This window comes from Streptomyces sp. NPDC029674, assembly GCF_044903205.1.
Taxonomy (GTDB): Bacteria; Actinomycetota; Actinomycetes; order Streptomycetales; family Streptomycetaceae; genus Streptomyces.
In genome coordinates, this window is record NZ_JBJDPY010000013.1 from 101250 (window position 1) to 157945 (window position 56696).

Annotated in this window: 52 protein-coding genes, 1 pseudogene and 1 riboswitch (1 of these 54 only partly in view); of the genes and pseudogenes, 27 read left to right on the forward strand and 26 right to left on the reverse strand. The window is 72.4% G+C overall.

Annotated features, from left to right (window positions below):
- Positions 1-140: 140 nt before the first annotated feature.
- Entirely contained in the window at positions 141-2246 is a 2106-nt protein-coding gene (locus ACI2L3_RS28540; RefSeq protein WP_404755254.1) for a M6 family metalloprotease domain-containing protein, read from the reverse strand.
- 253 nt (positions 2247-2499) lie between these two features.
- Here ACI2L3_RS28540 and ACI2L3_RS28545 point away from each other — a divergent pair, with 253 nt between their 5' ends.
- Positions 2500-3918 carry a tetratricopeptide repeat protein gene (locus ACI2L3_RS28545; protein WP_404755255.1) on the forward strand — a complete coding sequence of 473 codons (1419 nt, stop codon included), beginning with the start codon at positions 2500-2502 and terminating at the stop codon, positions 3916-3918.
- A gap of 293 nt (positions 3919-4211) precedes the next feature.
- Positions 4212-6431, forward strand: coding sequence for an MMPL family transporter (locus ACI2L3_RS28550; RefSeq protein ID WP_404755256.1), 2220 nt, complete (start codon positions 4212-4214; stop codon positions 6429-6431).
- 270 nt (positions 6432-6701) lie between these two features.
- Here the strand turns inward: ACI2L3_RS28550 and ACI2L3_RS28555 are convergent.
- Positions 6702-6851: pseudogene (locus ACI2L3_RS28555) on the reverse strand (DUF3048 domain-containing protein); the annotation flags it as partial.
- Positions 6852-7111: 260 nt separating this feature from the next.
- Here ACI2L3_RS28555 and ACI2L3_RS28560 point away from each other — a divergent pair.
- The 7 genes from ACI2L3_RS28560 (at position 7112) to ACI2L3_RS28590 (ending at position 13477) form a co-directional block, all read left to right on the forward strand.
- A complete protein-coding gene (locus ACI2L3_RS28560) occupies positions 7112-7921 on the forward strand; it encodes a PTS sugar transporter subunit IIA (RefSeq protein ID WP_404755257.1) in 810 nt (269 codons plus the stop codon).
- Positions 7922-7950: 29 nt separating this feature from the next.
- Positions 7951-9525, forward strand: coding sequence for a PTS ascorbate transporter subunit IIC (locus ACI2L3_RS28565; protein ID WP_404755258.1), 1575 nt, complete (start codon positions 7951-7953; stop codon positions 9523-9525).
- Positions 9526-9578: 53 nt separating this feature from the next.
- Entirely contained in the window at positions 9579-10409 is an 831-nt protein-coding gene (locus ACI2L3_RS28570) for an APH(3') family aminoglycoside O-phosphotransferase (protein WP_404755398.1), read from the forward strand.
- 117 nt (positions 10410-10526) lie between these two features.
- Positions 10527-10711, forward strand: a riboswitch (cobalamin riboswitch).
- 29 nt (positions 10712-10740) lie between these two features.
- The gene (locus ACI2L3_RS28575; RefSeq protein ID WP_404755259.1) at positions 10741-11451 is read left to right on the forward strand and encodes an energy-coupling factor ABC transporter permease; all 711 of its coding nucleotides are present in this window, start codon (positions 10741-10743) and stop codon (positions 11449-11451) included.
- Positions 11451-11822 carry an energy-coupling factor ABC transporter substrate-binding protein gene (locus ACI2L3_RS28580; protein ID WP_404755260.1) on the forward strand — a complete coding sequence of 124 codons (372 nt, stop codon included), beginning with the start codon at positions 11451-11453 and terminating at the stop codon, positions 11820-11822. The genes ACI2L3_RS28575 and ACI2L3_RS28580 overlap by 1 nt, the downstream gene beginning before the upstream one ends.
- A gap of 6 nt (positions 11823-11828) precedes the next feature.
- The gene (gene cbiQ, locus ACI2L3_RS28585) at positions 11829-12578 is read left to right on the forward strand and encodes a cobalt ECF transporter T component CbiQ (RefSeq protein ID WP_404755261.1); all 750 of its coding nucleotides are present in this window, start codon (positions 11829-11831) and stop codon (positions 12576-12578) included.
- A 32-nt stretch (positions 12579-12610) separates the two neighbouring features.
- Entirely contained in the window at positions 12611-13477 is an 867-nt protein-coding gene (locus ACI2L3_RS28590; RefSeq protein WP_404755399.1) for an energy-coupling factor ABC transporter ATP-binding protein, read from the forward strand.
- On the opposite strand, the gene ACI2L3_RS28595 is transcribed toward ACI2L3_RS28590, so the two are convergent.
- The 4 genes from ACI2L3_RS28595 to ACI2L3_RS28610 all read right to left on the reverse strand — a co-directional run bounded on the left by ACI2L3_RS28595 (position 13456) and on the right by ACI2L3_RS28610 (position 16529).
- Positions 13456-14406 carry an endo alpha-1,4 polygalactosaminidase gene (locus tag ACI2L3_RS28595; RefSeq protein WP_404755262.1) on the reverse strand — a complete coding sequence of 317 codons (951 nt, stop codon included), beginning with the start codon at positions 14404-14406 and terminating at the stop codon, positions 13456-13458. The two genes, ACI2L3_RS28590 and ACI2L3_RS28595, sit on opposite strands and share 22 nt — an antisense overlap.
- Before the next feature lie 49 nt (positions 14407-14455).
- Positions 14456-15340 carry an SGNH/GDSL hydrolase family protein gene (locus ACI2L3_RS28600; protein WP_404755263.1) on the reverse strand — a complete coding sequence of 295 codons (885 nt, stop codon included), beginning with the start codon at positions 15338-15340 and terminating at the stop codon, positions 14456-14458.
- Between the two features lie 291 nt (positions 15341-15631).
- Positions 15632-16123: a hemerythrin domain-containing protein gene (locus tag ACI2L3_RS28605; RefSeq protein ID WP_404755264.1), complete on the reverse strand. Its 492-nt coding sequence runs from the start codon at positions 16121-16123 to the stop codon at positions 15632-15634.
- Between the two features lie 88 nt (positions 16124-16211).
- The gene (locus ACI2L3_RS28610) at positions 16212-16529 is read right to left on the reverse strand and encodes a hypothetical protein (protein WP_404755265.1); all 318 of its coding nucleotides are present in this window, start codon (positions 16527-16529) and stop codon (positions 16212-16214) included.
- Between the two features lie 209 nt (positions 16530-16738).
- Between ACI2L3_RS28610 and ACI2L3_RS28615 the strand changes: the two genes are divergently transcribed.
- Positions 16739-16867, forward strand: coding sequence for an LPFR motif small protein (locus ACI2L3_RS28615; RefSeq protein WP_263398772.1), 129 nt, complete (start codon positions 16739-16741; stop codon positions 16865-16867).
- Between the two features lie 130 nt (positions 16868-16997).
- Here the strand turns inward: ACI2L3_RS28615 and ACI2L3_RS28620 are convergent, their stop codons facing one another.
- Positions 16998-17153, reverse strand: a complete 156-nt coding sequence (locus ACI2L3_RS28620; protein WP_362990556.1) for a DUF6131 family protein — start codon at positions 17151-17153, stop codon at positions 16998-17000.
- A 127-nt stretch (positions 17154-17280) separates the two neighbouring features.
- Positions 17281-17631, reverse strand: a complete 351-nt coding sequence (locus tag ACI2L3_RS28625; RefSeq protein WP_404755266.1) for a PRC-barrel domain-containing protein — start codon at positions 17629-17631, stop codon at positions 17281-17283.
- A gap of 319 nt (positions 17632-17950) precedes the next feature.
- Between ACI2L3_RS28625 and ACI2L3_RS28630 the strand changes: the two genes are divergently transcribed.
- The 13 genes from ACI2L3_RS28630 to ACI2L3_RS28690 all read left to right on the forward strand — a co-directional run bounded on the left by ACI2L3_RS28630 (position 17951) and on the right by ACI2L3_RS28690 (position 33932).
- The gene (locus ACI2L3_RS28630; RefSeq protein WP_404755267.1) at positions 17951-18574 is read left to right on the forward strand and encodes a carbonic anhydrase; all 624 of its coding nucleotides are present in this window, start codon (positions 17951-17953) and stop codon (positions 18572-18574) included.
- A 27-nt stretch (positions 18575-18601) separates the two neighbouring features.
- A complete protein-coding gene (locus ACI2L3_RS28635) occupies positions 18602-19363 on the forward strand; it encodes an aminoglycoside adenylyltransferase family protein (protein ID WP_404755268.1) in 762 nt (253 codons plus the stop codon).
- An 83-nt stretch (positions 19364-19446) separates the two neighbouring features.
- The gene (locus ACI2L3_RS28640; RefSeq protein ID WP_404755269.1) at positions 19447-20784 is read left to right on the forward strand and encodes an ABC transporter substrate-binding protein; all 1338 of its coding nucleotides are present in this window, start codon (positions 19447-19449) and stop codon (positions 20782-20784) included.
- Complete coding sequence (locus ACI2L3_RS28645; RefSeq protein WP_404755270.1) at positions 20781-21755, forward strand: carbohydrate ABC transporter permease; 975 nt, start codon at positions 20781-20783, stop codon at positions 21753-21755. Before ACI2L3_RS28640 ends, ACI2L3_RS28645 begins: the two co-directional genes overlap by 4 nt.
- Positions 21756-21769: 14 nt before the next feature.
- Positions 21770-22582 carry a carbohydrate ABC transporter permease gene (locus ACI2L3_RS28650; RefSeq protein WP_404755271.1) on the forward strand — a complete coding sequence of 271 codons (813 nt, stop codon included), beginning with the start codon at positions 21770-21772 and terminating at the stop codon, positions 22580-22582.
- A 31-nt stretch (positions 22583-22613) separates the two neighbouring features.
- Positions 22614-25829, forward strand: coding sequence for an alpha-mannosidase (locus ACI2L3_RS28655; RefSeq protein WP_404755272.1), 3216 nt, complete (start codon positions 22614-22616; stop codon positions 25827-25829).
- Positions 25830-25877: 48 nt separating this feature from the next.
- On the forward strand, positions 25878-27581 hold the full coding sequence (locus tag ACI2L3_RS28660) for a class I mannose-6-phosphate isomerase (RefSeq protein ID WP_404755273.1): 1704 nt from the start codon (positions 25878-25880) through the stop codon (positions 27579-27581).
- Complete coding sequence (locus ACI2L3_RS28665; RefSeq protein ID WP_404755274.1) at positions 27578-28480, forward strand: ROK family protein; 903 nt, start codon at positions 27578-27580, stop codon at positions 28478-28480. Before ACI2L3_RS28660 ends, ACI2L3_RS28665 begins: the two co-directional genes overlap by 4 nt.
- A 50-nt stretch (positions 28481-28530) precedes the next feature.
- Positions 28531-29571 (forward strand): LacI family DNA-binding transcriptional regulator, encoded by a 1041-nt coding sequence (locus ACI2L3_RS28670; RefSeq protein WP_404755275.1) that lies wholly within the window; start codon positions 28531-28533, stop codon positions 29569-29571.
- Between the two features lie 129 nt (positions 29572-29700).
- Positions 29701-30099, forward strand: coding sequence for a hypothetical protein (locus ACI2L3_RS28675; protein ID WP_404755276.1), 399 nt, complete (start codon positions 29701-29703; stop codon positions 30097-30099).
- A gap of 69 nt (positions 30100-30168) precedes the next feature.
- On the forward strand, positions 30169-32517 hold the full coding sequence (secD, locus tag ACI2L3_RS28680; protein ID WP_404755277.1) for a protein translocase subunit SecD: 2349 nt from the start codon (positions 30169-30171) through the stop codon (positions 32515-32517).
- A gap of 71 nt (positions 32518-32588) precedes the next feature.
- Positions 32589-33278: a PepSY domain-containing protein gene (locus ACI2L3_RS28685; RefSeq protein ID WP_404755278.1), complete on the forward strand. Its 690-nt coding sequence runs from the start codon at positions 32589-32591 to the stop codon at positions 33276-33278.
- A gap of 105 nt (positions 33279-33383) precedes the next feature.
- A complete protein-coding gene (locus tag ACI2L3_RS28690; protein ID WP_404755279.1) occupies positions 33384-33932 on the forward strand; it encodes a tellurite resistance TerB family protein in 549 nt (182 codons plus the stop codon).
- 48 nt (positions 33933-33980) lie between these two features.
- On the opposite strand, the gene ACI2L3_RS28695 is transcribed toward ACI2L3_RS28690, so the two are convergent.
- The 6 genes from ACI2L3_RS28695 to ACI2L3_RS28720 form a co-directional block, all read right to left on the reverse strand.
- Entirely contained in the window at positions 33981-34571 is a 591-nt protein-coding gene (locus ACI2L3_RS28695) for a TetR family transcriptional regulator (protein WP_404755400.1), read from the reverse strand.
- A 119-nt stretch (positions 34572-34690) separates the two neighbouring features.
- Positions 34691-35533, reverse strand: a complete 843-nt coding sequence (locus ACI2L3_RS28700) for a DUF1206 domain-containing protein (RefSeq protein ID WP_404755401.1) — start codon at positions 35531-35533, stop codon at positions 34691-34693.
- Between the two features lie 107 nt (positions 35534-35640).
- Positions 35641-35976, reverse strand: a complete 336-nt coding sequence (locus ACI2L3_RS28705; RefSeq protein WP_404755280.1) for an STAS domain-containing protein — start codon at positions 35974-35976, stop codon at positions 35641-35643.
- 258 nt (positions 35977-36234) lie between these two features.
- On the reverse strand, positions 36235-37131 hold the full coding sequence (locus tag ACI2L3_RS28710) for a GyrI-like domain-containing protein (protein WP_404755281.1): 897 nt from the start codon (positions 37129-37131) through the stop codon (positions 36235-36237).
- A gap of 47 nt (positions 37132-37178) precedes the next feature.
- A complete protein-coding gene (locus ACI2L3_RS28715) occupies positions 37179-38921 on the reverse strand; it encodes an ankyrin repeat domain-containing protein (RefSeq protein WP_404755282.1) in 1743 nt (580 codons plus the stop codon).
- A gap of 12 nt (positions 38922-38933) precedes the next feature.
- Positions 38934-40388: a PLP-dependent aminotransferase family protein gene (locus ACI2L3_RS28720; protein WP_404755283.1), complete on the reverse strand. Its 1455-nt coding sequence runs from the start codon at positions 40386-40388 to the stop codon at positions 38934-38936.
- Positions 40389-40499: 111 nt separating this feature from the next.
- Between ACI2L3_RS28720 and ACI2L3_RS28725 the strand changes: the two genes are divergently transcribed.
- Positions 40500-41753 (forward strand): Tm-1-like ATP-binding domain-containing protein, encoded by a 1254-nt coding sequence (locus ACI2L3_RS28725; RefSeq protein ID WP_404755284.1) that lies wholly within the window; start codon positions 40500-40502, stop codon positions 41751-41753.
- 32 nt (positions 41754-41785) lie between these two features.
- On the forward strand, positions 41786-42607 hold the full coding sequence (locus ACI2L3_RS28730) for a phosphoenolpyruvate hydrolase family protein (RefSeq protein ID WP_404755285.1): 822 nt from the start codon (positions 41786-41788) through the stop codon (positions 42605-42607).
- Between the two features lie 32 nt (positions 42608-42639).
- On the opposite strand, the gene ACI2L3_RS28735 is transcribed toward ACI2L3_RS28730, so the two are convergent.
- From ACI2L3_RS28735 to ACI2L3_RS28765, 7 genes are all read right to left on the reverse strand, one after another.
- Complete coding sequence (locus ACI2L3_RS28735; protein ID WP_404755286.1) at positions 42640-43302, reverse strand: M23 family metallopeptidase; 663 nt, start codon at positions 43300-43302, stop codon at positions 42640-42642.
- A gap of 166 nt (positions 43303-43468) precedes the next feature.
- Complete coding sequence (locus ACI2L3_RS28740) at positions 43469-44164, reverse strand: ribonuclease H (RefSeq protein WP_404755287.1); 696 nt, start codon at positions 44162-44164, stop codon at positions 43469-43471.
- A gap of 27 nt (positions 44165-44191) precedes the next feature.
- Positions 44192-44380: a hypothetical protein gene (locus tag ACI2L3_RS28745; protein ID WP_404755288.1), complete on the reverse strand. Its 189-nt coding sequence runs from the start codon at positions 44378-44380 to the stop codon at positions 44192-44194.
- A 32-nt stretch (positions 44381-44412) separates the two neighbouring features.
- A complete protein-coding gene (gene menC, locus ACI2L3_RS28750; RefSeq protein WP_404755402.1) occupies positions 44413-45516 on the reverse strand; it encodes an o-succinylbenzoate synthase in 1104 nt (367 codons plus the stop codon).
- 5 nt (positions 45517-45521) lie between these two features.
- Positions 45522-46364: a GNAT family N-acetyltransferase gene (locus ACI2L3_RS28755; RefSeq protein WP_404755289.1), complete on the reverse strand. Its 843-nt coding sequence runs from the start codon at positions 46362-46364 to the stop codon at positions 45522-45524.
- Positions 46361-47443, reverse strand: a complete 1083-nt coding sequence (locus ACI2L3_RS28760; RefSeq protein ID WP_404755403.1) for a M20 family metallopeptidase — start codon at positions 47441-47443, stop codon at positions 46361-46363. The genes ACI2L3_RS28755 and ACI2L3_RS28760 overlap by 4 nt, the downstream gene beginning before the upstream one ends.
- Before the next feature lie 182 nt (positions 47444-47625).
- Positions 47626-49269 carry a PucR family transcriptional regulator gene (locus ACI2L3_RS28765; protein ID WP_404755404.1) on the reverse strand — a complete coding sequence of 548 codons (1644 nt, stop codon included), beginning with the start codon at positions 49267-49269 and terminating at the stop codon, positions 47626-47628.
- Between the two features lie 187 nt (positions 49270-49456).
- Between ACI2L3_RS28765 and ACI2L3_RS28770 the strand changes: the two genes are divergently transcribed.
- The gene (locus ACI2L3_RS28770; RefSeq protein WP_404755290.1) at positions 49457-50578 is read left to right on the forward strand and encodes a hypothetical protein; all 1122 of its coding nucleotides are present in this window, start codon (positions 49457-49459) and stop codon (positions 50576-50578) included.
- A gap of 43 nt (positions 50579-50621) precedes the next feature.
- Here the strand turns inward: ACI2L3_RS28770 and ACI2L3_RS28775 are convergent, their stop codons facing one another.
- The 5 genes from ACI2L3_RS28775 to ACI2L3_RS28795 all read right to left on the reverse strand — a co-directional run bounded on the left by ACI2L3_RS28775 (position 50622) and on the right by ACI2L3_RS28795 (position 56054).
- A complete protein-coding gene (locus ACI2L3_RS28775) occupies positions 50622-52214 on the reverse strand; it encodes a sigma-70 family RNA polymerase sigma factor (protein WP_404755291.1) in 1593 nt (530 codons plus the stop codon).
- Positions 52215-52367: 153 nt separating this feature from the next.
- Complete coding sequence (locus tag ACI2L3_RS28780) at positions 52368-53504, reverse strand: LCP family protein (RefSeq protein ID WP_404755292.1); 1137 nt, start codon at positions 53502-53504, stop codon at positions 52368-52370.
- 62 nt (positions 53505-53566) lie between these two features.
- The gene (locus ACI2L3_RS28785; protein ID WP_404755293.1) at positions 53567-54055 is read right to left on the reverse strand and encodes a transglycosylase SLT domain-containing protein; all 489 of its coding nucleotides are present in this window, start codon (positions 54053-54055) and stop codon (positions 53567-53569) included.
- A 318-nt stretch (positions 54056-54373) separates the two neighbouring features.
- On the reverse strand, positions 54374-54817 hold the full coding sequence (locus tag ACI2L3_RS28790) for a GNAT family N-acetyltransferase (protein ID WP_404755294.1): 444 nt from the start codon (positions 54815-54817) through the stop codon (positions 54374-54376).
- Positions 54818-54845: 28 nt separating this feature from the next.
- Positions 54846-56054, reverse strand: a complete 1209-nt coding sequence (locus tag ACI2L3_RS28795) for an alpha/beta hydrolase family protein (protein WP_404755295.1) — start codon at positions 56052-56054, stop codon at positions 54846-54848.
- A gap of 178 nt (positions 56055-56232) precedes the next feature.
- Between ACI2L3_RS28795 and ACI2L3_RS28800 the strand changes: the two genes are divergently transcribed.
- Positions 56233-56696: the beginning of an immunity 49 family protein gene (locus ACI2L3_RS28800; protein WP_404755296.1), read on the forward strand. The gene runs 1303 nt beyond the window's last position; only the first 464 of its 1767 coding nucleotides appear in the window; its start codon is at positions 56233-56235; its stop codon lies beyond the right edge, outside the window.

Sequence of the window (56696 nt, forward strand, 5' to 3'; positions counted from 1 at the left end):
GGCCCCCGCGGGGCCCACGAGCCGGGCCGGGCCCGGGCCCGGCCCGTCGCCCCTCGGCCTGCGGTAGCCCGCCGGCCCCGGGCCGGCCCCCCCGGCCCGCGGGGGGCCCCGCCACGGCGGAAGAACGCGCGGTGGCGCTGTCAGTGACCGCCCTTCCTGGCCAGGGCGCAGGTCGCCGTGGCCGTCTTGTCCGGGTCGCTCACCGAGCGGGCGGTGAGGGTGAGGCGGCCCTGCGGGCGGGCGTCCGGTTTCGCGGTGACGGCGACGTCCACGTCGACCGTGGCGCCCGCCCTGGCGGTGGTCAGCTTGTTGGGCAGCCAGGCGGACCAGCCTCGGCCGGAGGTCTTGGCGGAGAGCCGGTAGACGTCGGAGTCGAGGTGGCGGGCGACGTCCTCGGGGTGGTCGCCCGGCGGGTCGGACAGTGCGCGGCCGGTGTTGGTCAGCGGGAAGGTGCAGGTGGCGCGGCTCTTGACGGGGTTGCCGGCTGCCTCGCCGCGGCCCAGCGCGGTGCCGCGGCGCTGCGGGCCCGCGCCGTCCAGTGACTTGACGGCGATCGTGTAGGAGAGCACGCCCGAGCGGGTGCGGTGGATGTCGGTGACGTAGAAGTGCAGGCGGTTGGCGCGGTCGACGTACTCGTAGGAGCTGCCGGAGTCCGCTCCGGCGTGGAAGAGCGCGTCGCTGAGCTGGCGGTAGTCGCCCATGGTGATCTTCTGCGGGGTGCCGTCGGGGCGGGTGAAGTCGACCATGTCGATGTCCTCGGGGTGGGCGTCGATCACCCAGGCGAAGGGCGCCCGGTCCTCGTTCTTGGTCTTGGTGATCAGCACGCCGTTGTCCGGGGTGAAGGAGTCCATGCCCATGCGGTCGACGACCTCGAGGGTGTAGTTGTCGTAGCCGCCGCCGTCGCACAGCGGATCGGTGCCGCGGTCGCAGGCGGGGGACAGGTCGCGGGACATGGCGATGTTGACGCCCGCCAGGCCCTTCGCGCCGGGCGGCGCGGAGCGCGCGGTGACCTTGGCGACGGCCATCCCGGAGTCGTCGAGCGCGTCGCGGTCCAGGCGCAGCACGTTCTTCTCGTCCACGATGCCGAGCTGGAGCTTGTCCCGCAGGATGTGCTGGGAGCCCATCGAGCCGCCTTCGGTGGCCGGGATCTTCCAGCGGGTGTGCGGCCCGCCGGGGCCGTTGAACGAGCCGCGCGAGAGCATGCTCCAGATGCCGGTGTAGGCGCGGCTCAAGGGCTTGCCGTAGGGGTTGTTGTAGTTGTCGCCGATGCCCAGGATGTGGCTGAGCTCATGGGCGTACACCCCCATGCCGGAGCTCTCGGCCTGGGTGGAGGAGCCGTCCGTGGCGTTGGGCCAGATACGGGCCGCGGCCTGCCAGGAGGTCCACGGTACGTAGCGGGTGGCGGCGGAGTTGGCGCCGGAGGCGATGGGGGAGGGTGGTCCCCAGGCGGCCGGTACCTGCCCCTCGGAGCCGAACTTCATTTGGCCGAACTCCTGCCAGGTGGAGGACTCGTCCTGCCCGGCGGTGAGGTAGAAGACGAAGTCGAACTCGGCGGCCTTCGGTTCGCCGACCTCGGCGACCCAGGCCGCCCTGGCGTTTTCGCGGATGTCCTTGCCGCAGGTGGTGCCGGTCGGGCAGGCGCCGGGATTCATGGCGGGCTCGATGCCGTACTGGAAGGACTTGAACGGCATGCGGTACACGCCGAAGGCCTCCAGGTCGACGCCGACGCGGCCGCCGGAGTCCTCCATCCAGTACTCGTTGATGGTGTGGCCGCGGTTGAGCGCGCCGGGTTTGTTGAGGAAGTCCTCGTAGAACTTGGGCAGTCGGGCGCGCGGGACGTTGGCGGCGGCCGGCTGGGGGTTGCCGAAGACGGTCGAGCCGGGCGGCCGGCTGACGGTGAACTCCTCGTCGGGGTAGTCGAGGAGCACCAGCGCGCCCCTGACGGTCCGGTCGGTGGGTTCGAGGCCGGGGTCGGCCCAGTCGGTGCCGGGGACGGAGCGGTACTCGCGCCAGGTCATGTCGTCGGGGTTGCGCCAGTTCTGCGGGTCGATGGGCCGGGCCAGGGACGGCCGGGCCCGGTCGTCCCGGCCGGTGGCGCCCGTGTCGTCGGGCGTCGCCCGTGCCGTGCCGACGGCGGCGGCCGCCAGGGCGGCGAGGACGGCGGCGACGACGGTGGTGCGACGGGCCGGGCCGCGGCGCGGACGGGCGGAGGGTCCGCGCGCGGTGCGTCTGTGACGGAGGAACATGGCTCACCTCGTGCCTCTTGCCGGGGCAAAATGGACAAGTGCATGACAAGCCGTTCGAGTGGTGCGTCATCCGCTGCAAAGGTAAGCCGCCCGCAGCGGTGATGCCAGAGTGCCGATTGGGCCGTTCCTGTGACAGGCCACGCGCCCGTCACGGTGCGTCAAGTGCCTCAGCGGCGGGCAGGATTGGTTTCCTGTCGCTCGGCGAGCCGCACACCCGGCCGCTCAGCGCCACCCCCGCGGAAGGAGCCGACCCATGGCGGACGACCGGCACGGTCACCCGATGTCACGCACCAGCACCGAGGCCGTCGACCACTACGAACAAGCCCTGGAACACCTCCTTCTCTTCCGCCCCGAGGTGGCCGACGCCTCCCGGCGGATGCTGGCCGCCGCACCGCGCTCGGTCATGGGCCACGTCCTCGCCGCCCACCTCGGCCTCCTCGGCACCGAGGAGAAGGACGCCGCCGACGCCCGCGCCGCCTTCGAGCGCTTCACGGAACACGTCCACCGCGGCGAGACGACCCCGCGCGAGCGGATGCACGTCGCCGCCGCCACCTCCTGGCTCAGGGGCGACATCCACCACGCGGGACGGGTGCTCGGCGAGATCTCCGTGGAGTACCCGCGCGACGTGCTCGCCCTGGCCGTCGGCCACCAGATCGACTTCTTCACCGGCGACGCGCCACGGCTGCGCGACCGCATCGGCGGCGCGCTCTCCGCCTGGGACACGGCGGACCCGCACTATGGCCCCGTCCTCGGCATGTACGCCTTCGGCCTGGAGGAAGCCGGCCACTACGAACAGGCCAGGGACACCGGCCTCGCCGCCCTCGACCGCCGGCCGCGCGACGTCTGGGCCGTCCACGCCGTGGTGCACACCTACGAGATGCAGGGCCGGTTCGCCGACGGCATCCGCCACCTGGACGCCCGCACCGAGGACTGGGCCACGGGCAACTACCTCAACGTGCACAACTGGTGGCACTACTGCCTCTACGCCCTGGAGGCCGGTGACGTCCCCCGCGTACTGGAGATCTACGACACCGCCCTGCACCCCGAGGGGTCGACGGGCGCGGCGATGGAGCTCCTGGACGCCGCGTCCCTGCTGTGGCGGCTGTACCTTTCCGGCCACGACGCGGGGGACCGGTGGCAGCGGCTCGCCGACGCCTGGGCCGCCCGCCACGACGGCGCGTACTACGCCTTCAACGACGTGCACGCGGTGATGGCGTACACCGGCGCGGGCCGCACCGCGGAAGCCGAACGCCTGGTGCGCGAGCGCGAGCGCTATGTCGCGGACAGCGGATCACGCCAGTCCAATCACGCCATGACCGCGGACGTCGGACTGCCCGTCTGCCGCGCCCTGATCGCCTACGGGCAGCACCACTACGACCGGGCCGTGGACCTCCTGCTCCCCGTCCGGCACCGCCTGGGCGAGTACGGCGGAAGCCATGCCCAGCGCGACGCCGTGCACAAGACGCTGCTGGAGGCCGCCCTGCGCGCGGGCCGCCACGAACTGGCCCGCACGCTGCTGAGCGAGCGCATCAGCCTGCGCCCCGACTGCCCGTACAACTGGCTGGCGCAGGCGCGCCTGGCCGACGCGCTCGGAGAGGGCGCGCGGGCCGCCGCGGCCCGCGCGAGGGCGGCCGGCCAATCCGCCAAGGGCGTGGCGGCCCTCAAGCGCTGAGCTGCGGCGCGACACAAGGGGAGCCGACCATTCCGCGCCAATGATGCAGAAACCGTTGACACGTGACTGCACCCTGTGGCCTAGAAAGGGAGATCCGCTCTCCTCCCATGGGATGACTCCGCGCGCAGTGCAGTACAGCGACCGTGGGCCGATAGTCCGGCTCGCAGGCGGACTTGGGGCCCGCAATCGGCAGTGAGGATGGAGAGGCATCCTGCTGGACCCGCTGACGTGCGCCGATCGCACCGGCAGAGGGTCGTCCACGCCTGCCGAACTCGACGGGAGTCCCTTTCGCCGTGGCTACGTTCCTGTACAAACTAGGCCGCCTCGCCTTCCGGCGACGCCGCTATGTGGCGTTGCTCTGGGTGGCGCTGATGGCCGGAGCCATCTTCGCCGCCTCGGCCGCACCCGCCGCGCCCGAAGACTCCTTCTCGATGCCGGGCACGGAGTCGCAGAAGGCCTTCGACCGCCTCGAGGAGCGCTTCCCCGACGCCAGCGCCGACGGCGCGAGCGCCCGAGTCGTCATCCGCGCCCCCGAGGGCGAGAAGATCGACTCCGCCGAGCCCAAGGCCGAGGTCGAGAAGATGATCGCGGCCATCGGCAAGGGGCCGCAGGTCGTCGGCGTCGACGACCCGTACAAGGCCAAGACCGTCAGCAAGGACGGCTCCACCGCCTACGCGTCGGTCACCTACAAGGTGCCCGCCACCGAGCTCACCGACGAAGCCCGTGACGCGCTGACCAAGGCCACCGACCAGACCCGCAAGGCGGGCCTCACGGTCGAGACCGGCGGCGACGCCGTCATGGCCGAGCAGGAGATGGGCGGCACCGCCGAACTCATCGGTATCGCGATATCCGCGGTCGTCCTGCTCCTCACCTTCGGCTCGCTCGTCGCCGCCGGCATGCCGCTGCTCACCGCGATCATCGGGGTGACCATCGGCATCTCCGGCATCGCGGCGCTCGGCAGCCTCCTGGACCTCTCCGCCACGACCTCCACGCTCGCGATGATGATCGGCCTCGCCGTCGGCATCGACTACGCCCTCTTCATCGTCTCCCGCTACCGAGCGGAGATAGCCGAGGGCCGCGAACCCGAGGAAGCGGCGGGCCGGGCCACCGGAACCGCGGGCTCCGCCGTCGTGTTCGCCGGCCTCACCGTCGTCGTCGCCCTCTCGGGCCTCGCGATCGTCAACATCCCGATCCTCACCAAGATGGGTCTGGCCGCGGCGGCCACCGTCGTGATCGCCGTCCTCATCGCGCTCACCATGATCCCCGCGCTGCTCGGCTTCGCGGGCCGCAAGGTGCTCCGCCGCAAGGACCGCAAGAAGTCCGCGAGCGAGCTGCAGGACCCGAACGCCAAGCCGAAGCTCGGCACCCGCTGGGCGCGCTTCGTGCTGCGCCACCCGCTCTCCGTGCTCCTTGTCGCCGTCATCGGCCTCGGCGCCGTGGCCGTCCCGGCCGCCAGCCTGGAGCTCGGCCTGCCCGACGAGGGCTCCTCGGCGCCGGACACCACCCAGCGCAAGGCGTACGACATGCTGTCCGAGTCCTTCGGCGCCGGCTTCAACGGCCCGCTGATGGTCACGATCAGCAAGGACGCCGACGTGGCGGGAGCCGCCAAGTCCGTCGGCGACTCGATCGCCAAGATCGACGGCGTCGCCGCCGTGACGCCCGCCCAGCCCAACAAGGCCGGCGACACCGCGATCATGAACGTCGTCCCGGAGACCGGCCCGAGCGACCACGAGACCGAGGAACTGGTCAAGACGATCCGCTCGACCGCCGACGGCCTCGGGTCCGACACCGGCTCCGAGATCCTCGTCACCGGCCAGACCGCGATGACCATCGACTTCTCGCAGACCCTGGACGACGCGCTCCTGCCGTACCTCGGTCTCGTCGTCGGCCTGGCGTTCCTGCTCCTGATGCTGGTCTTCCGCTCGGTCCTCGTCCCGCTCAAGGCGGCGCTCGGCTTCCTGCTCTCGGTGGCCGCCGCGCTCGGCGCCGTGGTCGCGGTCTTCCAGTGGGGCTGGCTCGCGGACGTCGTGGGCGTCGACCAGCCGGGCCCGATCATGAGCATGATGCCGATCTTCATGATCGGCGTGGTCTTCGGCCTGGCGATGGACTACGAGGTCTTCCTCGTGACCCGGATGCGCGAGGCGTACGTCCACGGGGCGCGCCCCGGCGAGTCGGTCGTGACCGGCTTCACGCACGGCGGACGGGTCGTGGCCGCGGCCGCGGTCATCATGATCAGCGTCTTCTCCGGCTTCATCATGGAGAACGACGACATGATCAAGATGATGGGCTTCGGTCTGGCCGTCGCCGTCCTCTTCGACGCCTTCGTCGTCCGCATGGCGATCGTGCCCGCCGTCCTCGCCCTGCTCGGCAAGTCCGCCTGGTGGCTGCCGCGCTGGCTGGACAAGGCGCTGCCGAACGTCGACGTGGAGGGGGAGAAGCTCCACAGGAACCTCGGCGACACGGGGCCGTCCGACGCGGAGAAGGACCGGGAGCTCGAGCCTGTGGGCAGGTGACGCAGCACCGCTCCGTACGGGCGGGCCGGCCGGGACACCCCACGTGGACAGTGGGAGTGGCCCGGGCGGCCCGCCCGGCCCTTTTTCCGGGGCAGGGGCTTCCCTCCCCGTCGCGGCGTCAGCGGCGGTCCGCGTAGACCATCCAGAGTGGACGAAGAGGTGGTGCGGGGCGGGGCGCGTGCTGTCGCGGAAGTAGGCGCCGGGGACGTGGTCGTACGAACGGGCGTACAGCGGCGCCTTCCTGAGCACGTTCCACAGCGAGCTGCGCACCGGGCCGATCGCCGGGGGCAGTTTGCTGGAGTACACGCCCATCAGGCGGCTCATACCGCCCTCGACCTTCTCCACGTAGACGATGTCGGCCTGGTCGAGTCCGGTGTGCGGCCTGGCCCGGCGCGCTTTGTCGAACTCGACGGCGAGCACCGGGCCTAAGGCGGGCCGACGGCGAGCGTCGCGGTGGCGACCAGCGCGAGGGCTCCGGTGGTGAGGCGGGTACGGCGGGTGGCCCGGACCGTTGTCGCAGCCTGCAAGGCGTCTCCGGTGCCGCAGGTCTACCTCCGGGGGCCATGGGGCCACCCCCGGACGTCCCGCGTGGCCCCGCCGCCAGCGGCGACATTCGCACCGGCAACCGCCCTGCGCCCCGGATCTGCCGAGCCGCGCACCCGTCGGAGAGAATCATGCGCATGGCAGCACTGAGCGAGATCCTCCCCCTGGAAGCCGTGCTCCTCGACGCCCCGGCGGCCGACTGGCGCGCGGCCGTCCGGCACGCCGGTGGCCTGATGGCCGCCACGGGCGCCGCCACGGACAGGTACACCGCGGAAATGATCGAGAACGTCGAGGAGAACGGGCCCTACATCGTCATCGCGCCAGGGCTCGCCTTCGCACACGCCAGACCCTCGCCCGCCGTCCTGCGCACCGGCATGTCCTGGGTGCGCCTCGCGGACCCCGTCGAGTTCGGGCACGAGGCGAACGACCCGGTCGAGTTGGTCGTCGGCCTCGCCGCGCGGGACGCCGCCGAACACACCGCGGCGATGGGCGCGCTCGCCCGGCTGCTCGCCGACCCCGAGACGGCACGCGCCCTGCGCGAGGCACCCACTCCACGGGCGGTGCACGCGATCCTCGGCGGCGGTGGCGGTGGTGGCGGCGCGGCTGTTCGGCCGGGGCCGAGTGAGGAGGCGGCGCGCGGCGGGGATCGGCGCGGCGACGACCTGCACAGGATCCTGACCGTGTGCGGCAACGGCGTCGGCACGAGCCTGTTTCTCAAGCAGACCGTCGAGGGCGTCCTGGACCGCTGGGGATGGAGCCGTTACGTCACCGTCGAGGCGACGGACACCATCTCGGCCAGGGGCCGGGCGGACGAGGCCGTCGCCATCCTCACCTCGCGGGAGATCGCGAGGACGCTCGGCGACGTGGGGATCCCGGTGAAGGTCGTCGAGGACTTCACCAGCGCGGCGGAGGCCGACCGCGTGCTCAGGGACACGTACGACGTCTGACCCGTACCGGGCAAGGAGAAAGAACCACCATGGACTGGCTCGTGTCGACCGCCGAGTTTCTCGTCGACGAGATCCTCAGCCAACCCGCCTACCTCATCGGCCTCATCACGGCCGCGGGCCTGATCGCCCTGCGGAAGCCCGCCGGGCAGATCGTCGGGGGAGCCATCAAGGCGACACTCGGCTTCCTGCTGATCGGGGCGGGCGCGACACTCGTCGTCGGCGCCCTCGCCCCGCTCGGCGACATGATCCAGGGCGCCACCGGGGCGCACGGCGTGATCCCCACCAATGAGGCCATCGTCGGCATCGCACAGGAGCAGTACGGCGCCCGCGTCGCCTGGCTGATGATCCTCGGCTTCGCGGTCAGCCTGCTCCTCGCCCGCTTCACTCCGCTGCGGTACGTCTTCCTGACTGGTCATCACATGCTGTTCATGGCAACGCTGTTGACGATGGTCCTTGCCGTCGCGGGCCGGTCGTCGTGGGTCGTGGTCGTCGTCGGCGGCGTACTGCTCGGCATCCTGCTGGTGTCCCTGCCCGCCTTCGCGCACCCCTGGACCAAGCGCGTCACCGGCAACGACAGCGTCGCCATCGGCCACTTCGGGACGGCCGGGTACATCGCGGCGGGCGCGACCGGACAGTTGGTGGGCCGCCGCAGCCGCAGCACGGAGGAGATGAACCTCCCCGAAGGGCTGCGCTTCCTGCGCGACTCGATGGTCGCGACCGCCCTGTCCATGGTCCTGATCTACCTCATCATGTCGCTGGTCTTCCTCGGGAAGGCCGGCAAGGAGGAGGCGTTCAAGGCCTTCGGCGAGAGCGGCGCGGCGGGTGCGAGCGGCGTCGGCGACTACGTCATGCAGTCCGTCATGCAGGGCCTGCAGTTCGGCATCGCCGTCGCCGTGATCCTCTTCGGCGTCCGCACGATCCTCGGCGAACTCGTCCCCGCCTTCCAGGGCATCGCCCGGAGACTCGTGCCCGGCGCGGTGCCCTCCCTCGACGCGCCCATCGTCTTCCCGTACGCGCAGAACGCCGTCCTCGTCGGCTTCATCTGCAGCTTCGTCGGCGGCCTCGTCAGCCTCGGCCTGCTCGCCTGGATCTTCCACCCGGCCTTCGGGCTCGCCCTCGTGCTGCCCGGCCTGGTCCCGCACTTCTTCACCGGCGGCGCGGCCGGTGTCTACGGCAACGCGACCGGCGGCCGCCGCGGCGCGGCACTCGGCGCCTTCGTCAACGGCGTCCTCATCACCTTCCTGCCCGCGCTGCTCCTGAAGGTCCTCGGCGCCTTCGGCGAGGAGAACACGACCTTCGGCGACGCCGACTTCGGCTGGTTCGGCACGCTCGTCGGCTACGCGGCCAAGACGGGGGAGACCGGCGGAATCGTCCTGATGCTGCTGATCGGCGCGGCCGTCCTGCTCGGCGCGATCGTCGTCCAGAAGCGGGTCGTGGAGACCGGCTGGGACCCCGGCGCCCACCGCGACGCGCTGCTGCCGCCGAACGACGTGGCCCGCACCCCGGCCGCCGACACGGCCTCCGGGGACTCCGCGCCCGCGTACGCGAAGATCGCAGCCCCGCGCGGAGCGCCGAAGCCCCCTCCGCCGCCCGGCCGGGCCTAGAACGGCCGGAAATATCGGGTGGGGGCCGCAGGGAGCCGCCTGCCATGATGCCGATCATGAGCAGCGATCTGCGGCGGAGGTACGCCGCGTACCGATGGACTTCCGCGACGGACGGCGCATCGGCCGCCGAGGTGCACCACCTCACCGGAGCCGGAGCCGGAGCCGCCGAACCCGAGTTGTACGTGAAGACGGCCCCCGTCCCCCACGACGGCTCGCCCTCCGAACTCGCGGGCGAGGCCGACCGCCTCGCCTGGCTGGCCGGCCGGGGCATCCCCGTGCCGCGCATCGTCGAGCGCGGCGCCGACGACCGCCTGGCGTGGCTGGTGACCGAGGCGGTGCCCGGCAGGCCGGCCGCCGACGAGTGGCCTCCGGAACAGCGGTTCGCGGTGGCGGAATCGCTCGCCGACCTCGCCGCGGCCCTGCACGGACTGCCCCTGGCGGACTGCCCGTTCGACCGCGGCCTGACGGTCACCATGGAGCAGGCCGCACGCAACGTCGCCGACGATCTCATCGACCTGGACGACCTCGACGACGAACGCGCCGGCTGGTCCGGGCAGCACCTCCTCGACGAACTGCACCGCACCCGCCCGGCGGCGGAGGACCCGGTGGTCGCCCACGGCGACCTCACCCCGGAGAACGTCCTGCTCGACCCGACGACCTGCCGCGTCACCGGAGTCATCGACGTCGTCCGGCTCGGCCGGGCGGACCGGCACACCGACCTCGCCATTGCGCTGCGGGAGCTGACGCACGAGGAGGACCCCTGGTTCGGACCGGCGCACGCCGAACGGTTCCTGCGGCGGTACGAGGAGCGGACGGCAGCCGGGGCCGACGTGATCGACGACCGGAAGCTGGCCTTCTACCGGCTGCTCGACGAGTTCTTCTGACCGGGCGGGCCGGACGGCCGGGCGGCCTCTGAGCAGGGGCGTACGCGGTGGTGGTGTGCGCTCGGGTGTGCCACCGCCGTGACCGCCGTGCAAGTTGTCAGGCAGATCAGTTGCGCACTAGTGTCACCACGCCTTGGTGCTCGGGAAATCCGGTGTGATGCCGGTGCGGCCCTCGCCACTGTGATCGGGAAGTCCGGCTCCAGCCCTCGCGGCAGCCACTGGGTACGCACGTACCCGGGAAGGCGGAGTCCGGTCGGTACGACCCGTCAGCCAGGAGACCGGCCAAGGCACGTTGTCCATCCACGAGGTGCTGGAGAGGGTCTGCTGAGCCATGCACATAGCCGAGGGTTTCCTCCCGCCGGCGCACGCGATCGCCTGGGGCGTAGCGTCCGCGCCGTTCGTCGTCCACGGAGTCCGCTCCCTGACCCGTGAGGTCAAGGAACACCCGGAGAGCACGCTGCTCCTCGGCGCCTCCGGGGCCTTCACGTTTGTCCTTTCCGCGTTGAAAATCCCTTCGGTGACGGGCAGTTGCTCGCATCCGACGGGGACCGGGCTCGGGGCGATCCTGTTCCGGCCGCCGATCATGACGGTGCTCGGCACCATCACCCTGCTCTTCCAGGCGCTGCTGCTCGCCCACGGCGGACTCACCACCCTGGGCGCCAACGTCTTCTCCATGGCGATCATCGGCCCCTGGGCGGGCTACGCGGTCTACCGGCTCCTCAGGCGGTACGACGTGCCGCTCATGGTCACCGTGTTCTTCGGGGCGTTCGTCGCCGACCTGACCACGTACTGCGTCACCAGCGTCCAGCTGGCCCTGGCGTTCCCCGACCCCGGCAGCGGGTTCCTGGGCGCCCTGGGCAAGTTCGGCGGCATCTTCGCCGTCACCCAGATTCCCCTCGCGGTCAGCGAAGGCCTGCTCACCGTCCTGGTGATGCGCCTGCTCGTGCAGTCGAGCAAGGGCGAGCTCACCCGCCTCGGCGTACTGCCGCAGCGCAAGGGGACCACCACGACGACCGAGACGCAGACGGGGGCCAGTGCCTGATGAGCCGGAACGCGAAGATCAACACACTGCTGCTCCTCATCGTCGCCGCGCTCGCGGTGCTGCCCCTGGCGCTCGGCCTCGGCGACGACGAGGAAGAGCCGTTCGCGGGGGCCGACGCCCAGGCCGAGACGGCGATCACCGAGCTGAAGCCGGACTACGAACCGTGGTTCTCGCCGCTGTACGAACCCCCGTCCGGCGAGGTCGAGTCGGCACTCTTCGCCCTCCAGGCGGCCATCGGCGCGGGCGTCCTCGCGTACTACTTCGGGCTGCGCAAGGGACGCCGCCAGGGCGCGGAACAGGCACGCGCCGAGCAGGCACGCGCGGAACAGGCGCGGGCGGAAGAAGTGCCGTCCGACATCGGGCAGGACTGACCCGGCGTGCTGCCCATCGACGCGGCGGCGCACAGCAGCCGCTGGCGCCGCCGGCACCCCGTGGACAAGGCCGTGCTGGGCCTCGGCCTCACCGCCCTGGCCATCTCGCTGCCGCCCTGGCCGGGCGCCGTCCTGGTGCTGGTCACCGCGCTGGTGCTGCTGCTCGGCCCGGCGGGCGTGGAGCCCGGCAAACTGTGGCGCGCCTACCGCGTGCCGCTCGGCTTCTGCGTGACCGGGGCGCTGACCCTGCTCGTCCAAGTCGGCGGTCCCGGCGGGTTCGTGGCGTTCGCGGACGGCGGTCCTGCGCGCGCGGGGGGTCTGCTCCTGCGGACCTCCGCCGCCTCGCTCGGCGTGCTCCTGTTCGCGTTCACCACGCCGATGTCGGACCTGCTGCCCCGCCTGGTGAAGGCGGGGGTGCCCGCGCCGGTCGTGGACGTGGCACTCGTCACGTACCGGATGAGCTTCCTGCTCCTGGACTCCATGAGCCGGATCCGGCAGGCGCAGGCCGCCCGGCTCGGCCACACCACCCGCGCCGCGACCTGGCGCTCCCTCGCCGGTCTCGGCGCCACCGCGTTCGTGCGGGCCTTCGACCGGGCGGGCCGGCTGCAGGCCGGGCTCGCCGGGCGCGGCTACGACGGCACCCTGCGCGTCCTCGTGCCCGAGGCCCGGATCTCCCGGCCCTTCCTGGCCGCGGGCGCGGCACTGCTCGTGGGCCTGGTGGCTCTGACCCTCGTACTGGAAAGGTTCCTCCCATGAGCACCATGAGCGCCGGCAGCGGCACGAGCGCCGTGAGCGAACCCGTGGTCGCTCTGCGCGCGGTGTCCTACGCGTACGAGGACGGGCCCACCGTGCTCAGCGGCCTGGACTTCGACGTCGTCGAGGGCCGCGCCCTCGCCCTGCTCGGCCGCAACGGCAGCGGCAAGACCACCCTCATGCGGCTGCTCAGCGGCGGACTGCGGCCCGCCGCGGGCGAGCTGACCGTCGAGGGCGTCCCCGTGACGTACAACCGCAAGGGCCTGACCCGGCTGCGGACCACCGTGCAGCTGGTCGTGCAGGACCCGGACGACCAGCTGTTCGCCGCCTCGGTCGGACAGGACGTCTCCTTCGGCCCGCTGAACCTCGGCCTGCCCGACGCCGAGGTCCGGGCCCGGGTCGCCGAGGCGCTCGCCGCACTCGACATCGTCGCGCTCGCCGACCGGCCCACCCATCTGCTCTCCTACGGCCAGCGCAAGCGGACCGCCATCGCCGGAGCCGTGGCGATGCGCCCCCGCGTGCTCATCCTCGACGAGCCGACCGCGGGCCTCGACCCCGACGGCCAGGAACGCCTCCTCGACACCCTGCAAGGCCTGCGGGACACCGGGACGACCGTCGTGATGGCGACCCACGACGTCGACCTGGCCCTGCGCTGGGCCGACGACGCGGCGCTGCTCACGCCCTCCGGGGTGCGGACCGGGCCGGTGGCCGAGACGCTGGCCCGGCGCGACCTCCTGGCGGAGGCCGGGCTGCACCTGCCGTGGGGGATCGCCGTCGGCGAGCTGCTGCGCACGTACGGCCTGGCGGCGGAGGCGGCGCAAGAGCCGCGTACCGCGGAGGAGTTGGCGGCCATGGCTGCCGGGGCCCCCGGCCCGGACTCTCAGCAGTGCCGGTACACGTAGCCGTCCTCGCCCGCGGGCCGGACGTCGCGGTCGCGCAGCGTGACGGACAGCTCCTTGCCCCACGTCTGGCAGGCGGTGTCGAAGTCCTTCGTCACGTACTCGATGTCGAAGACCTTCCCGTCGTACGCGGACACGAAGTCCGGGCACTCCTTGTAGCGCGCGCACTCCTCGGTCACGGCGAAGTCGAAGCCGATCCGCTCGCGGTGGTCGAGCAGGTCGGTGGTGTTCTTCTGGGCGATGGCCAGCCCCTCGCTGTGGGCGCGCCGGGCCAGGAGCCGGGCGAAGGCGGCCGCGTCACCGGTGGTGAGCAGGCCGTCCGAGCGTTCGTAGGAGTCGAGGTTGTCGGGCTCCACCGCGTCGAAACCGGCCTCCGCGCAGCCGTCGATCCACTTCCCGACGATCTCCGCGAGCGCCGCGCGCTTCTTCTCCGTCGAGATGTCGAGCAGGGGTTCCTGCCAGTCCTCGTCGACGACCTCGTGGCCCTCCTCGTCACGCAGCAGAAGAGTGCTGTGCTCGCGCTGCCACCAGCGCGCGGCCGCCTTGCCCGGCTGGGCCTGGAAGGCGTTGACGTAGCAGATGTTGTAGCGGCCCGGGGCGGGGTCGGCGGTGCGGTCGCGCGAGACGGCGCGCACCTTCGACGGTGGCGCGTACGGGCCGCCCAGCTGGTAGTCGAAGGCCGCGTCGACAGGAGGCTGCCGCACCTCGTCGCGGCCGGATCCGCCGGAGTCACCCGGTCCGCCGGACCCGGCGGTCGAGCATCCGACGCATCCGGCGAGGAGGGCTCCGACGAGAAGGGCGAGGAGCGGCGCGCCACCCCGACCGGTGCGCGTGCGTCGGCGGCGCGAGGTGTCTGCCGAGCGCCGCGCGGAGGGGTGCTCGTCGCTCCGCGCGGAGCCGTTCTTGCTGGTACGCCACTTGATCACGGTCACCCGGACAGGATCGCAGCCCCCGCCCCCGGCCCGTGCGCCGGGCGTCCGGTCAGGAGAGCTTCAGCGCCTTGGCCGCCTCCGTGGCCATCCCCGCCTCGCCGAGGGCGTTGGGATGCACGGGCACGAAGTTCGTGCCGAAGAGGACCGGCTCGATCCAGCGCCGGCCCACGGGCTGACAGGCGTCGTGCGCGTCGGACGCGGCGGCCAGGTCGACGAACGTCGTGCCGGTCTCGGTGGCGGCCCGCTGCGCCGCGCCGTTCAAGTGCGTCTGCACGTCACGGAGGTAGGGGACGTCGCCGTCCGCGATGGGCAGCTTGGCGAAGCAGCCGGGCACGGCCTTCGCGGGGGTGATCCACGGGTAGCCGAGGATCGCGATCCTCGCCTTCGGTGATCTGTTCCTGATCTCGTTGAGGGACGCCTTGATCGCCGGGTACGTCTTCGTCTCGATCTGGTCCTTGAACATGTCGCCGTACTGGTCCTTGCACGGACTGCCCTTGCCGCCGGAGAGGACGCCCGCGCTGCCGCAGGAGAGGATCGCGTTGATGAACGTGTTGTTGTCGTTGCCGCCGATGGTGAGCGTCACCAGCTCCGTGTCGCTCTTCAGCGCGTCGAACTGCGGGGCCACGCCCGGGTACTGCGACGTGGTGAAGTGTTTCGTCTGCGCGCCGCCACAGGTCACGTCGGTGAGCCGGGCGCCGGACGAGGCGGCGATGAGGTGCGGGTAGTTCAGCGACGTGCGGGCGCAGAGGAGAGGCGCCCGCGTGTCGAGGGGCAGCACGCCCGAACCGGCGCTGTAGCTGTCGCCGAGGGCGACGTAGCGCAACGGGTCCCGGGTGTCGGTGGCGGCCGCGGGGCCGGCGCCGAGACCGAGAGCGGCGATTCCCGTGACGGCGGCGAGGGCCGCCACTGTGCGGCGCGGGGCGGGCATGCGCATGAGGATTCTCCTGCGGGGAGGGAGGAAGCGGGGGTGAGGGTGGGAGTGGGGCATGAGGGGGCGCTCGAAAAGGGTTCGGGCAACGTAGTGCACGATTCTGCGGTGCACTACATGCACACGTGCGTATCCGCGCCCGAACTCTTGGCAGTTGGGTGACAAGCTCACCCGCCGGTGCGCGTCCTTGGCGCCTTTCTCAGCTTCCGCTCCGCCTTGTGGACCTTCCCCGCACATGCCGATGGGGGCGAGCAGCGCCCGGCGCTGCTCGCCCCCATCGGCATCGGTGTCCCGGAATCAGCCCTTGAGGATGCGGCGGATGTTGTCCGCGTTGCCGCAGTGCGCGGAGAGTTGCTTCTCGCGCTCCTTGAGGAAGGCCGAGCCGAGTTCCTCGCGCCGTTCCATGGGCACGTTCTCGCGGGCGCCGTTGAGGATGGTGCGCTCCTCCTCGTCCGTGTGGTGGTTGACGGCCTCGATGAGCTCCTCCAGCTTCTCGTCCCACTCGTCCGAGCCGACGTCCTCGACCTCGAGCAGCGCCAGGAGAGCCTTGTTGCCCTCCTCGTGCTCCTCCTCGCCGTGCTCGACCTCTTCGTCGTCGATGTTCTTGAACCGGCGCAGCGCCGGGTACACCTCGGCCTCCTCCGCCAGGGCGTGCGCGATCAGCAGATCGGCGAACTCGCCGAGCGCGGCGGCCCGGTCGGCGTCCACGCTGCGCATGTCGCGGAAGAGGTCCTCCATCGTGCGGTGGTCCTGGAGGATCAGCTCGACGACGTCGTGCGTCGGGGTCATGGGGGTCTGCCTTTCCGGTCTGGGGGAGCGGTCTCCCGTTTCGGCAGCCGGGTACCCCGTGCTCGGGGATCACCCGTAGGGAGGCCGCTCAGGAAGCGGTGTCTTCCTGCCGGCTGTCGTCGAGCAGTCGTGCGACGAGCCGGTCCACCTCGCTGTGGCTGAGGTGCAGGAGCAGGGCGTCCTCGGGCGCCCCCGGCGCGGCGGGGGCGACGACGAGCCGTACGTGCTCGCCGGCCGGCCCCGGTGGTGGGTCGGTGAAGGCGGGCGGCTGCGAGGTCCGCCAGGAGATCAACGCGTCACGCAGCCGTCCGTGCGCCGATGACGTGTCGCGTGCGGTCCAGCGGGTGGTGACGGCGTCGAGGCCGTCGGTCCGCTGCGTGCCGTTGCGTGCTGTGCTGTTCGCCATGGCTTCATCCTGAGCACCCGGCGGGCTGTCCGCCTCCCGTCGGCCGCAGAGGGAGTATGCGGGGGCGGTGGGGCGGATGGGGCTGAGCGGTTTTTGTCATCAGCCGTGGGGCAACCGAGAGGTGTAAGGCCGTGTGACCCCACATGGCAATTGACAGCTATTGAGCCACGGCTCTCGAGCCATGGCTACTGCTCTTTGGAGGCCCGATCATGCTGAAGGCCATTGCAGATGTTCTCCGAGCCATCGGTGGAGCCATCGCCACGGTGGTCACCCTGCCGTTCCGCGCGGTCGCGCGGCTCTTCGGCGGAGCCTCCGACACGGCCCACGGCCATCACTGAGAAATCCTGAATTGCGCTCGAAAAGATTTGGCGCTCGAAAAAAACAAGCGGTCACGGGAAGGGGGCCGGGGTGAAAACCCCGGCCCCCTTCCCGTGACCTGTGATGCGCGGTACCGGATGCCGCTTTCGGCTACCAATAATGCTTTCGTCCGCCCACCGAGTGCCCCACGGCTCCGAGAACCCACAGGACCGCACCGATGACGACGAGTACGACGCCAATGGTCCAGAGGATGGAAACGCCGGTCAGCAGACCGAGGACGAGCAGGATGAGGCCGAGTGCGATCATGGATCCTCCAACCCTCAGAACAATTTCAAGTGTACGCCTGCCGAGCGATCTCCGACCGGCGAGACGGAGCCCTGACCGGCGGTTCAGAGCGGATCTGACCGGCGGATCAGCGCTGAGTCGACCGGTTTCAGTGACCCGGGCCGCTGTAGTACCCACCGAGCTGGTCGCGGTAGGCCGGGTCGCCCAGGTGCTTTTCCTTGTCGAACTCGGGCGCGTTCTTGATCTGCTCCTTGGTGAGCGAGACCAGGATCCGCCGTTCCTCGTTGTCGATCGCCGTGACGGTGCTGGCCGGCAGCAGAACTTCCTTGCCGAAGATCCATACTCCGGTGTCGACGACGATGTACTGGTTGGCGACCTCGTCGGAATGCTTGTCGACCTTGCCGATGTGGCCGTCGGCGGCCTCGACCTTGTACCCGGTGAGGTCGGCGTCCGGGCCGTGGCCCGCGGTCGGAACGTAGCTCCACATTTCGTTGTTCATTCAGGACTCCTGAGTCGATACCTGTGGTGCGGAATCTGAATACCGGAGGGAGTCGTCATGATCAACCGCTCCTGTACACCGGGTGTCCTGTCGGAGCGCCGCCAAACAGAAGAACCGAAAAACACCCGTCACACCGGGCGGATGTGTCCGGCGTGACGGGCGAGGCGCCGAATACGGGGAACCACCAAAAACATTCCGCTTCTCGGGTCGGGTCGCGCGTGAGGGCGTCGGGCACCACCGTGGCCAGCGGGTTTTCATCGGCCCCCGCGGGAGACCACTAGAGTCACCGGAATCACGAGAGACACGAGAGGGAGCAGCCATGCGAGACCTCGCGGCGGGGGTGAAACGCTTCCAGCGGGACGTCTTCCCGGCCAAGGCGGAGCTGTTCGCGGGCCTGGCCACCCGCCACGCCCCGGACACGCTGTTCATCGGCTGCTCCGACGCGCGCGTCGTGCCCGAACTGATCACCCAGCGCGAGCCGGGCCAGCTGTTCGTCGTCCGCACGGCGGGAAACCTGGTACCGGCGCACTCGCCGTACGCGGCCGACGGGGTCGCCGCCGGTGTCGAGTACGCGGTGGCCGTCCTCGGCGTCGGCGACGTCGTGGTGTGCGGGCACTCCGCGTGCGGCGCGATGACCGCCCTCGCCGAGGGCCGCGACCTCGGCGGGGCCCCGGCCGTCGCCGACTGGCTGCGCCACGCGGACGCCGCCCTCGCCCGTACGTCCGACTCCCTGACCGGCGCGGAACGGGTGGCGGCCCTGACCCGGCAGAACGTCCTCGCCCAGCTGACCCACCTGGCCACCCACCCCTCGGTGGCCCGGGCCCTCGCCCGCGGCGAGCTGACGCTCCACGGCTGGGTCTACGACATCGCCACCGGCACCGTCGACGACCTCACGCAGACCACCACCCCTTCAGCCACCCAGGCCGCCACCCCGGCAGCCTGATCCCCGAGCAGACGGACGGAGAGGCGAATGGCGCAGACCGACGACGTGGTCCGCCTGGTGCGCGATGTTCTCGGCGCGGGCGACATCGTCGGTGTGTACCCGCACGGCTCGGCAGTCCTCGGCGGACTGCGCCCGCACAGCGACATCGACCTCCTCGTCGTCGCACGGCGGCGCACGACGGCCGGGCAGCGCCAGGCCCTGACGGACGGTCTGCTCGCCCTGTCGGGCAGCGGCGCCCCGGGCGAGCCCCTGCGCCCCGTCGAGCTGACCGTCGCCGTCCAGGACGACATCCGCCCTTGGGCGTACCCGCCCCGCTGCGAGTTCCAGTACGGGGAGTGGCTGCGCGATGCGTACCTGCGCGGCCGCACACCGGAGCCCGGAGCGAGCCCGGATCTCGCGCTTCTGGTCACGATGGTGCTTCGGGGAAGCGTGGCCCTGCTGGGGCCGGACCCGGACCAGGTGCTCGACCCGGTACCGCCCGCGGACGTCGCCCGCGCGATGGTCGCCGGCGTCCCCGAACTGCTCGCCGAACTCGGCACGGACACCCGCAACGTCCTGCTGACTCTCGCCCGCATCTGGACGAGCCTGGCCACGGGCGACATCACGTCCAAGGACGCGGCGGCCGACTGGGCGCTGGCCCGGCTGCCCGCCGTGCACCGGCCGGTTCTCGCCCGCGCCCGCGCCGTCTACCTGGGGGAGGAAGAGGAGCGCTGGGACGATCTCCTTCCGCAGGTGGAGCCGCACGCCCAGTACGTCGTCCGGCGGATCGGCCGGCTCGCGACCCATTGACATCCGCTGCCCCTGAGGTGAAGCTCCAAGACGCCCGTGTTAACGCTAACACCGGGCTGAGGCACACCTGAGGGAGTCCATCCATGTCAGGTAGTCGTCACCCTTCGCGTCGTCCCCCTTCGCCGAGGACCCACAGCGCAGCCGGACCGCTCGAGCGCCGCACCCTGCTCCTGGCCACCGCCGCGGCGGCGACCGGCGCGCTCGCCACCGCGTGCGGCACCGCCGAGGGACAGCCCGCCGGGAAAGTCGCCGTGCTCGGTGACAGCGCGCAGTGGGAGAAGCCGATGGCGGCGGCGGGCGCGGCCATGAAGACGGTGTCGGCGCCCCGGCTCGTCCCCGAGGTCATTCCGTTCCTGGAGTCGTTCGAGCAGATCGTGCGGTCCTCGCTGCGGACCAACAGGACACCCGACATGCTCAAGTACTGGTCCGGCTACCGGCTCCAGGACCTCGCCCGCACCGGCGGCATCGCCGACCTGACCCGGCAGTGGGAGGACGCCGTCGCCAAGGGCTGGGTCGACGCCTCCCTGCGCGACGCGTTCACCTACCGCCGGCGCGTCTACGGCCTGCCGATGAACCTCGCGTACTGGGTCTTCTACTACAACCCCGAGGTCTTCCGGGAACACCGTCTCGAAGCCCCCCGGACCTGGGACGACTTCCTCACCGCCTGCGCGCGGCTGAAGAAGAACGGCATCACTCCGCTGCACGGCACCGCGGGCGACCGCTGGCCCTCCTTCATCTGGTTCCAGGAGATCCTCAGCCGCCAGGACCCGCGCTTCTACGCCGACTTGATGAACGGCCGCGAGCGGTACACGGACCCGCGCGCCGAACGCGCCCTGCGCACCGTGGCGTCCTTCTTCGACAAGGACTGGTTCACGCCCATGGACACGAACCACCCCGACGCCGCGGCCGCCATGCTGCACGGCGAGCTCGGCATGGTGCCCTGCGGGACCTGGCTCGGCTCCACCCTGGCGGCAGCGGGCGGCAGACCGGGCAAGAACCTCGGCGCGTTCGTGCTCCCCATGGCCGACCCCAAGGCACGCCCCGCCGTCATCTTCGAGTCCAGCGCCCTCCTCGCCACCGTCAAGGGCCCCGACCGCACGGAGGCGCTGCGGGCCACCGGCTCCTGGCTGCACCCCAAGGTCATGAAGGCCTTCTCGCACACCCTCCAGGACGGCTGCCCCAACCCGAAGGTCGAGGCGGCCAACCCGGTCATCGCCTCCCTCGCGAAGAAGGTCCGCGGCGACAGACTGTGGCTGCTCAACCGCTTCTGGGAACAGGGCCCGCCCGAACTCGTCGAGGCGACCGTCGACGACCTCGCGGGCTTCCTCCTGAACCCGTCCTCGTACCGCCAGACGCTGCGCACCATGCAGGACCGTGCCGACGACGCCTGGCAGGTGTGGCGGGAGGCGGAGAAGACGTGACCGAGACCGTGACCCCCGCGCACGGCGCCGCGAAGCCCGCGCGGACGCGCCGCAGGGTGCCGACCCGCACCCCGCACCAGGCCGCGAAGGCGGGCGGCGGCAGGCTCGGCGGCCCCCTCGCCGCTCTGCCCTGGGCGCTGCCCGCCTTCGCCTTCGTCGGCGTGCTGCTCGTCTATCCGTTCTTCCGCAGCGTCTACGGCAGCTTCTTCGAGGACAACGGATTCACCAGCAGCTTCACCGGATTCGACAACTACGCGCGCCTCGCCGACGACCCGATCTTCGGCCGTTCGCTGCTCAACACCCTGATGTGGGTGGCCGGCACGCTGCTGCTGCCCGTCCTCGCCGGGCTCCTCATCGCCGTCGCCACCCACCGGATGCGGCTGGGCGGCACCGTGCAGCTGATCATCGTGCTGCCGTACGCGATCTCCGGCACCGCCACCGCCGTCGTCTGGTACTTCATGCTGCAGTCCGAGGGCGCGCTCAACCAGGCGCTGCGCGGCGTCGGCCTGGACGGCCTGGCCCGCTCCTGGCTCCTGGAGTGGCCGCAGAACACCCTCTCGATGATCGTCGCCAGCACCTGGCAGGCCACCGGTCTGAACGTCGTCCTCTTCGCGATCGGCCTGCGCGCCATCCCGCGCGAGACGGTCGAGGCCGCCGAGCTGGACGGGGCGAGCGGCTGGCGCATGTTCCGGTACATCACGCTGCCCGGCCTGCGCGCCGTGACCGTCGTCGTGGTCGGCATGGCCATCGTGAACAGCCTCAAGGCGTTCGACATGATCTGGATCCTCACCCAGGGCGGCCCGTCCCGCTCCTCCGAGACCCTCGCGCTGAGCATGTACCGCGAGACGTTCCGGCTGTTCCACGTGGGGTACGGCTCGGCCATCGCGCTGGTCCTCTCGGTGATCGTCGTCGCCTCGTCCTGGCTGTATCTGCGCCGCCAGATGCCCGACACCCGCACGGCGAAGAGCTGAGGAGGGGGAGTCCCATGGGACGCGCGGTACGCAACGTCTTCGTCGCCGGATGCGTGGTGCTCTGGCTGGCCCCGCTGTACCTGCTGGTCGTCAACGCCCTGACCCCGGCGGCCGACTACACCGGCAAACCCGACTGGACCTTCCAGGGCTTCGACCTGGCCGACAACGTCAAGACGGCCTGGCAGGCGGCCGGCATCGGCGACAGCTTCCGCTCGTCGCTCCTCTACGCCGTGGTCTGCGGCCTGGCGGCGGTCCTGGTGGCGGCCATGGCGGCGTTCGCCGTCATCGTGCTGCCCATCCCCAGGCCCGCCTTCTGGTTCTGGCTGATCTACTCCGGCACGCTCTTCCCGCTGCAGATGTTCCTCGCCCCCCTTTTCGGGCTGTACGCGGACGCCAACCTGTACGACACGAGGCTCGGCCTCATGCTCGTGTACACGGCGTGGGCGGTGCCCTTCGCCTTCTTCCTGATCCGCAATCAGATGACGACGATGCCACCGGAGCTGACGGAGGCCGCGCTGATCGACGGCGCCTCCTTCCGGCGGATCTTCTGGCGCGTCCACGTCCCCCTGATGAAGGCGGGGCTCGGCGCGGCCTTCCTCTTCCAGTTCACCGCCGTCTGGAACGACCTGCTCCTCGGCCTCACCCTCAGCCGCAGCCCCGAGGTCCAGCCGGTCATGGCGACCCTGGCCACCCTCAACAAGGCCTACTCCACGACGGGCCCGCCCGTCATCCTGGCCGGCGCCCTGATCGTGTCCGTGCCGACCCTCGTCCTCTTCCTGGTGTTCCGCGGCCTGTTCCTGCGCGGCATCACCGCAACCGCCCGCTGACCCGACCCCACCCTTCCCGGGAGAGATCCGCATGACGACACGGGCACTGGTCCGCACCACCGACTGGGACAACGACCGGATCCGCGACAGCCTGCGCGCCGGAGTGGTCAGCGCCGAGGGAACCCTGTCGGACGGCACCGCCCTGCGGCTCACCGAGGAACCCCTCCTGCGCCACGCGGACGACGGCACGCTGCTCCAGTCCCTGCGCGTCGAACCCGTCAACGGCACGGCGCTGCCGGACGAGTTCGGCGTACGCACGGAATCCGGCGCCGCCCTGCGCGCCGACCGCGTCCCCGGGCCCGGCCGCTCCGTACGGCTCCTGCTGCCCGCCGTCGACGCGGCGACCCGCGTCACCGTCGGCCTCCCCGAAGGACGGGCCGGCATCGACGTACAGCTGACCCCGCAGCGCCGCTGGACCCTGCACCTCGTCCACCACTCCCACCTCGACATCGGCTACACCGACCCCCAGGGCACGGTCCTCGCCGAGCACCTGTCCTTCCTCGACTCCTGCCTGGAGCTCACCCGCGCCACCGACGACTGGCCCGACGCATCCCGGTTCCGCTGGTGCGTCGAGTCGCTGTGGTCGTTCCAGCAGTGGGCGCGCGCCCGGCCCGCCGAGCAGGTCGACGAGTTCGTACGCAGGGTCCGCGAGGGCCGCATCGAGCTGACCGCGCTCCCGTTCAACCTGCACACCGAGACCTGCTCCACGGACGAACTCCACGAACTCCTGCGCCTGGCCCGCACCGTCCGCGACGAACACGGCGTCGAGTTCACCTCCGCCATGCAGACCGACGTGCCCGGCGCCGTCGTCGGCCTCGTCGACGCGCTCGCGGCGGCAGGCGTCAAGTACCTCTCCGTGGCGCACAACTGGGCCGGCCGGTCCGTCCCCCACCTGGTCGGCGGCGAGAAACTGCCCCGCCTCTTCCGTTGGCGCGCGCCGAGCGGCAACAGCGTCCTGGTGTGGGTCACCGACACCCCGCACGGCCTCGCCTACATGGAAGGCCCCCTCCTCGGCTTCGACACCGACTACGCGGACGTCGACGACCTGCTGCCCGCCTACCTGACCTCCCTCGCCACCAACCCCTACCCGTACCGCGGCGGCATCTTCGGCTGGGCCATGGACCACACCGAGATCAAACGCGAGCCCTACCCGTGGGACGTGCTCCACCTGCGCGTCCAGGGCAAGTTCGGCGACAACGCGCCACCCCGCCGCGTCATCGCCGACACCGTCCGCCGCTGGAACGACACCTGGGCCCACCCCCAGCTGCGGCTCTCCCGCAACGAGGACTTCTTCACCGACGCCGAGGCCAGACTCGGCGACGAGATCCGCACCTTCGAGGGCGACTGGACCGACTGGTGGGTCGACGGGGTCGGGTCGGGGGCGCGCCCGCTGTCCCTGGCCAGGACCGCCCAGTCCGTGGTCGCCGACGCCCAGACCATCGGCACGTTCGCCGCCCTCCTCGGCGCCACGGGGGCCGAGGACGACAGCAGGGACGCCGCCGGGGTCTACGAAGCGGTGTCGCTCTTCGACGAGCACACCTGGGGCGCCGGCGACCCGTGGACCCACGGCGACGAGGGCGGCCACTCCGGGGAACACCAGTGGCACTGGAAGTACGGGCAGGCGATGCGCGCCCACGACGACGGCAACGCGCTCCTCGCCCGCGCGAGCGCCCGCCTCGGACAGCGGCTCGCCGCCTCGCCGGACGCGGCGGCCACGTACCACGTCGTCAACACCTGCTCCTGGCCGCGCACCGACGTCGTCCGCGTCTTCCTGCCCGAGAGCACCGTGCCGCTGGAGCAGCCGGTCACCGTCCGCGACGCCCGCGACGGACGCCAACTGGCCCACGACGAGGAGCCGCAGACCAACGACGACCACCGCGACGCGGGACGCTTCCTCCTCGTCCGCGTCGACGACGTGCCGCCCACCGGATCGGTCGGCCTGGACATCGTCACCGCCGCCGGAGCCGTGGAAGAGGAGGAACCCGCGACGGTGCAGGCCGCCACCGGCTGGAACCCGACCGGCGGCACCGAACGCGAGGACCCCGCCGAGACCGCCGCGGCAGCGCTCGCGCACCCCGACCCGACCCTCCTGGAGAACGAGTACCTCGCCGTCCGCGTCGACCTCGCGCACGCCTGCGTCTCCTCCGTCACCGACAAGAGGACCGGCCGCGAACTCGTCCGCGCCGACGCGATCGTCGGCTTCAACGTCTACATCCACGACAGCTACACCACCGCCGGTGCCTTCAACCACAACTCCAGCCGCACCACCGCATCGGACCGCCTCGAACACCTCGGCGCCCGCGCCGTCGCCCCACCCGCCGCGCTCATCGCCCGCCGCTCCACCGCCACCGCCGAGACCATCACGTACGAGACCCGCCCGGCCGGCGCCAACCGGCTGCGCACCACACTCACCCTGCCGCACGGCGTGCCCCGCCTCGACATCGAGAACCGCCTCGACAAGGACGCCGGACTCGGCAAGGAGAGCGCCTACTTCGCCTTCCCCTTCGCCTTCGACGACCCGGTCGTCCGCATGGAGGCCTCGGGCGGCGTCACGGGCAGCGGACTGCCGGTGGTGCCGGGGTCCGCCCTGCACATGCGGGCCGTGCGCCGCTGGGTGACCCTCGGCGACGACGACCTGACGGTGGCGTGGGCCACGCAGGACGCGCCGCTCGTACAGTTCGGCAACATCGCGCTGCCGTACGCGCCGTTCCCCAGGACCATGGGTCACGACGAGCCCGCCACCGTCTTCTCCTGGATCCACAACAACCTGTGGGACACCAACTTCCCCAGCGCACAGGGCTTCGAGTTCACCTACCGCTACAGCGTGGCCTGCGGCCCAGGTGCCAGCGGCTCCGGCGCCGGCGGCCTCGGTCCGCGAACGGCCGCCGCCCGGAGCCGCCCGATGCGCGCCGTCCGAGCCAGGGGGATCTCGGACGGCGCGCCGGACCCGCACGACCTCTGCTGCTTCGTCGAGATCGACGACCCGCGCGTCCGGCTCGTCGGCGCCACCACGCCGCGTCCCGGGCACGTCCTGCTGCGTCTCCAGTCGTTCGCGGAGCAGCCGCTGACCTGCCGGGTCCGCGCACGCTTCCCGGTCACCGCCGCCCACCGCGCGGACTTCCTCGGCACCCCCGCCGGGGAACTGCCCTGCGTCGGTGGTGACGTGGCGCTGAACGTGCCGACGCTCGGCACGACAGCCGTCCTCTTCGAGCGGGCAGCCGCCCTCTTCCGGCAGGCCGACCTCTGAAGCCCACCCCCGAGCGTTGTTCCCGTACGTCCGCGCGAAGGAGAACGTGTGTACCGGCTCGACCCGCGCTACGCCCCCGCGCCCGGGGCCGTCCTCGCCACCGGCTGGCAGGCCGTCGCCGCGCAACTGCCCCCGGGCCCCGTCACCGTCGCTGTGGACGGCCCGCCGACGGTGGACTGGGACGGCCTCGCCGCCCGGCTGACGGAGGAGCTGACCGTGCGCGGCAGGGCCGTGCGGACCCTGGACCTGCGCGCCCACCACGCCCCGCCCGCCACGGTGCGCCGCCGCACCGAATCCGCCGAGGACGCGGAGGACCCCTACTACGCGAAACTCGCCGGGACCCCGCTCCGGGACCTCTTCGACGACCTGCCGCGGACGCGGCCGCCCACGGGCCGCGACGTGCTCCTCGTCCACGGCCCTGGCGCCGCGTTCCTCGCGCACGACGTGCTCTGGTACGCCGACCTGCCCAAGCGCCACGCCGAGGCGGCCGTCGCCGCGGGCACCGGCCGCAACCTCGGACTCCCCGGCGCGAAAGCCACGCTGCGGCGGCTCTTCTACATCGACTGGCCCGTCCTCGACCGCCACCGGGACGCCCTCGCCCCCCGCCTCGACGGCTGGCTCGACGTCCAGAACCCCGCACGGCCCGCCTACGTCGACGGCACCGGCCTGCGCGCCACCCTCGCCGACCTCGCCCACCGCCCCGTACGCACCCGCCCGTACTTCAACTCGACGCCCTGGGGCGGGCACTGGGCCCAGCGCCGCCTGGGCTTCGACCCCGCGGCCCGCAACACCGCCCTCGGCTACGAACTCATCGCCCCCGAGGCGGGCGTCCTCATCGGCACACACCCCGGCCAACAGGTGGAAGTGCCCTTCCAGTTGCTCTGCGTCCTGCATCCCGAGGCGATGCTCGGACCGCACGTGGCGGCCCGCTTCGGCACCTCCTTCCCGATCCGCTTCGACTACCTCGACACCGTGGGCGGCGGCAACCTCTCCGTGCACTGCCACCCCAAGGAGCGGTACATGCGGGAGCGGTTCGGCTGGTCCTACACCCAGCACGAGACGTACTACATGACCCTCGGCAGCCCGGACACCCGCGTCTTCCTCGGCCTGCGCGAGGACGCCGACCCGGTCCGCTTCCGTAAGGAGATCGAGGAGGCCGCACACGACGGGGTCCCCATGAACCCCGAGGACCACGTCATGACGTTCCCTGCCGAACAGGGACGCCTCTTCATGATCCCCGCGGGCACCCCGCACGCCAGTGGCGCCGGGAACGTCGTCCTGGAGATCAGCGCCACCCCCTACCTCTACTCCCTCCGCTTCTACGACTGGCTGCGCCCCGACGCCGACGGCAGGCCCCGCCAACTCCCCTACGAACACGGCCTCGCCAATCTCGAGACCGAACGCCGCGGCGCCGCCGTCGCCCACGACCTGGTCCAGGAACCGCGCACCCTGCGCGCCGGTCACGGCTGGCGCGAGGAACTCCTGGGCGCGCTGGACGAGATGTTCTACGAAGTGCGGCGTCATGTGTTCGACGCGGACGCGGACGCCGTGGCCGACGACGACACGGCGGGCCGCTTCCACGTCCTCAACGTGGTGGAGGGCGAGGGCGTCCTGCTGCGCACGGCGGCGGGGGAGCGGCACACGCTGGCGTACGCGGAGACGCTGACGGTGCCCGCGGCGGTCGGCCCCTACCGGCTCGCGGCGGTCGGCGACGCCCCGGTCAAGGTCGTCAAGGCGCTGGTCCGCCCATGAGCCCCGGCCACGCGAGACCCGTCCTCGAACTCGGCGGCACCCACGTGACCGCCGCCCTCGCGGACCCCGGCACGGCGACCGTGACCCGCCGCATACGGCAGACCGTCCACGCGCGCGGCACCGCCGAGCACGTCCTCGGCGCACTCGTCCGCTGCGCCGGGGAGCTGGACGCCGCCGCCGGACAGGTGTGGGGCGTCGCGGTCCCCGGCCCCTTCGACTACGACAAGGGCATCGCCCGCTTCGAGGGCGTCGGCAAGTTCGACGACCTGTACGGCATCGACGTACGCGCGGTGCTCCTCGACGGAGTCCGGCCGCGCCCCTCCGAGACCGTCTTCCTCAACGACGCGCACGCCTTCCTCCTCGGCGAGTGGCGGGCGGGCGCCGCGCGCGGACACGACCGGTGCGTGGGCATCACCCTCGGGACCGGCGTCGGTTCGGCCTTCCTCGTGGCCGGTGAGGTCCGGCACACGGGACCGGGCGTACCGCCCCAGGGCCGCATCGACCTCGTCGAGGCGGGCGGCAGGCCCCTGGAGGACTCCGTGTCCCGGCGCGCGATCCTCGCGCGCTACGGCCGGGAGGACGGCCACCGGCAGGGCGGGGGCGGTGCGCCGGATTTCGATGTACGGACGATCGCTGAGCGGGCGCGGGCCGGGGAGCGGCGGGCACGGCAGGTCCTCGACGAGGCCTTCACGACCCTCGGCACCGTGCTCGCCCCGCGGCTGCGCGCCTTCGACGCGACCGTCCTCGTCGTCGGCGGCGCCATGGCCGTCTCCTGGGACCTGCTCCGCCCCGCGCTGCGCGCGGGCCTGGGAGATACTCCCGTCACGCTGCGCCCCGCGGGGCTCGGCGGGAACGCGGCGCTCGTCGGGGCGGCGGCCCACGCGGCCGCCGTGCCCTGAACCGTCGCTCTCAGGCAGCGCGCACCACGGAACGGAAGGACGTCCGCACCATGCCCGGACCGCACGACCCGCACCTCGGTCGGCCACCGCGCGAACCCAGGAGCGGCCAGCCCACCCTGCGGGACGTCGCCGAGCGCGCCGGGGTCAGTGCGATGACGGCGTCCCGCGTGCTGCGCGACGACCCGCAGGTGCTGCCCGCCACCCGCGAGCGCGTCCGGGCCGCCGCCGCCGACCTCGGCTACCGCCCCAACGAGGTCGCCCGCAGCCTCCGCCTCGGCCGCGGCACCGGCCTGGTCGGGCTCGTCATCACCAACCTCGCCAACCCCTTCTACTCACGCCTCGCCCTCGGCGTCGACTCCGTGGTCGCCGAGCACGGCCTGAAGACGGTCATCGGCAACACCGGCCAGGACCCCGACATCGAACGGGCGCTCGTCGCCGACCTGCTGGCCCGCCGTGTCGACGGCATCATCGCCGTGCCCGCCTGCGCCGACCAGCGCCACCTCGCCGCGGCGGCGGCCGACGGCGTGCCGGTGGTGCTCGCCAGCCGGCCGCCCGAGGGCTTCGCGGCGGACTGCGTCCTCGTCGACGACTTCGGCGGCGCCCGCGACGCGACGGCCCGGCTCCTGGCGCGCGGCCACCGCCGCATCGGCTTCCTCGGCTCGCCGCCCGCCGTGCACACCGGCACCGAACGGCTCCGCGGCTACGCGGCGGCGCTCGCCTCGGCGGACCTCACCGTCGACACCCGCCTCGTGCGCCAGGGCCAGACCGAACCCCACGAGGCCACACGCGCGGCGGCCGAACTCCTCGCGCTGCCCGACCCGCCGACCGCGCTGTTCTGCTCCAACAACCGCAACACCATAGGGGCGTTCCGCGCGCTGCAGGCCGGCGGCGGCACGCAGGTCGCCCTCGCGGGATTCGACGACTTCGAACTGGCCGACGCGCTCGGGCTGCCGCTGACGCTCGTCGCGTACGACAGCGACGAAGTCGGCCGTGCGGCGGGCCGCCTCCTCGCCGACCGCCTGCACGGCGCAGCCGCGGCGCCACCGCGACAGATCGTGGTGCCCACCAGCCTGGTCGAGTACGGAACTTGATGCCGTGGGGTGGAACGGTCCGGGGTGGCCCGTACGTTGAGCAGGGCGGTGCCACACCGTGCGCACCCGCAGAGACACCGCAGAGATGCTGAAGAGCACCGGGTGAGAGCCGACGGGACGGGGGCACGCGTGGCGCAGCAGAGCCGTTCCGCGCGTCTGGCCGTGTCCGCGCTGTCCCTCGTCGCCACGGTCCTCGCCCTCTTCATCCCGTCCGCCGCGGCGTACGGGGCGCCGGCCGACGCGCCGCTCGCCCGGCACACCGTGGCGGCCCACGCCGGCAAGCCCACCGGGCCGCAGGACGTCCCGGCACTCCACATCGCCCTCGCACACCGGCCGGACGCCCACATTCCGGGCCCGCAGCCGGCCGGCCCGGCGCACACCGCCGTCGACACGGCGCCGCACCGCGCCCTGGGCGGGCCCGACGCCCGCCCCGCCACCGCGCCCGCCCCGCCGCGGCGGCCACTGCCGACCGCTGCCCCGCGCGGTCCGCCCCCGGCGATGAGCACGCAGACCGTCCCCGACGCCTGACCGGCGCACACCGCACCCGCGACGCCCGGTCACGCGTTCTTCCGTCCTGCCCTCATCGTGGAGAACCCCATGTCCCGCGCACCCTTGTGGCGGGCGATCGTCGCGCTCGCGGTCGTCGCCCTGTCCGTGTACATCGCCCTCACCCAATCCGCTCGCCTCGGCCTCGATCTGCGGGGCGGCACCCAGATCGTCCTGGAGACCAAGGACTCACCCACCGTCAAGGCGGACGCCGCGTCCACCGACCGCGCCCTGGAGGTCCTCAGGCAGCGCGTCGACGCGCTCGGCGTCTCCGAACCGGGCATCGCACGCTCCGGCGATAAGCGCATCATCGTCGAGCTGCCCGGCGTACAGGACCCGCGCAAGGCGGCCGAAGTCATCGGCCGCACCGCCCAGCTGACGGTCCACCCGGTGACGGGGGAGTCGGCGGAGAAGGGCAGCGCGAAGCCCGCCGCCGACGGATCGCGCACCCTGCCCGACCCCGACCGGCCGGGCAGCCACCTCAGGCTCGGCCCGACCGCGCTGACCGGCGAGGGCGTCAAGGACGCCGAGGCGACCCTCGACCAGCAGTCGCTCTCCGGGTGGCTGGTCACGCTCGACTTCCGCAAGGAGGCGGGCGAGACATGGGCGCGGATCACCGGCGAGGCGGCCTGCGCGCCGCAGGGCGCGCCCGAGCGGCGCGTCGCCATCACCCTCGACGGCAAGATCATCTCCGCGCCCGGCGTCAACGAGGGCGTGGCCTGCAAGACCGGCATCACCGGCGGCACCACGCAGATCACCGGCGACTTCGACCGGTCCGAGGCGCGCGATCTCGCCGCGCTCGTCAAGGGCGGCGCACTGCCCGTGCCCGTGGACATCATCGAGCAGCGCACGGTCGGCCCGACGCTCGGCGCCGACGCCATCGAGGCGAGCGCCCAGGCCGCCCTCATCGGCATCGCCCTGACCGCGCTGTTCATCACCGTCGTCTACCGGCTCCTGGGCGCGCTCGCCGCCCTCGCCCTCACGCTGTACGGCCTCATCTCGTACGCCGCTCTGGTGGCGCTCGGCGCGACGCTCACCCTGCCGGGGCTCGCCGGGTTCGTCCTCGCCATCGGCATGGCCGTCGACGCCAACGTGCTCGTCTTCGAACGCGCCAGGGAGGACTACCTCGCCGTCCGCTCGACGGACCTGGCCAAACCCGTCCGCACGGGCTTCGCCAAGGCATGGAGCGCGGTCGTCGACTCGAACGTGACGACGCTGCTCGCCGCCGGGCTGCTGTTCTTCTTCGCCACCGGACCGGTCAAGGGCTTCGGCGTCACCCTGTGCATCGGCGTCCTCGCGTCGATGGTCACCGCGCTGGTCATCACCCGGGTCCTCGCCGACTTCGCCGTCGGCCGGAGCTTCGTGCGCAAGCGGCCCGCCCTGACGGGCATCGCCTCCACGGGCCGCGTCCGCACCTGGCTGGCCCGCCGTGACCCGGACCTGGTGCGCCACCGGCGCCGCTGGCTCGGCGCGAGCGCCCTCCTGGTCGTCGTGGCCTTCGCGGGCATCGCCCTGCGCGGCCTGGAGTTCGGCGTCGAATTCACCGGCGGCCGCCTCGTCGAGTACAGCACCAGCAGGCCCGTCGACGCCGACACCGCCCGCGGCGCCGTGTCCGACGCGGGCTTCCCGCGCGCGGTGGTGCAGGAGTCCGGCGACGGCGACATCAGCGTCCGCACCGAACGGCTGACCGATGCCGAACAGCAGCGCGTCAAGAAGGCGTTGGCGCGGGAGGGCGGCACGGTCACCGTCGAGCGCGACGAGATGATCGGCCCGAGCCTCGGCAGCGAACTGCGCCAGAAGGCGCTCATCGCGCTGGGCATCGCCGTCGCCGCCCAGCTGATCTACCTGAGCGTACGTTTCCGCTGGACCCTCGCGGCGGCGGCCGTCTCGGCGATGGTCCATGACGTGCTGCTCGTGGTGGGCCTCTTCGCCTGGCTCGGCAAGCCCGTCGACAGCGTCTTCCTCGCCGCTCTGCTCACCGTGATCGGCTACTCCGTCAACGACACGGTGGTCGTCTTCGACCGCGTGCGCGAGGCACGCCGCCGCGATCCGCGCGGCGACCTGGCGGCCACCGCCAACCGTGCCGTCGTACAGACGCTGCCGCGCACCGTGAACACCGGCATGGGCGCGCTGTTCATCCTCACCGCCCTCGCGGTGCTCGGCGGCGACTCGCTCGCGGACTTCTCGCTGGCACTGATCGCCGGGGTCCTGGTCGGCATGGCCTCGACCGTCTTCACGGCCGTCCCGATCGCCCTCGCACTCGAACGACGCAATCCGGCTCCGCCGCCCGCGCGAACCGGCGGGCCACGCGGGCCAGGTGGATCGGGCGAGGTGTCGGACGGGTACAGCCCGTTGGAGGCGCGGAGGAAGAGGGACCGGGGGACGGGGGCGGTGGTGTAGGCGGCGGGGCGGCCGTGCAGGTGATCGTGTCTCTCCAGGTGAGGGTCGGAGATTTGACTTAATGTGGCCATATGGTCACAAAAACGAATGCATCTGCACGGCGTAGCCGCCTGGCGGCCTCCCGGGGCGCGACCCTCCTGTGTGCCGCGGCCGCGGCGGGAGCCCTGCTCACCGGCTGCGGCAGCGACAACGACAGCGACACCGCGAAGACCGACGCCTCCGAGGCCGGTCGCGCGGCGTCGCCCTCCGCTTCGGCCGACGGCGGCACCCTCACGGACGACCAGTCCGAGCGCAAGGCCCTCGTCCCCAAGGCCAAGGTCGGCTACGAGGACGCGCTGAAGAGCGCGGTGGCGGCGGTGGACAAGTCGAAGCCGGTCTCGATCGAGCTCAAGGGCACGCCGGACGCCCCGCACTGGGACGCCGAGGTGGCGACGGACGACGGCAGCGCCCACTCCGTACGCGTCGACGCGGTCACCGGCAAGGCCGACAAGCCGAAGGCCGACGCGGATCAGGAGGCCGACGACAAGCAGGAGCTCGCCGACTGGCTGAAGAAGGCGACCGTGACTCCGCAGCAGGCCGCGGAGACCGCCACGGGCAAGAAGAAGGGCACCGTCACCTCCGTCGAGCTCGACGACTCCGACAAGGGCCGCACGGTGCTGTGGTCGGTGGACGTCGTCACGCCCGAGGACTGGAACAAGACGACCTTCGACGTCGACGCGACCAACCGCAAGATCCTCCGGGAGCACGTCGACAAGGACTGAACAGCTGAACGAGTGCCGCGCGTGGAACTTCACGGGCTGGGAAAGCGTTGGCAAAGTGGCGCGCAGCCGCGCGCCGACCAGCGAACAGCAGTCGAGGTGGCACGGATGGCGATGTGGGACCGGATCAAGGACCAGGCCAAGGGTCTGCAGCAGTCGCAGGGGACACGGAGCTCCGGCGGCCACGGACGGCCGGGTTCTGGGTCCGGCGGGGGATCGAAGGCTCAGCTCGTGGGTGTGCTCAAGACCCAGCTCGCCTCGCTCAAGACGGAGCTCAAGAGCGGTGCCTACCGTGACGCCAGCATGGCCATGTGCGCCCTGGTCGCCGCCGCGGACGGGTCGGTCGACCCGGCCGAGCGGCAGCACGTCGAGTCACTGATCGTGCAGAACGACGTCCTGCAGAACTTCCCGCCCGACCAGCTCCGCCAGCGGTTCAACAAGCACGTCGACCAGTTGGCGGTCAATTTCCAGCAGGGCAAGGCCGAGGCCATGCAGGAGATCGCCAAGGCGGCGAAGAAGCCGATGGAGGCCAAGGCGGTCGTCCAGACCGGCTTCGTCGTCGCCGGCGCGGACGGGTACATCGCCCCGGCCGAGGAGCAGGCCCTGCGGGAGGCGTGCGCGGCACTCGGCGTGTCCCCGCAGGAGTTCGGCCTCTGACCGAGCGCCGGACACTCCGACCGAGCGCCGGACGACGATCTGCGGGCGCTACGCCGGCTCGATCGCGTCCAGCGCCGGTGCGATCACTTCGAAGGCCCGGTCGAGCAGCTCGGCCGGGTCTTCGGCGCCGTCGCTGCCGCTCCACCGGTGCAGCACGGCGTCGAACGCCGTCAGCGCCATCCCGGCGGCCAGCCGCGGGTACAGGTCGGTCTCGGGGTCGCGCCCGGTGCGGCGCCCCACCTCCTCCGTCAGATCGCCGCGCCACTGCGCCTGCCGCTCCAGGAAGCGGGCCAGCAGGGCGGGCGTCCGCAGGATCAGCTGCACCACACTCAGCGCGCGTTCGAAGTGGTCGGCGCAGGCGGCGAGCGGCACCTTGACGGCGTGCAGCAGCGCCGTCGAGGGGCGCTCCCCGGCGGGGCGGTCCGCCAGCTCCGCGCGCATACCGGCGCCCATGTCGGCGAGGAACTGGACGACCACGTCCTCCTTGGACGCGAAGTACCGGAAGAACGTGCGCCGGGACACACCGGCGGTGGTCACGATCTCGTCGATGGTGACCGCGTCGTACCCCTTCAGTGCCAGCAACCGCAGCGCGGACTCGGTCAGTTCGTCCGACACGAGCCGGCGCTTGCGCTCGGCCATGGTCAGGTGGGGGCGGGAAGTCACCACGTCATCGTACAGGTCGGGCCTCGGCGTGCCCTCTGTGGCGCTCAGGGCTGTCGTGGCATCCCATGCCGGTTCTGGCATCCCCCGTCATCGGCTCAGAACTTGCGCCAGCGGGCGTTGGCCCACGAGAAGAGGCCGAAGGCGGCGAGGCCGGCCGCGATCAGCGCGAGCAGCCAGGGCCCGGCCGCGGTGTCGGCGAAGGAGCGCAGGGTGTTGTCGATGCCCTTGGCCTCGCCCGGCTTGTGCCGCAGCGCCGCCGTGACGGCGAATCCGCCGGCGACGGCGAACACCACGCCGCGGGCCGTGCCGCCCGTGATGCCGACGAAGTCGACGCCCCGGCGCACCCGCCGGGACATCTCGCCCATGCGCAGCTTGTCGTGGAACTTCCGCAAGAGGGCGCGTCCGGCGATCCAGAGCCCCGCCACGATGACACCCGCGCCCGCGGCGGCGACGATCCACTTCCCGCCGGGCCAGTCGAGCACCTTCGCCGTCGCATCCTGAGTCTGCCGGTCGCTGGAACCGCTGCCGCTTCCCTTGTCGCCCGTGGCGTAGGCGAGGATGGAGTACGCCACGAAGCTGTAGAAGAGGCAACGCCCGCCCGCGAGGGCCCGCTTGCCCGCGGTGTCGCCGTCCGGCCCCGCCTGCCCGAAGAACACCTCGGAGAGCCGCCACAGCGCCATGCCCGCCAGGGCGATGCCGAGCATCCACAGCAGTACGTTCCCGAACGGCTTGTCCGCGAGCTCCGCCAGGGCGCCACCGCGGTCCGCCTGGCGGCCGCCGCCGTCGGAGAAGGCGATGCGCAGGGCCAGCGCGCCGACGAGGAGGTACAGCACACCGCGCCCGATGAATCCGGCGCGTGCCACCGCTGCTACGCCGCGCCCTTTGGCCGCCCGCCGTGCCTTGCTCTTGCCGCGCGTCGCGGCCGACGGGAGACGCATGTCCGGGAGGCGCATGGAGGGAAGATGCATGCGGACCGAGTGCCCGGGTCGGCCCGTCTCATGCCGTGGGCCGCATCAATGGAACCTTCCTCATGCCGCGGGCCGCATCAGCGGAATCCGCTCCGGGCGCCGGCTCGCGTGCAGGGGACCGGCGCGCCGGCCGGGATCGTGAAGACCCGGTCGAGGGAGGTGATGCGCAGCAGCCGCCGGTTGCGCGGGCTGCCGGGCACGAGCCACAACGTGCCACGGTTGGGGAGCACTTGATTCCGGATCCGTACCAGCAGCCGCAGGCCGCCGGCGTCCATGAAGGTCACCCCTCGAAGGTCCGCGACGACCCGCGGGCCGGCCCGGTCGAGGAGTGCCGTGACGCGGGGAGAGAGCTCCTGGTCGGCCCAGGCGTCCAGCTCGCCCCAAAACGCAAGGACATCAGTGCCGTTCACCACGCGGTGACGCAGGCCGAAGGTGAAGTCGGCGGTGCCCGTATCCCAGTCCAGCAGTGTCTCTTTCCCTTCACGGAGAGTAATCAGAAAGTCGATGGCGTGGCGTGCGATGACCGGCGCCGGATGCCATCGAAGTCCTGGGCGGCACCGAGGTCACGAGTCAATCGTTCCCGCTCAGAGCCGTTCTTACCCTCATACGGCGATAGGATTAGCGGACAAGCAAAACTGATGGAGCGTCAACTCGTCGATTACGCAGAGTAGTTATGAAGGCGAGTCCGCTCGGGAGGCCGGTCGGCTCAGGTCCCGCTCCACCGGGAGCCACAGCTCCGCGTCCGCCTCGGAGTTGTCGGGCGACAGGCGCGTGCGCAGGATCTCGGGGCCGGGGCACCCGCGGTACGGATTCGACGGAAACCACTCCATGTACACGTCCCGCCACAGGTACTGGATGGCCTCCGGCGCCGGGCCCGACGCCGTGAACACCGCCCACGTCCCGGCCGGCACGGGCAGTACGGCCGAGCCCTCGGGGGCGGCCGCGGAAGTGATCACCCCGTGGTAGTAGTCGAGTTCGGTGCCCTCGGCGCGGCTCGGGTCCAGGCCGTCGCAGACGGCGAGGATGCCCCGCGGCTCGTCGTCCGACAGCTTCTCCAGACGCTCCACGTCCTCCGACGCGATGCCGCGGACGAAGTCGATGATCGCGTGGTTGGGCCCCGTGTGCACCAGCGGCACCCGGGTCTTCGGGCCGACGACGGTGAAGTCCGGCCTGTCCACCACGCGATACCGCATGTCGGCGCCGCCTTCGACGGTGAGGCGGAAGGCCATCCGGGACTGGGAGCTGAGGGTGGCTCCGGTGCGCCGGGCCTCGCCGGGCCCGACGCCGTGCATGGCGCGGAACGCCCGGGCGAACGCCTCGCCCGAGCCGTACCCGTACCGCACCGCGATCTCCAGGAGCGTGTCCCGTCCCGCCAGCACCTCGGCGCCCGCGAGGGTGAGCCGACGGCGCCGGACGTACTCGGACAGCGGCATGCCCGCGAGCGCGGAGAACATCCGGCGCAGGTGGTACTCCGACGTGGCCGCGATACGGGCCGCCTCCGCCACCTCGACGGTCTCGCCGAGGTGACGCTCGACGTACTCCATGGCCTGGTTCAGCCGCTCCAGCACTCCCGGATCCTTCCCTCGTTGCCCTCTCGCCCGCCCTCGTCGCGTGGTCAGCGCACGAGATGCGGCGGCAGCTCCACCCAGCGCCGCGGCACGGTGTCGTCCACGGCCGGCCGGCCGTCGGTGACGCGGAGCCCGGCCGCCGCACAGGCGTACGCGAGATCGTGTGCGTCGTAGGGAACGCCGCGCCCGGACTGCCAGAAGCGGAAGTGCCAGTGCGCGGGCGGCTCCGTCCCGTCCGGGGTGAGGCCGATCTCCTCGTGCTCCACGAGCCGCCCGTCCCTGGCCAGTGTGCCGTGGGTGCCGCCCTTGGGGTTGAAGTACAGCCCGTAGGCCGTGGTGTCCGCCGATATCGCCCGCAGCACGCCGTCGTCGGCCGGCATGTAACCGTCCTGCGTGATGACGCAGCCGCCGGGGCTGCCGGGCAGCTCGGCCACCCCGACGAAGCGGAGGGACGTGTCGTAGTCGTCCTCGTCGAACGGGGCGTGTTCCAGGAGGACTTCGGGGCAGCGTGCCGGGTCCCCGCCCAGCCGTCGCACGACCTCCTCCGCGTCGAGGCCGCGCACGAAGGCGGCACCGAGCCCCTCCGTCCACATCTCCGGCCGGGCGAAAGCGTCGATGAGCGCGTCCGCGGCGCGGAACGCGGCCAGTTCCCCGGGCGCCAGCGCCACCGCCCCCGGCAGGTCCGCGACGAGCGGAGCGAGCGGCGTCGTCAGCAGCAGCCGGCCCGGCGACCAGGGGCCTGTCTGCGGCGTCCAGACATCCGCGCCGGCTTCGATCAGCGCACGGACACTGTCCTCGTCGCCGGTGCAGACGGCGTGCCACAGAGCGGTGTGGCCCTCTTCGTCGGGCGCGTCGATCCGCTCGACGTGCGGCAGCAGCGCGGCCAGGGACTCCGCGCAGCCCCGCTCCGCCGCCAGGTGCAGGGGAGTGGCGCCCGACCAGGCGACGGCGTCGGCCGGTGCGCCGCCCTCCAGCCGGGCCCGGACCAGCGCCGCGTCACCCCAGTCGTCGTAGCCCATGCGCTCCCAGTCGCCCCGCGGCACATACCGCTGCTCCGCCTCTTCCCGCCGGCGCAGCAGATCGCGCTCGTGTGCGGACATCGGCCGGGCGAGGAAACCGGGCGGCCCGCCCGGGCGGCCGAGGATGGCGAACTCGGCGCCGGCGGCCGGGGCTGCGGGCAGGCCCGGCCACACCTCCACGGCGTGCGCGGCCGCGGCGCGCAGGGCGTCGGCGTCGACCGGGGTGCCGGTCTCCGGAACGCCCTCGTCGGGCCACTCCACCACCAGCCGCGCCGCGCCCGGCGGGGGCAGCTCCGGCAGATACAGGTCGACGCGGGTCCTGAACAAGGAGGGGTCCAGGCCGCCGGGGTCCAGCGGTATCAGTCCGGTCGGCACGCTCCGCGACGCGTACGCCCGCAGCTCCGGCGGTCCGACCACCGGCACGGTCTGCTCGCTCGTCGCGTCGAGCGAGGTCACGCGTCTGCCGTCACCGAGCAGGAGCCCCACCCGCAGTCCGGACTGCCGGCGTCGGTCATCGCCCTGCCGGTGGACCGGCCGGTGCACGGCAAGGTGCAGCGTGACCGCACCCGGCCACACCGACCAGCCGGTCACCATCACCTTGGCCTCCGGCCCCTCACCGGCCACCGCGAGCTGCGGCACCAGCGCCGGCTCGAACCAGTCGTACGGCGGCCGCTCGGCGGCCGCCTCGTCCCCCGCAGGGCCGAGCCTGAACACCTCGCCCCGCGGCTCGGCCGGTTCCTCGGGCAGCACCAAGTCGTCGAAGAATCCCATGTCCGCATGCTGTCAGCCGGGTCTGACATCGGACGCCGCGCTCTTGTCGCGGCTCCGCCCCGCGCAGTCGAGCAGCGTCGGCAGCGCCCGTTCCAACAGGTCGACGCCGTGCGCGTACGGCAGCCGCAGCCGGTCCCGGAAACCGTCCACCGCGGAGAACGCGGAACCCGGCACGACGGCCACCCCTCGGCGCCGCGCCAACTGCGCCAGCGCCTCCGTGTCCACGCCCGGCACCCGGACCCACAGAGCGGGCCCGCCGGCCGGCCGGTCCCACTCCCAGTGCGGGGCACGGGCACGCAACAACTTCTCCGCGCCCGCCAGCCGGTCGCGCAGCACCGCGCGGCGCGTGGCCCGCGCCTGCGGAAGCCCGGCGAGCAGCCGCACCGCCACCAGCTGGTCCACCGCCGAACTCGACAGGTCCACCGACGTCTTGATCTTCGCGAGGTGCGCGACGATGTGCGGCGACGACCGCACCCAGCCCACCCGCACCCCGCCCCAGAACAGCTTCGACAGCGTCCCCACCGTGATCGTGGACGCCATCGGGAGCCGCGCCGCCAGCGGCACCGGAGCCCCGTCGCCCGCCAGGCCGAGCTCCGCGCACGCGGTGTCCTCGACCGTGAGGAGTTCACGCTCGCCCAGCGCCGCCGCCCACTCCCGCAGCGCCGCGCCGTCCAGGCTGCGGCCCGTCGGATTGTGCACGGCGGGCTGCAGATAGACCAGCCGCGGCCGCACCTTCGCGCCCAGGCGCCGCAACGCCGCGGCGTCGGAGCCGTCACCGCCCGCCCCGGGACGGTCACCGCCGACCGGGACGATCCGCGCGCCCCGCGACCGCAGCGCCTCTAAAGCACCCCGATAGGTGGGGTTCTCGACCACGACCGTGTCACCCGGGTCGACGAAGGCCTGCGCGACCAGCCACACGGCCTGCTGCGAACCGGAGGTGACCAGGATCTGCTCCGGCTCCGTGGGCACCCCCGCCTCCCGGTAGTACGCCGCGATGCCCTCGCGCAACTCCGGCAGCCCGTGCGGCAGATAGCCGTCGCCCCGCAGCATCGGCGCGAGGTCCGCGGCCGACAGCGCACCGACCGCGTCGCCCACCGCGCCGAGCCCGTCCAGCGCGCCGCTGGAGAGATCGGCCCCGCTGGTGCGCGCGTCGAAGCTCGCGAGCCGCCCCTCGCCCGCGTGCCGCTCCACCGACCCGGAACCGCGCAGCCGCGAACCGCTGCCGCGCCGGCTCTCCAGCCACCCGGCCTCCTCCAAGAGGCTGTACGCGGCGGTCACCGTCGAGCGGCTCACCCCCAGCACACCGGCCAGTTCGCGCTGGGACGGCAGCGTCGTGCCGGGCGCGACGTCGGCGCGCTCGGCCAACTCCCGCAAAGCATCGGCGAGTCGCCGCGGCAGCGGCCCCGCACTCTCGGACGACCAACCGGTGAGCAGCCGTGACAAACGGGCTGTCGGGATCTTCGCCATGCCCTCATCTTCGCCCACCCGCAGGCCAATCCGGCCCCACTGGTCGTTGTCACCGGCCACGGGCCGGCCGCAGGATCATCGGCACTGGGCACATGAAGGAGTGTGAAGGACATGGCGACCGTGGTCCTCGTCGGAACGCTGGACACCAAGGGCGAGGAGTACGCCTGGTTGCGCGAACGGCTCCGCGAGTACGGCAGCGACGTCCTGCTGGTCGACGTCGGCGTCCTCCCGCCACCCGCCCAGACACCCACGCCCGACATACCGGCCGAGACGGTGGCCCGCGCCGCCGGGCACGAACTCGCCGGCCTGCGGGCCGCGGGCGACCGCGGCGCGGCCATCGCCGCCATGGCCGAAGGACTGACCCGGGTCGTCCTCGACCTGCACCGGCAGGGACGCCTCCACGCGGTGCTCGCGGCGGGCGGCAGCGGCGGCTCGGCCATCGCCGCGCAGGCCATGCGCGCCCTGCCCATCGGCGTGCCGAAGGTCCTGGTCAGCACCATGGCGGGCGGTGACGTGACACCGTACGTCGACAGCAGCGACCTCACCATGATGTACAGCGTCGTCGACATAGCCGGCATCAACTCCGTCTCGCGCCACGTCCTAGGCAACGCGGCGGCCGCCGCGGCCGGCATGGCCCGCCGCCAGGAACGCAACCTGGAGGAGCTCGCGGGCCCGCGGCGCAAGGTCGTCGCCGCCACCATGTTCGGCGTGACGACACCCGCCGTCGACGCGGCCCGCGGCCGGCTCGCCGAACTCGGCTACGAAGTACTGGTCTTCCACGCCACGGGCGCGGGCGGCCGCGCCGTGGAGAAGCTCGCCGCCGACGGTCTCCTTGACGGCGTACTCGACCTGACCACCACCGAACTCGCCGACGAACTCGTCGGGGGAGTGCTCAGCGCGGGCCCCGACCGGCTCACCGCCGCGGGCGCCGCCGCCATCCCCCAGGTCGTCGCGCCCGGCGCCCTCGACATGGTCAACTTCGGCCCGGAGGCGAGCATCCCGGAACGCTTCGCGGGCCGCCGGTTCCTGGTCCACAACCCGACGGTCACGCTGATGCGGACGACCGCCCGCGAGATGGCCGCCCTCGGCGCCGTACTCGGTCACAAGCTCGCCGCGGCCCGCGGACCCGCCGAGATCTTCTGGCCGCTGCGCGGACTCTCGGCCGTGGACACGACGGACGCCCCCTTCGCCGACCCGGTGGCCGACAGGACGGGCCTCGACGCCCTGCGCGCCACCGTGTGCGGCAGCGGTGTACGCCTGCACGAGGTCGACGCCCACATCAACGACGCGTCCTTCGCGGTCGCGATGGCCGACCGCCTGCACCAGCTGATCGGCGAACGTGCCGCCGTACCGGCCGGCCGCTGACCCCACCTTTTAAGGAGCACGAGGAGCACCCCATGAACCGCAAGGAAGCACTCGCCCGCCTGCACGCGCAGGTCGCCGCGGGCCGGCCCGTCATCGGAGCGGGCGCCGGCACCGGCCTGTCCGCCAAATGCGCGGAGGAGGGCGGCGTCGACCTGCTCATCATCTACAACTCCGGCCGCTACCGGATGGCGGGCCGCGGCTCCCTGGCCGGACTCCTGCCGTACGGCGACGCCAACGAGATCGTCGTCGACATGGCCCGCGAGGTCCTGCCCGTCGTCCGGGACACTCCGGTCCTCGCGGGCGTGTGCGGCACCGACCCGTTCCGCCGCATCGACCTCTTCCTCGACCAGCTGAAGGCCATGGGCTTCGCCGGCGTGCAGAACTTCCCCACGGTCGGCCTGTACGACGGCACGTTCCGGGTCAACCTCGAAGAGACCGGCATGGGATACGGCCTGGAGATCGACATGGTCCGCGCCGCCCACGAACGCGACCTGCTCACCGCGCCCTACGTCTTCGACCCGGAGCAGGCCGCGGACATGGCGAGAGCGGGCGCCGACGTCCTCGTCCCGCACGTCGGCCTCACCACGAAGGGCTCCATCGGCGCGGGCACGGCGATGACGCTCGACCAGGCGGCGGCCGCCGTCCAGGAGATGCACGACGCCGCCAAGCGCGTGAACCCCGACGCCCTCGTGCTCTGCCACGGCGGACCCATCGCCGAGCCCGAGGACGCGCGGTACGTCCTCGAGCACACCACCGGCATCGTCGGCTTCTTCGGCGCCTCGTCGATCGAACGGCTGCCCACCGAGCGCGCCATCGTCGAGCAGACGCGGGCGTTCAAGTCCCTGAGCTCGTGAACTCCTGCCCGGCTCCGGCGCCGTTACCGCCGTTACCAGAGGCGGGCGCCCCGCCGGGCCAGGTAGCGGTAGGGGCTGATGTCCGAGCCGTAGTGGCGCCGGGTCCGTATCTCCAGGTGGAGATGGGGTCCGGTGGCGCGGCCCGTGCTGCCGCTGCTGCCGAGCCGCGTCCCGGCGCGAACGCGGGTGCCCTTGCGCACCCGGATGCGGGAGAGGTGCGCGTACAGCGCGTAGTGCCCGTCCGGCATCCGTACGGTGACGGACTTGCCGTACGCACCCGACCAGCGGGCCAGCACCACCACTCCGGCGCCCACCGCGTACACGGCGGTGCCGCTGGGGACCGCGAGGTCGACCCCGGTGTGGTGACCGGCGAGCCAGTTGCCGCGCACTCCGTACCGGGTGGTGATCCGGTAGCGGCGGCGCAGCGGGAGGGTGTACCGGCGGCGGGGCCCGGCCTCGGAGTCCGGGGCGAGCCCTCGCTCCTCGTCCTCCGGGAACTCCTCGACGGCGTCGGCGAGCGCCTTCTCGTACTCGGCGTCGTAGGTGGCCGGGCAGGTGTCGTCGGGCTCCGGCCCGGCCGGTGGCGCGGCCGCCCCCGTGGAGAGGGCGCCGCCTGCCAGCAGCACCGCGACCATGCCCAGTGCGTCACGTCGTGTGGTGCCCGCTTCACGCGGGCTGTCTATGTCGTAACCCATTTCAGAAAGCAGACCGCCCGGGCGGGCAGAGCGCACGCCGACTGTGCCATCCGGGGGAAATCAAGGGGTTGTGTTTCGCATGACGACATCAACACGGTCCACTCCAGCGGCAGAGTGCTCACTGGAATCGGGGTGGAACGCGTCGCTGAAATGAAGGCGCGCCGCGTCAGGCGTCCACGGTGTCCCGGCACTCCACGTGGCCCCAGCCGTGCGCGTTCTTGGCGATCTTCTCGCCGGCGGCGTACGGCTTCTGACAGTGGCAGCGGCCGGGGAACTTGGCCTTGATCACAGCGCCCGAGGCCGACTTCTTCGCACGTCCTGCGGTCTTCCCGGACGCGCGGTTCGCGGGCGCGGCGGTCATGCGCTCCGGGCGCGGCTCGGGGATTTCCCGGGCGCCGTGGGCGGTGCCCGCGGGCTGCTGGGTCGTCGCGGCGTCGCTCGCCGCGACGTCGGCGATCGCGTTGAGGTGATCGCCGCCCACCTGGTGGGCGGCCACGTGCCGGAACGTCACCGCACGACCCTGCAGCAGCGCGTCGATGCGTACGACGAGGTCCTTGTTGGCGACCGGCTTCTTCGCCGCGGTCTGCCAGCCGTTGCGCTTCCAGGAGGCGATCCACTTGGTGACCGCGTTCATCGCGTACTGACTGTCCATCCGGACCTCGAGCGGCCGCGCCGGGTCGGTGGCCTCCAACAGCTCTGCCAGTGCGGTGAGTTCGGCCACGTTGTTCGTGGCGTGGCCGAGGGGGCCCGCCTCCCAGCGCTGCGGGCGGCCCTCGGCGTCGGCGACCACCCAGGCCCAGGCGGCGGGCCCGGGGTTCTTCTTCGCCGCTCCGTCGCAGGCGGCAATGATCAAGTCAGACATTCCTCGATGATTTCATCGAGCCGCCGCTCAGGTGGCGCCGGGCCCCATGTTCTGCTGCGTGGCGCTCGCGCCGCCGAGTCCCTGTGCCAGGCCCTGCTCGGCCGCCGCGCGCTCCTGTGCGCCGCGCTCGCCCGAACCGCTCCTGCGCCGCAGGGTGAACAGGCACAGCCCGATCGCCGCCGCGAACACGATCCCCATGGAAATGATGAAGCTCATGTGACCCCTCCCTTGTCAGTGGTGCCCCAAGACTAGAGGGTGATCCACTCCGTGGACGTCGTCACCTGGTCGAGTACGTCGGGCAGCGGCTCCGTTCCGAGACCGGGGCCGGTGGGGACGTCGAGGTGGCCGTCCCGGAGGACGAACGGCGGGGTGATGTCGGTGGCGAAGTAGCGGTGGGAGCCCGAGGTGTCGCCGGGCAGGGTGAAGCCGGGCAGCGCCGCCAGCGCCACGTTGGCGGCGCGTCCGATGCCGGTCTCCAGCATGCCGCCGCACCAGACGGGAACGCCGTGGGCGCGGGCGATGTCGTGGATGCGGCGGGCCTCCAGATATCCGCCGACCCGGGCCGGCTTGACGTTGATGATGGAGCAGGCGCCGAGGGAGATGGCCGCGGCCGCGTGGGCGGCGGACTCGATGGATTCGTCGAGGCAGATCGGGGTGCGCAGCACCTTGGCGAGCTGCGCGTGCTGCACCATGTCGTCGTTGGCGAGGGGCTGTTCGATCAGGAGCAGTCCGAAGGCGTCGAGTCCGGTGAGGTGCTGGGCGTCGGCGAGGGTGTAGGCGGCGTTCGCGTCGACCTGCAGCAGCAGGTCGTCGCCGAATCGTTCACGGACCGCGCGGACCGGCTCCACGTCCCAGCCCGGTTCGATCTTCAGCTTGATGCGGACGTAGCCCTCGGCGACATAGCGTTCGACGGCGTCGAGGAGTTCGGGGACCGAATCCATGATGCCCACCGACACACCGCAGGGGACGCGGTCGCGCGCGGCGCCGAGGTAGGAGCCGAACGACTCGCCCGACGCCCGGAGCTGGGCGTCGAGGATCGCGCTCTCCAGGGCGGACTTCGCCATGTGGTGGCCGGTGAAGGGCTCCATCGCCCGCCCCGCGACCGTGGCGTCCACGCCGTCCTTGGGCAGCGCCGGGATGAGGAACTTGCGCAGCACGTCCTGGGCGCCGTCGACGTACTCAGCGCAGTACCGGGGCTCCGACATCGCCGCGCACTCGGCCCAGCCCTCCCCGTCGGCGGTGACGACTCGCACGAGGAGGACGTCGCGGCTGGTCTCGACGCCGAACGAGGTGCGGAACGGGGCGACGAGCGGCATCGCGATCCGGCGCAGCTCGATGCCGGAGATCTTCATCTTGGTCACTGGGTGCTCCCGGTGGGCAGGTGCGGCAGGTGCGGCAGGTGCGGCAGGTGTACGGGGGTGGCGGGGACGCGCTGGACGACGTAGCTGCGCCGGTCGTGGAGGCCGACGACGCGGGCTCCCTCGGCGAGCAGGCCGCCGAGGCTCTCCCGGACGGCGATCCGCCAGGCGCGGGCGGCCGGGGCGTCCACGCGGCGCAGGGCCTCGATGTCGTCCGGCAGGTCTATGAGGACGAACTCGGCGTCGGACGAGCCGAGTTGCGGACGGCCGTCGTGGTCGCGCACGGCGTGGGCGGCGCCGGCGGGCAGCGGCACGCCGTCAAGGCCGGTGCCCGAGGCCGGGTCCGGGTACGGGGCCGACAGGTCCCAGGCGGTGAGAACGCGGTCCGACTCGTCGCCGCCGTTGATGGCGTCGTCCATCGCGCCGTAGAAGGACTCCAGGTACTCCTCGGGCCGCGCGCCGAGTTTGGTGAGGTTGAAGTGGGCGTTGCGGCGGATGAGGGGATCGTAGGTCCAGGTGACGCGCTTCAGGCCGCGGTCCAGGGCCCATGCGCGCTGGTGCAGTTTGAGGGCCAGGCCGATGCCGCGGCCCATGGCGGCGCCCGTGATGTGGGAGTGCAGGGTGGTGCCCGGGGGATCGCCGAAGAAGGCGACGGTCGCGCCCGCCAGCCGGCCGTCCTCGTACGCTCCGGCGACGTAGTTCCCGGCGTGGGCCAGGGCGCACATGATCTCGGCGGAGACCGGGGCGGCACCCGGTTCCGTGCCCCAGACGTCGGCGTAGAGGCGGCAGACGGACTCGAACTCCGCCATGGTGTGGAGTTCGCGGATGTCGAGGTGGCTCACAGCAGCGCTCCGACGAGGTGAGCGAGGAGCTGGGCGCGGGGCGGCATGGTGGCGGTCACGACGTGTTCGTGGTCGGCGTGGGCCCCGTCGCCGACGGCCCCGAGGCCGTCGAGCGTCGGACAGCCGACTCCCGCGGTGTAGTTGCCGTCGGACGCGCCGCCCACGGCCGCCTGCTGGAGGGGGCCGAGCCCGGACCGGGCGGCCACCTCGCAGGCGAGCGCGAACAGGCTCTGGGCCGCTTCGGCGTCCAGGGGTGGCCTGTTGGGGCCGCCGTCGACCTGGAGGCGGGCGCCGGGGTGGTGTGGCGCGAGGCCCTTGATGAGCTCGTCGACCGCGGCCTGCGCCGCCGGGCTGGGAACCCGTGCGTCGATGCTCAGCTCGGCGCGGGCCGGAACCGTGTTGTCGGTGGTGCCGGCCGACATGACCGTCGGGGTGATCGTCGTCCCCGGGCCGGTGCGGGCGGTCACCGTGTCGGTGATGTCCTGGAGGGCGAGGAGGTGGTGGGCCAGCTCCGTCGCGGCGTTGATGCCCTTCTCCGGTTCCAGGCCGGAGTGCGCGGCGCGGCCGTGGACCGTGAGGCCGTAGTGGGAGACGCCCTTGCGGCTGGTCTTGAGGGCGCCGCCGGGTGCGGCGGCCTCCAGGACGAGCGCGGCCCGGCAAGCGCGTGCGGTGTCCTCGATGAGCGCGCGCGACGTGCCCGAGCCGACCTCCTCGTCACCGGTGACGAGGACGCAGACACCGTCGAGGGACGGCAGTCCGGCCAGGGCGTGGAACATCTGGACCAGGCCGCCCTTCATGTCGAAGACGCCGGGACCGCGGGCGACGCCGTCCGCCACCGAGAACGGGTGGGTCTTGAGGGAACCCATGGGCCAGACCGTGTCGTGGTGGCCGAGGAGCAGCACGCGCGGCGTCCCGAAGCTCCACCGCACGTGCGTCACCCCGCCGGTCACCAGCATCTGTGGCCGGGCACCGAGCAGCCGGTGGCCCTGCTCCGCGACGACCTGGGCGCTGCGGGCCACCGCCGCGTGGTCGGCGGAGCAGGACTCGCACGACACGAGCTCCTCGAGGTCGTCGAGCATGGCGCCGAGGGGCGGCGGCGCCGGGCGGGAAAGGTGGTCGGCCTGCACGGGTGGCTCCTCCAAGTGGTGGGGTGCCCGCCACGCTAGACAGCCCGGAGCGGGCGGGGTTCGTACGTGGGTCACGCGTGTGGGGCACGGATTCGTACCGAGGTCCGAAAGACCGCGTCAGCCCAGTCGTCCCGTCAGCCCTGGTCGTACAGTCCCATGAGCCGCAGCTCCAGCATCGCGGCGAACCGCGCCGACGGATCCCGCAGATCGAGCTGCCCCACTTCGGCGACGCGGCGGATCCGGTAGCGGAACGTGTTGGGGTGGACGAACACGCTCGCCGAGGCGGCGATCACGTCGCCGAACGCGTCCAGCCACGCCCGCAGCGTCTCGACCAGGTGGGCGTTGTGCCGTCTGTCGTAGGCCACCAACCGGGCGAGGGGCCCGGACGGTTCGTCACGGTTGGCGACCGCGAGGTCCCGCATCTCGATCAGCAGCGCGTCGACGTAGACGTCCCCGATGGCGGCGACCCGCCCCGCGCCCCGGCCGCCGGACAGCACCCGCAGCGCCCGGTCCGCGTTCGTCCGCGACCGGGCGAGCGCCGCGGGCTCGGCGGCCACCGAGCCGATCCCGACGACCGCGCCCGCCCGGTCCCCTGTGCGCTCCAGGAAGTTCGCCGCCACCCGCACGGCCCGCTCCCGCGCGGCCGTCGCATCGTCCGGGACGGGGAACAGCGCGTAGGCCACATCGCCCAGCAGCGCCACCGCGGACCGCGGCTGCACCGCCGTCAGATGCACGGCCAGCGCAGTGGTCAGACGCTGGCGCTCGGCGGTCAGCTGGGCGTGATCCCCGTCCGCGGCCGGTTCGAGCCCCATGGCGAGGACGACGACGGGTTCGTCGGCGAGCCCCAGCCGGCCCAGCGCCTCGACCGCGCCGGAACCGCCCTCCAGCGCCGTCGTCACCAGATCGGCGCGCAGCCGGTTCTCGGCGTCGGCGCCCGCACGGAAGCGGAGCATGTGCAGGGCGACCAGCTTGGCCGCCTCCTTGAACGCCTCCTCGCGCTCCGGGGTGAGCGGCTTGCGCAGAGCCGCCCACACCGAACCGAGGATCTCGTCACCGGCCCGCACGGCGATCGCCATGCGCGGCAGCGCGACCTCGTCGCCCAAGGCGGGCGGTGGGATGTGCACCGGCTGTTCGCTGCGGTACAGCTTCTCGAAGACGCCGTGCTCCTCGTGGATACGGAGATAGCGCTCCGGCACCCGCCGGGCCAGGATGCTCTCCACCCGCGGCGGGTCGGCCTCGTCCTGGCGCCCGGAGAAGGCGAGGATGCGTGACCGGCGGTCCTCGATGGTGATCGGCGCGTCCAGCAGGGTCGCGATCGCGTTCGCCAGCGCGAAGAGGTCCCCGGAAGGCACTCCGCCGAGCGTCTGCTCCCCGGCCCCGCCCACGTCCCCCTCGGACAGCAGCGTCCGCAGCATCGCGGCCAGCTGCGCCCAGGAAGCGCCGCGCGTCAGCGCCAGCAGCACGATCCCGGTCTCGGCGGCCACCGCCTCGAACTCCGCGGCAGCGGCAGCGTCAGCGTCGGTGGGGCCCCGCACGACCAACGCCGCCGCGCCCGCCCCGGCGAGCTCGCGCAGCAGGCGGCAGATCTCCTCCGTCCCGTGCACACCGACGCCGAGCACGACGGCCCGCTCGGGATGGTGCTGCTCGTCGTACGGATCGTGGATGCCGACACCGCCCAGCTCACCCGCGGCCACCGGGTCGCCGTGCACCAGATCGAGCAGGGTCGGACCGAAGTCCTCGAGCACCCGGCTGAGACTGCGGGCGGGGTGCGTCGACATGTGCCTGATCATCTCCGCAGGTTAGGGCCGGTGCGCGCATATGCGTCCGTACGAGCGTACGAGGGTACGGACCGGACTTCGTACCTCGGAACCACGTCCCTCCTCGCGGAGCAGCTGAAGCCCGATGGGCGCGCCGGGCGGGAGATGCGGATACGGTGCTGACGTGATGATCGAGAGGGAGGGGCCCATGCCTGGAACCGTGCTGCTCGTCGCGGCTGCCCCGGTGGGCAAGGGGCGCCTGGTGGACGCGGCCTCCGTACTTCCCGTCCTCGCGGCGGTGCCCCCGGAGACCCTCGCCGGTACGCCGACCGCGAGCATCGTGGAGCTGGCGGACCCGCTGGACCCGCAGACCGTGCTGACCCGGCTGCGGGCGGCGGCCATGACGCCGGGGCCGCTGACGATCTACCTCATCGGGCAGGTCCATCTCGACCGCCGCCAGCGGCAGTTGCACCTCGCGCTCGCCAGGACCACCACGGCGACGGTGCGCTACACCGGGTTCCCCTGGCACTGGATCACCCAGGAGCTGCGGCTGCGTCCGGCGGGCAGCACCACGGTCATCGCCGACCTGCACACCGACCAGGAGAGCTGGCAGGCCCTCACCGAGCAGCCCCTCGACGCGGGACCCGGCGTCGCGTTCTACGGCCGCGTCGCGCCGCCCGCCAGACGCCGGGCGCCCGCGGCCCCCGCGTACATGAAGGCCCTCGCGACGATCCTCCGCAGCGGCCACCGCCCCCCGCTGCTCCAGCTTCACCAGCAGGCCGCCCTGAGCCTCGGCGAGGACGCCCCGGACCTGCTCCCGGCCCGCGACCCCGCGATGCCGCCCGCCATCCCGCCGCAGCCGCCGTCACAGCCGCAGCCGACGGCGCCCGCCGACTCCGGCATGGACCCGCACGCGGCGATCACCGCGGCCGTCGAGGCGGGTCGGCACGGCGAGGCCGCGGCCCTCGCCGCGTCGTGGGAGCAGAGCGCGCTGCGCATGCACGGGCCGGGCTCGAAGGAGACCATCCACTGGATGGAGGTGCGGGCGGACCTGGCCCGGTTCGCTGGGGACCCGGCGCGCAGCTGCGAGACCTGGCTCGCGGTGGCATCGGCCCGCCTCGCGGGCGGCCAGGCCCCCGACTCCGCCGAGGTGGAGGCGGCGGCGGACCGCGCCCACCACCTCTGGGACCGCATACGGGACCCGGAGGCCGTCCGCGCCCTCGGCCCCGCCCTGGTCGCCCTGCGCCGCCGGGTGCCCGGCCGCCAGCGCGGCACGTTGCAGCTCGCGCAACGGCGGCTGGAGCAGTTCCACACCCAGCAGGTCGGCTGACCGCACCAGGCGTCCCGGGCGTCCCAGGCGTCTCTCGTACGTCTCAGCCGGCCGTGCCGAATGCCTGCGTCCACCACGGGCCGCCCGACGCGTTGTGAATGCCCACGCCCAACTCCTTGAAGTCGCAGTTGAGTATGTTCGCGCGGTGGCCGGGGCTCTTCATCCACGAGTCCATCACCGAGGCCGGCGTCTGCTGCCCGCGGGCGATGTTCTCGCCGTACGTGCTCCAGCGGTAACCGGCCGCGGTGATGCGGTCACCGGGGTCCGTGCCGTCCGGGCTGTTGTGGTCGAAGTAGTCGCGGGCCGCCATGTCGGCGGAGTGCTTCGTCGCCGCCGTGGCCAGCTTGTCGTTGGACCGGACCGCGCCGCAGCCCGCCTTGGCGCGCTCGGCGTTGACCAGCGCGACGACCTGCTCGGCGGTGCCGCTCGGCTCCGGGGGTGCCGGCTTCGGCGCCTCGGGCTTGGGCTTGGGCTTCGGCTTGGCCGGGGTACGGCTCGGGGTGGGCTCGGGCTTCTTCTTTTTCTTCGTCCTGCTCGGGGAGGGCTTGGCGCTGGGGGACGCGGAGCGCTTGGGGGAGGCCGACGGGGAGGCGCTCTTCGAGGCCGAGGGGAGGGTGGGGGAGGCCGGCGCGGCGGCGGTGGCCGGTGCGCTCTCGTCCGTCTCGGGGCCGGTGAGGAGGTGTACCGCGGTGCCGCCGATGCCGAGTGCGACGACCGCGGCGGCCACTCCGGTCGTACGGCGGCGGCGTCTGGCACGGTCACGGCGGGCCCGTGTCCGGGCGGAGACCGGGGCGGCCGCGCCGTGGGCAGGTATGGAGGAGACCGAGCCGACCTCGACGAGGTCGGGCGCCGCCACCATGCCGCTGAGCGCGGCGCCCACCGGGACGAGGCCGAGCCCCACCAGCAGGCCCTCCGCGGGCACCAGGTTGGACCAGTGGCCCTCACAGACCGAGCAGTCGCGGGCGTGCCGGGCAAGACGCTTGCGCCACAGCGCCGACGGCGCCCCGTCCCAGCCGGCGGTGATCTGCTGAAGCCCGCCGCACGGAGGGTTGGCCGACAGGGCGCGGACGACGACGCGGGCCGTCTCCAGCTGGGCCTTCATGCGCTGCACCCGGACCGCCGTGTGCTGCGGGGACAGCTCCAGCGCCTCGGCGACCTCAGCCCGGGTGAGCTCGCCCGCGGACTCCAGCCACCACAGCGACAGCAGGGCGCGGTCGTCCTCGTCCAGCCAGCGGGTGGCCTCCGCGGTCTCCCGCCGCTGCCCGGAGAGCCCGAGCCGGGTGATGGTCAGATCCACGAAGTCCGCGCCCGGGTCCACCACGTCGTACGCGTCCGCGAGGCCGCCCCCGGCGGGTATCGCGCCCGACGCGCGCTCGCGCCAGTGGCCGCGTATCTGGTTCATGGTGATGGCCACCAGCCAGCTGCGGAAGTTCTCCGGGCCGCGCAGCCCGTCCAGGCCGCCGAGAACCCGGAGCATGGTCTCCTGCACCACGTCGTCCACGTCCGCGTGGCCGTTCAGGGCCCGCCCGACGATGTTGTAGACCAGCGGCAGGTACTCCGCCACCAGCGCGTCCTGTGCCTGCTGGTTCCCGTCCTGCGCTGCCCTGATCATCGCGACTTGGCGTTCGCTGCTCACGCTGTGTCCACTCTCTGTGTGGGGGGCTTACTCCTCCGACACAGGGGAGACGCCCGGCGCCCACCTCGATAACAGAAACGCTCGGGTGAGATTTCGTGGTCGGGATCACGATGCCAGGTCGCGGTGGGGCCCCACGCGTGCGGGTGCCCGCCGTCAGGAGCCGGCCGACACCGGCGAGTCCGTCCTGTCGGCCACCGACTCCTGGGTGGCGGACTTCGGGATGGGCCGGTCCTGGCGCAGCGCGGCCCACACCTGGTGCGACGCCTTGTCCAGCGGCAGTACCCGGCCCGCGTCCTCGGCGTCGTAGGTGACCGGCATCGTCACCATGTCGGTGCGGTCCGGGCTGATGCCCTTCAGCTCCTTGGCCAGACCGAGCAGCTTGTCCGCGGAGGCCAGGTCGGAGTCGGCGCTCACGCTCTTGGTCGCGGTGTCCGCCAGACCGTACGACTTGGCGGGGTCGCCGAGCGGATCGACGGTGTCGGCGCGGTGGATCAGGGCCTTCATGAACGCCTGCTGGAGCTGGATGCGGCCCAGGTCGCTGCCGTCACCCACGCCGTGCCGGGTGCGGACGAGCGCCAGCGCCTCCTCGCCCTTCAGCGTGTGCTTGCCGGCGGTCAGCGAGAGACCGCTGTTGTGGTCCTTGATGGCCTTCTTGGTGGTGATGTCGACACCGCCGAGCTCGTCGATGAGCTTCTGGAACCCCTTGAAGTCGACTTCGAGGTAATGGTCCATGCGCAGGCCCGACATCTTCTCGACCGTCTTGACGGTGCAGGCGGGGCCGCCCACCTGGTAGGACGAGTTGAACATGGCCTGCTGGGCGCCCGCCGAGCCGCCACCGTGGGAGGGCGCGCACCGGGGCCGCTCGACCATGGTGTCGCGCGGAATGCTGACGACCGAAGCCTTCTTGTGGGTCTTGTCGACGTGCAGGACCATCGCCGTGTCGGCCCGTGCCCCGCTCACACCGCTGCCGTACCGGCCGTGGGTGCCGGCCCGCGAGTCGGAGCCGAGCAGGAGGATGTTCATCGACCCGTCCCGCTGTCCTGCGGGCCTGTCGTGACCGAGGGCGGCGTCGACGTCCGTCCCCCGGATGTTGCCGTTCAGGTGCTGCCAGGCGTAGGCCGCGCCCCCGCCGCCGACGAGGACCGCGCCCAGGGCGCCCCACGCGACGTACCGCAGGGCCTTCTTCCGGGGCCTGCGCCGCGTGCCACGTACCCGTGCGGGCCCGTAGCCGGGCGCCGCGGGGCCGCCGGCCGTGTGCGCCGGGTGTTCGTTCCCGCTCTCGTGCCGCATGCGCTGCCTCTCTTCGCGAACCGAGGACTTCAGTGGACCGAGGACTGCTTGGCGGTCCCGGCTCAGTACGCGGAGTCGACGTTGTCGATGGAGCCGTACTTGTCGGCGGCGTAGTTCGCGGCCGCGGTGATGTTGGCGACCGGGTCGGTCAGATTGTTCGGCGTGCCCGCGACGTGGTAGGCGTCGAAGGTGGGCTGGATCACCTGGAGCAGGCCCTTGGAGGGGGTGCCGTTCTGGGCGTTCACGTCCCAGCCGTTCTGCGCGTTCGGGTCACCGGCGGACTCGCGCATGATGTTGCGGTGCAGACCCTCGTACGTACCGGGGATGCCCTTCGACTTCATGATGTCGAGGGACTCGCGGATCCAGCCGTCGAGGTTCTCGGGGTACTTCTTGTCGCCCTTCGCGGCCTGCGACACCGACGCGGGGGCCTGGGCCGGCTCGGCGGCGTGGGCGGGGGAGGGGACGAGCGTGAGGGCCGCGGCGGCGGCACCGGCGGTGGCGAGGCCGGCGATGGAGAACTTGCGGGTACGGGCGGTACGGGTCAGCGACATGCGGGAGTGACTCCTGGGTGGGGACGTGAGGGGCGCTGGACCGGAGCGGGCGACGGTGCCGGATGTGGTCGGTGCGTCCCGAAGACTCAGCCAGAGTTAGCGACGCTCCCGGAGCCGCGCAATGGTGTGACGTACTACCCGCTTACGAAGAACTTCTGCCCGGAGCCGCTCCCCGGGGCCTGCCCGCCCCCGCTGGGCGCCCCTGCCCGCCTACTACGCCCCATAGCATGTGACGTGCCCCCTATGAGTGGCCTCACAGCCACCGGCCCCCGGAAGTGGCCCGGGTCACCGGTGGCGGCGCGCGTCAGCGGCTTGAACTCAGCTCATCGAGCGGTACATGCCGATCGAGTCGTGCGTGGCGGTGTCGGCGAAGCCGAACTTCTCGTAGAGGAAGCGCGCCGGGCCGTCGGCGATCAGTGAGACGTACGCGGTCGCCGGCGCCCGGCGCTCCAGCTCCTCGGTGAGCGCCGCCATGATGCGCTTGCCGAGCCCGCGTCCCTGGTGCGCGGGGTGTACGCAGATGTCGACGAGCTGGAACGCGGTTCCGCCGTCGCCGATGATCCGCCCCATGCCGATGGGCTCGCCCTCGTGGTGGAGGACCACGCCGTGCCAGGTGTTCGGCAGCGCCTGCGCGACGGCTTCGGGTGCCCTGTCGGACAGACCGGCGTCGGTGCGCAGGCGGCGGAAGGTCTCGACGGACGGCACGCCCTCGCGCAGCTCATAAGGGTCACAGGGGGTGTAAGGGTTATTTTCGGCAAGCATGCCTTACATCCTACTGGGTTTCGCGAGGTCAGCGTCGCTGGAAGGTGACCTCCGGGTTGCCCGGCGTCGGCCCGTCGAGGATCGGCCGCGGGGTGCCGCGCAGATGCCGCTCGTAGAACGCCCCTATGTACGCCCGGGTGATCCGCTCGGACCGCTCACCGGACAGCGGCACCGTCGGGTCCACCACACCGGCCTGCTCCATCAGGACGGGCGCGTCGGTGAACGTGAAGTGCCCGGAGCCCGCGACGGTGAGCCAGCGCTTCCAGCCGTCCAGGCCCTGCCACGTCTCGTCCCAGTTCTTGCCGTCCTCGACCCCCGGCGTGTGCTGCTCCTCAGTGCCCAGCATCAGGAAGGGGCGGCCGTCGATCCCGGTGGGTCGGGTGTGGAAACTGCCGTCCATGTTCATCCCCGCCCGTACCCGGCGGTCGCTCGTCATGGTGGCGAGCGCGGAGGCCCCGCCGATGGAGTGCCCGCCCGCGCCGATCCGCTCGGTGTCGATCATGCGGGCGTGCCGCCAGGCGGCCTTGGGCCCGGTCAGCCGGTCGATCACGTACGAGAGATCCTTGGCCCGGCCCTCGGTGACGGCCTTGCCCCAGCCGGGCTTGTCGGTGAGGGCGCAGGCCTCACAGGTGAGGATCCGGCCGCCGGGGAAGGCCGTGCCGGTGGACTCGTAGGCGTGGTCGACGGTGGCCACGACGAAACCGCGGCTGGCCAGGTCCTCGGCGAGGTGGGTCAACGTGGCGCGCGGAGCGGTGAAACCGGGGGAGAGCACGATCAGCGGGAACCGTCCCGGCGCGGACCGCGCGCCGGCGCGCGCGAAGGTACGGGTGGCGCTGTACGCGGCGGGGGAGATCTGCTTGTCCAGCTCCGCCCACTCCAGCAGGAGCCGGGCCTCTTCCTCCGACGTGTAGGAGGTGGGCCGGCCGCCGCCGCCATGGCGGCCGGGGTAGTACACCGACGCCATGAGCTCCCGCGCGCCCGCCGAGGGCACCCAGGGGTCCCGGCGGCTCTTGTCGACGAGGTGCAGGGTGTCGCGCCCGACCGCGAACCGGCCTGTAGGGCGCGGGAGACGGAGCGGCGCCGTCGCCGTGTCGCTCGCGGAGGTGTCGCCGGAGCTGCCGCTGCCGTTCCGCCCGTCGGCGAAGGCGGTCGCCCCGCCTGCGACAGGCAGGGCGAGGGCGAGGGTGAGAGTGGTGACCAGGGCGCGTCGGCGCAGGACGGTTCGGGTTCTCGTCATGGCAACGAAGGCTAGGCCAGGGGGCGTTGGGGCGGCGTCGCCCTGCGGTATCACCCGCCACCAGACTCTGGGGGTACTCGGCGGGCGACCAGGTCAGCTCCTGGTATGAGCGGTGACGCGAGGACGGCCCCGGCACCCCCTCGCCGCCCCGCCGCACCCCCCTTCGTAGAGTCACCGGGTGAACGAACACCACGCACCCGACCCCCACTTGCCGATGCTGACCCAACCGCAGGCCGAACACCTGCGAAACCTGACGGCCGAACACTTCCTGACCCGCCGCGGCATACGCCCACGGATCGAGGGAGACGCCGTGCTCGGAAGCGACGGGCGCCGCAGCCCGCTCGCGAACCTGGCACACAAGTGCCGCGCCATGCCCGAGGAACACTGGCCCCACCTGGTCGAACAGCACTTCACCAACCTGGACAATGCGTCTCAGGGCGGCGAGAGCGCGCAGGAGCTGCTCGCCGGGGCCATCCTCCGCCTCCTGCCCGACGACGCCTTCCCGGGCGAGCTCGCGAACGGCTTCCGTTACGCGCGGCCCGTCGCCGAGGGGCTGCTCCTCGCGCTCGCCCTCGACACCCCCACCTCCGTCCGCATCCTCAACGACCACGACGTGGCGCGCGTCGGAGCGGAGCAGCTCTG

Bases quoted from the DNA above. Each gene is read 5' to 3' on its own strand.
- ACI2L3_RS28540 (WP_404755254.1), bottom strand. From the start codon at position 2,246: ATGTTCCTCCGTCACAGACGCACCGCGCGCGGACCCTCCGCCCGTCCG.
- ACI2L3_RS28545 (WP_404755255.1), top strand. From the start codon at position 2,500: ATGGCGGACGACCGGCACGGTCACCCGATGTCACGCACCAGCACCGAG.
- ACI2L3_RS28560 (WP_404755257.1), top strand. From the start codon at position 7,112: ATGGCAGCACTGAGCGAGATCCTCCCCCTGGAAGCCGTGCTCCTCGAC.
- ACI2L3_RS28565 (WP_404755258.1), top strand. From the start codon at position 7,951: ATGGACTGGCTCGTGTCGACCGCCGAGTTTCTCGTCGACGAGATCCTC.
- ACI2L3_RS28575 (WP_404755259.1), top strand. From the start codon at position 10,741: ATGCACATAGCCGAGGGTTTCCTCCCGCCGGCGCACGCGATCGCCTGG.
- ACI2L3_RS28580 (WP_404755260.1), top strand. From the start codon at position 11,451: ATGAGCCGGAACGCGAAGATCAACACACTGCTGCTCCTCATCGTCGCC.
- ACI2L3_RS28600 (WP_404755263.1), bottom strand. From the start codon at position 15,340: ATGCGCATGCCCGCCCCGCGCCGCACAGTGGCGGCCCTCGCCGCCGTC.
- ACI2L3_RS28605 (WP_404755264.1), bottom strand. From the start codon at position 16,123: ATGACCCCGACGCACGACGTCGTCGAGCTGATCCTCCAGGACCACCGC.
- ACI2L3_RS28610 (WP_404755265.1), bottom strand. From the start codon at position 16,529: ATGGCGAACAGCACAGCACGCAACGGCACGCAGCGGACCGACGGCCTC.
- ACI2L3_RS28615 (WP_263398772.1), top strand. From the start codon at position 16,739: ATGCTGAAGGCCATTGCAGATGTTCTCCGAGCCATCGGTGGAGCCATC.
- ACI2L3_RS28620 (WP_362990556.1), bottom strand. From the start codon at position 17,153: ATGATCGCACTCGGCCTCATCCTGCTCGTCCTCGGTCTGCTGACCGGC.
- ACI2L3_RS28625 (WP_404755266.1), bottom strand. From the start codon at position 17,631: ATGAACAACGAAATGTGGAGCTACGTTCCGACCGCGGGCCACGGCCCG.
- ACI2L3_RS28630 (WP_404755267.1), top strand. From the start codon at position 17,951: ATGCGAGACCTCGCGGCGGGGGTGAAACGCTTCCAGCGGGACGTCTTC.
- ACI2L3_RS28635 (WP_404755268.1), top strand. From the start codon at position 18,602: ATGGCGCAGACCGACGACGTGGTCCGCCTGGTGCGCGATGTTCTCGGC.
- ACI2L3_RS28640 (WP_404755269.1), top strand. From the start codon at position 19,447: ATGTCAGGTAGTCGTCACCCTTCGCGTCGTCCCCCTTCGCCGAGGACC.
- ACI2L3_RS28650 (WP_404755271.1), top strand. From the start codon at position 21,770: ATGGGACGCGCGGTACGCAACGTCTTCGTCGCCGGATGCGTGGTGCTC.
- ACI2L3_RS28655 (WP_404755272.1), top strand. From the start codon at position 22,614: ATGACGACACGGGCACTGGTCCGCACCACCGACTGGGACAACGACCGG.
- ACI2L3_RS28665 (WP_404755274.1), top strand. From the start codon at position 27,578: ATGAGCCCCGGCCACGCGAGACCCGTCCTCGAACTCGGCGGCACCCAC.
- ACI2L3_RS28670 (WP_404755275.1), top strand. From the start codon at position 28,531: ATGCCCGGACCGCACGACCCGCACCTCGGTCGGCCACCGCGCGAACCC.
- secD (WP_404755277.1), top strand. From the start codon at position 30,169: ATGTCCCGCGCACCCTTGTGGCGGGCGATCGTCGCGCTCGCGGTCGTC.
- ACI2L3_RS28685 (WP_404755278.1), top strand. From the start codon at position 32,589: ATGGTCACAAAAACGAATGCATCTGCACGGCGTAGCCGCCTGGCGGCC.
- ACI2L3_RS28690 (WP_404755279.1), top strand. From the start codon at position 33,384: ATGGCGATGTGGGACCGGATCAAGGACCAGGCCAAGGGTCTGCAGCAG.
- ACI2L3_RS28695 (WP_404755400.1), bottom strand. From the start codon at position 34,571: ATGGCCGAGCGCAAGCGCCGGCTCGTGTCGGACGAACTGACCGAGTCC.
- ACI2L3_RS28700 (WP_404755401.1), bottom strand. From the start codon at position 35,533: ATGCGTCTCCCGTCGGCCGCGACGCGCGGCAAGAGCAAGGCACGGCGG.
- ACI2L3_RS28715 (WP_404755282.1), bottom strand. From the start codon at position 38,921: ATGGGATTCTTCGACGACTTGGTGCTGCCCGAGGAACCGGCCGAGCCG.
- ACI2L3_RS28720 (WP_404755283.1), bottom strand. From the start codon at position 40,388: ATGGCGAAGATCCCGACAGCCCGTTTGTCACGGCTGCTCACCGGTTGG.
- ACI2L3_RS28725 (WP_404755284.1), top strand. From the start codon at position 40,500: ATGGCGACCGTGGTCCTCGTCGGAACGCTGGACACCAAGGGCGAGGAG.
- ACI2L3_RS28730 (WP_404755285.1), top strand. From the start codon at position 41,786: ATGAACCGCAAGGAAGCACTCGCCCGCCTGCACGCGCAGGTCGCCGCG.
- ACI2L3_RS28735 (WP_404755286.1), bottom strand. From the start codon at position 43,302: ATGGGTTACGACATAGACAGCCCGCGTGAAGCGGGCACCACACGACGT.
- ACI2L3_RS28740 (WP_404755287.1), bottom strand. From the start codon at position 44,164: ATGTCTGACTTGATCATTGCCGCCTGCGACGGAGCGGCGAAGAAGAAC.
- ACI2L3_RS28745 (WP_404755288.1), bottom strand. From the start codon at position 44,380: ATGAGCTTCATCATTTCCATGGGGATCGTGTTCGCGGCGGCGATCGGG.
- menC (WP_404755402.1), bottom strand. From the start codon at position 45,516: ATGAAGATCTCCGGCATCGAGCTGCGCCGGATCGCGATGCCGCTCGTC.
- ACI2L3_RS28760 (WP_404755403.1), bottom strand. From the start codon at position 47,443: ATGCTCGACGACCTCGAGGAGCTCGTGTCGTGCGAGTCCTGCTCCGCC.
- ACI2L3_RS28765 (WP_404755404.1), bottom strand. From the start codon at position 49,269: ATGTCGACGCACCCCGCCCGCAGTCTCAGCCGGGTGCTCGAGGACTTC.
- ACI2L3_RS28770 (WP_404755290.1), top strand. From the start codon at position 49,457: ATGCCTGGAACCGTGCTGCTCGTCGCGGCTGCCCCGGTGGGCAAGGGG.
- ACI2L3_RS28780 (WP_404755292.1), bottom strand. From the start codon at position 53,504: ATGCGGCACGAGAGCGGGAACGAACACCCGGCGCACACGGCCGGCGGC.
- ACI2L3_RS28785 (WP_404755293.1), bottom strand. From the start codon at position 54,055: ATGTCGCTGACCCGTACCGCCCGTACCCGCAAGTTCTCCATCGCCGGC.
- ACI2L3_RS28790 (WP_404755294.1), bottom strand. From the start codon at position 54,817: ATGCTTGCCGAAAATAACCCTTACACCCCCTGTGACCCTTATGAGCTG.
- ACI2L3_RS28795 (WP_404755295.1), bottom strand. From the start codon at position 56,054: ATGACGAGAACCCGAACCGTCCTGCGCCGACGCGCCCTGGTCACCACT.